This window comes from Scandinavium lactucae, from assembly GCF_033843265.1.
In the GTDB taxonomy this organism is placed as follows: Bacteria; Pseudomonadota; Gammaproteobacteria; order Enterobacterales; family Enterobacteriaceae; genus Scandinavium; species Scandinavium lactucae.
Genome location: NZ_JAWXRD010000003.1, coordinates 1 through 57,671, shown reverse-complemented (window position 1 = coordinate 57,671; position 57,671 = coordinate 1). Strand labels below are relative to the sequence as shown.

At 55.8% G+C, this 57,671-nt stretch carries 46 protein-coding genes and 3 pseudogenes (1 of these 49 running past the window's edge); 18 read left to right on the top strand and 31 right to left on the bottom strand.

Going from position 1 to position 57,671, the window contains the following annotated elements; genetic code table 11:
* Positions 1–732, top strand: the 3' portion of a protein-coding gene (locus tag SIK69_RS04545) for a magnesium transporter (protein WP_319627108.1). The gene continues 279 nt to the left of window position 1, outside the view; the window shows 732 of its 1,011 coding nt (coding positions 280–1,011); the start codon falls outside the window, past its left edge; the stop codon is at positions 730–732.
* 63 nt (positions 733–795) lie between these two features.
* Here SIK69_RS04545 and SIK69_RS04540 read toward each other — a convergent pair whose 3' ends face one another.
* Positions 796–978 (bottom strand): hypothetical protein, encoded by a 183-nt coding sequence (locus SIK69_RS04540; protein ID WP_319627109.1) that lies wholly within the window; start codon positions 976–978, stop codon positions 796–798.
* 120 nt (positions 979–1,098) lie between these two features.
* A complete protein-coding gene (locus tag SIK69_RS04535; RefSeq protein WP_319627110.1) occupies positions 1,099–2,295 on the bottom strand; it encodes a BaiN/RdsA family NAD(P)/FAD-dependent oxidoreductase in 1,197 nt (398 codons plus the stop codon).
* Positions 2,296–2,526: 231 nt separating this feature from the next.
* Here SIK69_RS04535 and pitA point away from each other — a divergent pair, with 231 nt between their 5' ends.
* Positions 2,527–4,026, top strand: coding sequence for an inorganic phosphate transporter PitA (gene pitA / locus SIK69_RS04530; protein ID WP_319627111.1), 1,500 nt, complete (start codon positions 2,527–2,529; stop codon positions 4,024–4,026).
* A 74-nt stretch (positions 4,027–4,100) separates the two neighbouring features.
* Here the strand turns inward: pitA and uspB are convergent, their stop codons facing one another.
* Positions 4,101–4,436, bottom strand: a complete 336-nt coding sequence (gene uspB / locus SIK69_RS04525; RefSeq protein ID WP_319627112.1) for a universal stress protein UspB — start codon at positions 4,434–4,436, stop codon at positions 4,101–4,103.
* Positions 4,437–4,738: 302 nt separating this feature from the next.
* Here uspB and uspA point away from each other — a divergent pair, with 302 nt between their 5' ends.
* Positions 4,739–5,176, top strand: coding sequence for a universal stress protein UspA (gene uspA, locus SIK69_RS04520; protein WP_003861223.1), 438 nt, complete (start codon positions 4,739–4,741; stop codon positions 5,174–5,176).
* A gap of 369 nt (positions 5,177–5,545) precedes the next feature.
* Here uspA and rsmJ read toward each other — a convergent pair whose 3' ends face one another.
* Together rsmJ and prlC are read right to left on the bottom strand one after the other, a co-directional pair.
* Positions 5,546–6,304, bottom strand: coding sequence for a 16S rRNA (guanine(1516)-N(2))-methyltransferase RsmJ (gene rsmJ, locus SIK69_RS04515; protein ID WP_319785521.1), 759 nt, complete (start codon positions 6,302–6,304; stop codon positions 5,546–5,548).
* Between the two features lie 7 nt (positions 6,305–6,311).
* Positions 6,312–8,354, bottom strand: coding sequence for an oligopeptidase A (gene prlC, locus SIK69_RS04510; protein ID WP_319785520.1), 2,043 nt, complete (start codon positions 8,352–8,354; stop codon positions 6,312–6,314).
* A gap of 213 nt (positions 8,355–8,567) precedes the next feature.
* On the opposite strand from prlC, the gene SIK69_RS04505 reads away from it, so the two are divergent.
* From SIK69_RS04505 to SIK69_RS04495, 3 genes are all read left to right on the top strand, one after another.
* Positions 8,568–9,410, top strand: coding sequence for a 23S rRNA (adenine(2030)-N(6))-methyltransferase RlmJ (locus tag SIK69_RS04505; RefSeq protein WP_319627115.1), 843 nt, complete (start codon positions 8,568–8,570; stop codon positions 9,408–9,410).
* Between the two features lie 70 nt (positions 9,411–9,480).
* Positions 9,481–10,833 carry a glutathione-disulfide reductase gene (gene gorA, locus SIK69_RS04500; RefSeq protein WP_319785519.1) on the top strand — a complete coding sequence of 451 codons (1,353 nt, stop codon included), beginning with the start codon at positions 9,481–9,483 and terminating at the stop codon, positions 10,831–10,833.
* Positions 10,834–11,028: 195 nt separating this feature from the next.
* Positions 11,029–11,280, top strand: a complete 252-nt coding sequence (locus SIK69_RS04495; protein WP_319627119.1) for a hypothetical protein — start codon at positions 11,029–11,031, stop codon at positions 11,278–11,280.
* 6 nt (positions 11,281–11,286) lie between these two features.
* On the opposite strand, the gene SIK69_RS04490 is transcribed toward SIK69_RS04495, so the two are convergent.
* Positions 11,287–12,378, bottom strand: coding sequence for a serine hydrolase domain-containing protein (locus SIK69_RS04490; protein WP_319785518.1), 1,092 nt, complete (start codon positions 12,376–12,378; stop codon positions 11,287–11,289).
* Between the two features lie 278 nt (positions 12,379–12,656).
* Here SIK69_RS04490 and SIK69_RS04485 point away from each other — a divergent pair, with 278 nt between their 5' ends.
* Positions 12,657–14,309, top strand: a complete 1,653-nt coding sequence (locus SIK69_RS04485) for an alpha,alpha-trehalase (protein ID WP_319785517.1) — start codon at positions 12,657–12,659, stop codon at positions 14,307–14,309.
* Between the two features lie 16 nt (positions 14,310–14,325).
* On the opposite strand, the gene SIK69_RS04480 is transcribed toward SIK69_RS04485, so the two are convergent.
* A complete protein-coding gene (locus SIK69_RS04480) occupies positions 14,326–15,912 on the bottom strand; it encodes an STY4199 family HEPN domain-containing protein (protein ID WP_319785516.1) in 1,587 nt (528 codons plus the stop codon).
* Between the two features lie 144 nt (positions 15,913–16,056).
* On the opposite strand from SIK69_RS04480, the gene SIK69_RS04475 reads away from it, so the two are divergent.
* Complete coding sequence (locus tag SIK69_RS04475; RefSeq protein ID WP_319785515.1) at positions 16,057–16,584, top strand: GNAT family N-acetyltransferase; 528 nt, start codon at positions 16,057–16,059, stop codon at positions 16,582–16,584.
* Positions 16,585–16,613: 29 nt separating this feature from the next.
* On the opposite strand, the gene SIK69_RS04470 is transcribed toward SIK69_RS04475, so the two are convergent.
* Positions 16,614–17,372 (bottom strand): SDR family NAD(P)-dependent oxidoreductase, encoded by a 759-nt coding sequence (locus SIK69_RS04470; RefSeq protein WP_319785514.1) that lies wholly within the window; start codon positions 17,370–17,372, stop codon positions 16,614–16,616.
* A 118-nt stretch (positions 17,373–17,490) separates the two neighbouring features.
* Here SIK69_RS04470 and SIK69_RS04465 point away from each other — a divergent pair, with 118 nt between their 5' ends.
* From SIK69_RS04465 to SIK69_RS04455, 3 genes are all read left to right on the top strand, one after another.
* Positions 17,491–18,390: a LysR family transcriptional regulator gene (locus SIK69_RS04465; RefSeq protein ID WP_319627125.1), complete on the top strand. Its 900-nt coding sequence runs from the start codon at positions 17,491–17,493 to the stop codon at positions 18,388–18,390.
* Positions 18,391–18,453: 63 nt separating this feature from the next.
* The gene (yhjD, locus tag SIK69_RS04460) at positions 18,454–19,482 is read left to right on the top strand and encodes an inner membrane protein YhjD (protein ID WP_319627126.1); all 1,029 of its coding nucleotides are present in this window, start codon (positions 18,454–18,456) and stop codon (positions 19,480–19,482) included.
* A 261-nt stretch (positions 19,483–19,743) separates the two neighbouring features.
* On the top strand, positions 19,744–21,060 hold the full coding sequence (locus SIK69_RS04455) for an MFS transporter (RefSeq protein ID WP_319627127.1): 1,317 nt from the start codon (positions 19,744–19,746) through the stop codon (positions 21,058–21,060).
* A 449-nt stretch (positions 21,061–21,509) separates the two neighbouring features.
* Here the strand turns inward: SIK69_RS04455 and SIK69_RS04450 are convergent, their stop codons facing one another.
* Together SIK69_RS04450 and pdeH are read right to left on the bottom strand one after the other, a co-directional pair.
* A complete protein-coding gene (locus SIK69_RS04450) occupies positions 21,510–23,552 on the bottom strand; it encodes an AsmA family protein (RefSeq protein WP_319785513.1) in 2,043 nt (680 codons plus the stop codon).
* A 78-nt stretch (positions 23,553–23,630) separates the two neighbouring features.
* On the bottom strand, positions 23,631–24,404 hold the full coding sequence (pdeH, locus tag SIK69_RS04445) for a cyclic-guanylate-specific phosphodiesterase (protein WP_319627129.1): 774 nt from the start codon (positions 24,402–24,404) through the stop codon (positions 23,631–23,633).
* Between the two features lie 235 nt (positions 24,405–24,639).
* Here pdeH and kdgK point away from each other — a divergent pair, with 235 nt between their 5' ends.
* The gene (kdgK, locus tag SIK69_RS04440; RefSeq protein WP_319627130.1) at positions 24,640–25,569 is read left to right on the top strand and encodes a 2-dehydro-3-deoxygluconokinase; all 930 of its coding nucleotides are present in this window, start codon (positions 24,640–24,642) and stop codon (positions 25,567–25,569) included.
* 468 nt (positions 25,570–26,037) lie between these two features.
* Here the strand turns inward: kdgK and SIK69_RS04435 are convergent, their stop codons facing one another.
* The 9 genes from SIK69_RS04435 to bcsR form a co-directional block, all read right to left on the bottom strand.
* Positions 26,038–27,525, bottom strand: coding sequence for a M16 family metallopeptidase (locus tag SIK69_RS04435; protein WP_319785512.1), 1,488 nt, complete (start codon positions 27,523–27,525; stop codon positions 26,038–26,040).
* A gap of 218 nt (positions 27,526–27,743) precedes the next feature.
* Positions 27,744–29,030 carry a dicarboxylate/amino acid:cation symporter gene (locus SIK69_RS04430; RefSeq protein WP_319627132.1) on the bottom strand — a complete coding sequence of 429 codons (1,287 nt, stop codon included), beginning with the start codon at positions 29,028–29,030 and terminating at the stop codon, positions 27,744–27,746.
* A gap of 145 nt (positions 29,031–29,175) precedes the next feature.
* Positions 29,176–31,182: a biofilm formation regulator HmsP gene (gene hmsP, locus SIK69_RS04425; RefSeq protein WP_319627133.1), complete on the bottom strand. Its 2,007-nt coding sequence runs from the start codon at positions 31,180–31,182 to the stop codon at positions 29,176–29,178.
* 152 nt (positions 31,183–31,334) lie between these two features.
* A complete protein-coding gene (gene bcsC / locus SIK69_RS04420; protein ID WP_319785510.1) occupies positions 31,335–34,649 on the bottom strand; it encodes a cellulose synthase complex outer membrane protein BcsC in 3,315 nt (1,104 codons plus the stop codon).
* Positions 34,631–35,737 (bottom strand): cellulose synthase complex periplasmic endoglucanase BcsZ, encoded by a 1,107-nt coding sequence (bcsZ, locus tag SIK69_RS04415; protein ID WP_319627338.1) that lies wholly within the window; start codon positions 35,735–35,737, stop codon positions 34,631–34,633. Before bcsZ ends, bcsC begins: the two co-directional genes overlap by 19 nt.
* Before the next feature lie 6 nt (positions 35,738–35,743).
* On the bottom strand, positions 35,744–38,122 hold the full coding sequence (gene bcsB / locus SIK69_RS04410) for a cellulose biosynthesis cyclic di-GMP-binding regulatory protein BcsB (RefSeq protein WP_319785509.1): 2,379 nt from the start codon (positions 38,120–38,122) through the stop codon (positions 35,744–35,746).
* Between the two features lie 10 nt (positions 38,123–38,132).
* Entirely contained in the window at positions 38,133–40,751 is a 2,619-nt protein-coding gene (gene bcsA / locus SIK69_RS04405) for a UDP-forming cellulose synthase catalytic subunit (protein ID WP_319627136.1), read from the bottom strand.
* A complete protein-coding gene (gene bcsQ, locus SIK69_RS04400; RefSeq protein WP_319627137.1) occupies positions 40,748–41,500 on the bottom strand; it encodes a cellulose biosynthesis protein BcsQ in 753 nt (250 codons plus the stop codon). The genes bcsA and bcsQ overlap by 4 nt, the downstream gene beginning before the upstream one ends.
* A gap of 10 nt (positions 41,501–41,510) precedes the next feature.
* Complete coding sequence (gene bcsR, locus SIK69_RS04395; protein ID WP_319627339.1) at positions 41,511–41,699, bottom strand: cellulose biosynthesis protein BcsR; 189 nt, start codon at positions 41,697–41,699, stop codon at positions 41,511–41,513.
* 217 nt (positions 41,700–41,916) lie between these two features.
* On the opposite strand from bcsR, the gene bcsE reads away from it, so the two are divergent.
* The 3 genes from bcsE to bcsG are packed head-to-tail and all read left to right on the top strand — an operon-like array spanning position 41,917 to position 45,342.
* A complete protein-coding gene (gene bcsE, locus SIK69_RS04390) occupies positions 41,917–43,476 on the top strand; it encodes a cellulose biosynthesis c-di-GMP-binding protein BcsE (RefSeq protein WP_319785508.1) in 1,560 nt (519 codons plus the stop codon).
* Positions 43,473–43,670 carry a cellulose biosynthesis protein BcsF gene (gene bcsF, locus SIK69_RS04385; RefSeq protein WP_319627139.1) on the top strand — a complete coding sequence of 66 codons (198 nt, stop codon included), beginning with the start codon at positions 43,473–43,475 and terminating at the stop codon, positions 43,668–43,670. Before bcsE ends, bcsF begins: the two co-directional genes overlap by 4 nt.
* Complete coding sequence (gene bcsG, locus SIK69_RS04380; protein ID WP_319627140.1) at positions 43,663–45,342, top strand: cellulose biosynthesis protein BcsG; 1,680 nt, start codon at positions 43,663–43,665, stop codon at positions 45,340–45,342. The genes bcsF and bcsG overlap by 8 nt, the downstream gene beginning before the upstream one ends.
* A gap of 115 nt (positions 45,343–45,457) precedes the next feature.
* On the opposite strand, the gene dppF is transcribed toward bcsG, so the two are convergent.
* From dppF to dppA, 5 genes are all read right to left on the bottom strand, one after another.
* Positions 45,458–46,471 (bottom strand): dipeptide ABC transporter ATP-binding subunit DppF, encoded by a 1,014-nt coding sequence (gene dppF, locus SIK69_RS04375; RefSeq protein WP_319627141.1) that lies wholly within the window; start codon positions 46,469–46,471, stop codon positions 45,458–45,460.
* Positions 46,468–47,451 (bottom strand): dipeptide ABC transporter ATP-binding protein, encoded by a 984-nt coding sequence (gene dppD / locus SIK69_RS04370; RefSeq protein WP_319785507.1) that lies wholly within the window; start codon positions 47,449–47,451, stop codon positions 46,468–46,470. The genes dppF and dppD overlap by 4 nt, the downstream gene beginning before the upstream one ends.
* 10 nt (positions 47,452–47,461) lie before the next feature.
* Positions 47,462–48,361: a dipeptide ABC transporter permease DppC gene (dppC, locus tag SIK69_RS04365; RefSeq protein WP_319627143.1), complete on the bottom strand. Its 900-nt coding sequence runs from the start codon at positions 48,359–48,361 to the stop codon at positions 47,462–47,464.
* A 9-nt stretch (positions 48,362–48,370) separates the two neighbouring features.
* On the bottom strand, positions 48,371–49,390 hold the full coding sequence (gene dppB, locus SIK69_RS04360; protein ID WP_319627144.1) for a dipeptide ABC transporter permease DppB: 1,020 nt from the start codon (positions 49,388–49,390) through the stop codon (positions 48,371–48,373).
* Positions 49,391–49,553: 163 nt separating this feature from the next.
* Complete coding sequence (dppA, locus tag SIK69_RS04355; protein WP_319627145.1) at positions 49,554–51,161, bottom strand: dipeptide ABC transporter periplasmic-binding protein DppA; 1,608 nt, start codon at positions 51,159–51,161, stop codon at positions 49,554–49,556.
* Positions 51,162–51,777: 616 nt separating this feature from the next.
* On the opposite strand from dppA, the gene SIK69_RS04350 reads away from it, so the two are divergent.
* Together SIK69_RS04350 and SIK69_RS04345 are read left to right on the top strand one after the other, a co-directional pair.
* On the top strand, positions 51,778–52,170 hold the full coding sequence (locus SIK69_RS04350; protein WP_319785506.1) for a YybH family protein: 393 nt from the start codon (positions 51,778–51,780) through the stop codon (positions 52,168–52,170).
* Positions 52,171–52,456: 286 nt separating this feature from the next.
* A complete protein-coding gene (locus tag SIK69_RS04345) occupies positions 52,457–52,963 on the top strand; it encodes a SymE family type I addiction module toxin (RefSeq protein ID WP_319785505.1) in 507 nt (168 codons plus the stop codon).
* Here SIK69_RS04345 and SIK69_RS04340 read toward each other — a convergent pair.
* The 3 genes and pseudogenes from SIK69_RS04340 to SIK69_RS04330 all read right to left on the bottom strand — a co-directional run bounded on the left by SIK69_RS04340 (position 52,960) and on the right by SIK69_RS04330 (position 54,927).
* Positions 52,960–53,274, bottom strand: coding sequence for a hypothetical protein (locus SIK69_RS04340; RefSeq protein ID WP_076707545.1), 315 nt, complete (start codon positions 53,272–53,274; stop codon positions 52,960–52,962). The two genes, SIK69_RS04345 and SIK69_RS04340, sit on opposite strands and share 4 nt — an antisense overlap.
* A 635-nt stretch (positions 53,275–53,909) precedes the next feature.
* Positions 53,910–54,545: pseudogene (locus SIK69_RS04335) on the bottom strand (VENN motif pre-toxin domain-containing protein); the annotation flags it as partial.
* 85 nt (positions 54,546–54,630) lie between these two features.
* Positions 54,631–54,927 carry an immunity protein CdiI family protein gene (locus tag SIK69_RS04330; RefSeq protein WP_319785504.1) on the bottom strand — a complete coding sequence of 99 codons (297 nt, stop codon included), beginning with the start codon at positions 54,925–54,927 and terminating at the stop codon, positions 54,631–54,633.
* A 199-nt stretch (positions 54,928–55,126) separates the two neighbouring features.
* Between SIK69_RS04330 and SIK69_RS04325 the strand changes: the two are divergent.
* A pseudogene (locus tag SIK69_RS04325) lies at positions 55,127–56,103 on the top strand (IS630 family transposase).
* A gap of 27 nt (positions 56,104–56,130) precedes the next feature.
* Here the strand turns inward: SIK69_RS04325 and SIK69_RS04320 are convergent.
* The 4 genes and pseudogenes from SIK69_RS04320 to SIK69_RS23000 all read right to left on the bottom strand — a co-directional run.
* On the bottom strand, positions 56,131–56,340 hold the full coding sequence (locus tag SIK69_RS04320; protein ID WP_319785503.1) for a hypothetical protein: 210 nt from the start codon (positions 56,338–56,340) through the stop codon (positions 56,131–56,133).
* A 241-nt stretch (positions 56,341–56,581) separates the two neighbouring features.
* Positions 56,582–56,806: a hypothetical protein gene (locus SIK69_RS04315; protein WP_319785502.1), complete on the bottom strand. Its 225-nt coding sequence runs from the start codon at positions 56,804–56,806 to the stop codon at positions 56,582–56,584.
* Positions 56,806–57,414, bottom strand: coding sequence for a tRNase toxin domain-containing protein (locus tag SIK69_RS22965; protein ID WP_511071498.1), 609 nt, complete (start codon positions 57,412–57,414; stop codon positions 56,806–56,808). The genes SIK69_RS04315 and SIK69_RS22965 overlap by 1 nt, the downstream gene beginning before the upstream one ends.
* A 120-nt stretch (positions 57,415–57,534) precedes the next feature.
* Positions 57,535–57,671: pseudogene (locus SIK69_RS23000) on the bottom strand (VENN motif pre-toxin domain-containing protein); the annotation flags it as partial.

Sequence of the window (57,671 nt, the reverse complement as noted above, 5' to 3'; positions counted from 1 at the left end):
CATGTAAAGCCGGACGATGAACGCCAGCAGGTTGCGGCCCAACTGGCTGACAGGCAGTTCAGCGTGGTGCCGGTGCTGGAAAACGGCGTGCTGGTCGGCGGCCTGATGGAAAAAGAGATTGACCATCTGCTGGCTGATGACGTCACCGAAGACGTTCAGCGTCAGGGGGCGACGCTGCCGCTGGAGCAGCCGTATCTGGACACCAGCCCGCTGGCGCTGTGGAAGAAACGTTCCGTCTGGCTGCTGCTGCTGTTCGTCGCAGAGGCCTACACCAGCAGCGTTATTCAGCATTTTGAAGAGGCGCTCGAATCGGCCATTGCCCTGGCCTTCTTTATCCCGCTGCTGATCGGCACCGGCGGTAACAGCGGCACACAGATAACCTCCACCCTGGTGCGCGCCATGGCGCTCGGTGAGGTACGGTTGCGCGATATGGGGCGGGTTATCCGCAAAGAGGTGACCACCTCGCTGCTGATTGCTATCACGCTCGGGGCGGCGGGTTGTTTCCGCGCCTGGATGATGGGTATCGGGCCAGAAATCACGATTATCGTCAGCCTGACGCTGGTGTGTATCACCCTGTGGAGTGCGGTGGTGTCATCGGTTATCCCGATGGTGCTTAAGCGCGTGGGTATCGATCCGGCGGTGGTTTCCGCGCCGTTTATCGCCACCCTGATTGACGGCACCGGGCTGATTATTTACTTCAAGATTGCGCAGACGTTTTTGGGGCTTAACTGAGCGGGAAGATAAAACAAAAGAGCCAGCGCTTGGGCTGGCTCTTGCTTAAAAGGGCGACGCGACTTAAACAACCAGCACGCCAATCAGCTGAGACAAGCCGTAGCTTATCATCCATCCAACGCTGACCACTGCGCCTTTTGCCTTTAAGCTCAATCGCTTAAAAGTATCCCGATTCTTTTTATACAAAGCGTAAGTGAGCAAAAGCTTCACCAGCAAAGCAGTAATAAGAATAATATAAAAGTTCATGCTCTCTCCGTGTGCATACGAACTGTGAAGGGGTTAGACATATTACATTCCCGTGATAAAAACAGGGAATTATTTTGTGCCTTCTTATAATCCCCTGCTGAAATCACCTGCCTGAAAACCTTATGCCTCCACCAGCGCCTGGGCACAGGCCCACGCCGAGGCCCACGCCCACTGGAAGTTGTAGCCGCCTAACCAACCGGTGACGTCCATCACCTCGCCGATGAAATAGAGGCCCGGCACGTTGCGCGCTTCCATGGTCCGGGAAGACAGCTCGTGGGTGTCCACGCCGCCCAGCGTCACTTCCGCCGTGCGATAACCTTCGGTGCCGTTCGGCTGGACACGCCAGCAGGTCAGCGTCTCGACCAGCTGTTGCTGATCTTTACTGTTCAACTGCTTGAGCTGCACGTCCGGGATCTGCCCCAGCTGCTGTAAACACTCCACCAACCGTTTCGGGAGTTGCATCGCCAGGGTGTTTTTCAGGCTTTGGTTAGGATGGGCGTTACGCTGCTCATCGAGGAAGGCATCGAGGTCGCACTCCGGCAGCAGATTGATGCTGACGAACTCGCCGGACTGCCAGTAACTGGAAATTTGCAGCACCGCCGGGCCGGAAAGGCCGCGATGGGTGAACAGCAGATTTTCGCGGAACACGGTGCCGTCATCGGCGGTAATGACCGACGGAACAGAGACCCCGGAGAGCACCTGGAGCTGTTCCAGGAGTGGTTTATGCAACGTGAACGGCACCAGCCCGGCACGCGTCGGCAACACCTTCAGACCAAACTGCTCGGCAATTTTATAACCGAACGGTGAGGCGCCGAGCCCCGGCATCGATAAGCCGCCGCTGGCAATCACCAGCTTCTTCGCCACCACCGTCGCGCCGTTAAGCTGTAATACGTAGTCTTCATCTTCGGTGCGTTCGACGCTGATAATCTCAGTGCGCAGGCGCGTGGTAACGTTGCCCTTTTCGCATTCGGCCACCAGCATCGCCACAATTTGCTCGGCGGAATCATCACAGAACAGTTGGCCGAGGGTCTTCTCGTGCCAGGCGATGCCGTACTTGCCGACCAAATCGATGAAGTCCCACTGGGTGTAACGCGCCAGCGCCGATTTGCAGAAATGCGGGTTCTGACTCAGGTACGCCGCGGGTTCGACGTACATATTGGTGAAGTTACAGCGTCCGCCGCCGGACATTAAAATCTTGCGGCCCGGCTTTTTGCCGTTATCCAGAAGCAGCACTCGCGCCCCGGCCTGTCCCGCCTGCGCTGCACAAAACATTCCCGCCGCGCCTGCGCCGACAACAATGGCATCAAACCTTTCCACACGCCTGTCCTCTCATTTTGAATGTCGGGAATTGTAAATTTTCCCTTGCGGTACGACCAGTCAGAATTTTTTCATGAATGGTCATGCCTTTGAAACTTATAGATTAATTCCTGACGCTATTTTTACATCAGTGAACATATATCAATAAAAGTCTATATTTCTCTTTGCCCACGCTGCGTTTGTCCTGGATAATGCGCCGCGTTCATGTCCTCATAAATGGCGTAACGTCCTATGCTACATTTGTTTACTGGCCTGGATTTACATACCGGGCTTTTATTATTGCTTGCTCTGGGATTTGTGTTGTTTTACGAAGCGATTAACGGCTTCCACGACACCGCAAACGCAGTAGCGACCGTTATCTACACCCGTGCAATGCGTTCGCAGCTCGCGGTGGCAATGGCGGCAATCTTCAACTTCTTTGGCGTGCTGTTAGGCGGTCTGAGCGTAGCCTATGCGATTGTGCATATGCTGCCAACGGATTTGCTGCTCAACATGGGCTCTGCTCATGGGCTCGCCATGGTCTTCTCCATGCTGTTAGCGGCGATTATCTGGAACCTCGGTACCTGGTATTTCGGCCTTCCGGCATCCAGCTCTCACACCCTGATCGGGGCGATTATCGGGATTGGTTTAACCAATGCCCTGATGACCGGCACCTCAGTGGTGGACGCGCTGAACATCCCTAAAGTGATGGGGATTTTCGGTTCTCTGATTATTTCGCCTATCGTCGGCCTGGTGGTTGCCGGTGGCTTAATCTTCATTCTGCGTCGTTACTGGAGCAACACCAAGAAAAAGGCGCGTATTCACCTGACGCCAGCCGAACGTGAAAAGAAAGACGGTAAGAAAAAACCGCCATTCTGGACCCGTATTGCGCTGATCATCTCTGCCATTGGCGTGGCGTTCTCCCATGGGGCGAACGACGGTCAGAAAGGCATTGGTCTGGTGATGTTGGTGCTGATTGGTGTGGCACCGGCGGGCTTTGTGGTCAACATGAATGCGTCTGGTTACGAAATCACACGTACCCGTGACGCCGTCAACAACGTCGAAATCTACTTCCAGCAGCATCCTGATTTGCTGAAAAAAGTGACCGGCGTTGATCAGCTGATCCCGTCGCCTGACCAGGGCGTGACCCAGCCTGGCGAGTTCCATTGTCATCCGGCCAATACCATCAACGCGCTCAACCGCGTGAAAGGCATGCTGGATAACAACATTGAGAGCTACGACAAGCTGAGCGTCGAGCAGCGCAGCCAGATGCGTCGCATCATGCTGTGCATCTCTGACACCACCGATAAAGTGGCGAAGCTGCCGGACGTGAGTGCCGACGATCAGCGTCTGCTGAAGAAGCTTAAAACCGATATGCTGAGCACCATCGAGTACGCACCTATCTGGATTATCATGGCCGTCGCACTGGCGCTGGGCATTGGTACCATGATTGGCTGGCGTCGCGTGGCGACCACCATCGGTGAGAAAATCGGTAAGAAAGGCATGACGTATGCGCAGGGTATGTCCGCGCAGATGACCGCCGCCGTATCGATTGGTCTGGCGAGCTACACCGGGATGCCGGTCTCCACCACCCACGTTCTGTCGTCCTCCGTGGCGGGTACGATGCTCGTTGACGGTGGCGGTCTGCAACGTAAAACGGTCACCAGCATTTTGATGGCGTGGGTGCTGACCCTGCCAGCGGCGATTATCCTTTCAGGCTCGCTGTACTGGCTGAGCCTGAAGTTAATCTAAGCATTCAGGCACAATAAAAAACGGGTCAGGAAACTGACCCGTTTTTTTTATCTCAGTACTTTTTAGATCAGCAGTCAGTGCCAAATCATCAATGCAATCATGCTGATAATCACCAGGCCACACAGCGCACTGGTTAACACAAACTGGCGACGAACGCGTTCACAGCGGCGAATAAACTCATCATCATGATGATCGCGATAGCGCTGCGCGTAGATATACCACACCAAACGCACCTGTTTGCCCGGCTGACCGTGGGAGGTAAAAAAGCCTCCGCCATCCACATACTGATAGAGTAAGGGATCGCAACCACGCAGCACCACCAGCAAGGCACGCAATGATGAGAAGTAGCGCGCCATATTCACCACACACACGATACACAAAGCCCAAAACAGCGCGACAGTGCTTACCATACCTCCTCCCCGGCGACCCGCCCACGGAGACTCCCTCCGGGACTACCGCAACCCGAAACTCAACAGACAGTCTGTGAAAGAGTGAGAATCCGGTCACATTAACTTATCCGACCGGCTCATTTAATAGTGTAGGAGATCCGCTGATTTTTTTGCCACATCCTCAATCGTTATCAATAGATAAAGATAAAGGATTTGTTTAACTAATTGGTGATCAAGGGTCATTGACGTAACTTAAGGCTCGTTTTAAGGTTGAGTTGACTATACTCAATACGTAACCAAAGACTTAAGGAAGGAGTAACACTATGGCTTACAAACACATTCTTATCGCGGTTGACCTCTCCCCGGAAAGCAAGGTTTTGGTCGACAAAGCAGTCTCTATGGCGCGCCCTTATAACGCGAAAGTTTCCCTGATTCATGTCGATGTGAATTACTCCGATCTCTACACCGGCCTGATCGACGTTAACCTGGGCGATATGCAGAAGCGTATCTCTGAAGAAACGCACCACGCATTAAGCGAGCTGTCGACTAACGCCGGGTATCCGATCACTGAAACCCTGAGCGGCAGCGGTGATCTCGGCCAGGTGCTGGTCGATGCTATTAAGAAATACGATATGGATTTGGTGGTGTGCGGTCATCATCAGGATTTCTGGAGCAAGCTGATGTCGTCGGCTCGCCAGCTGATTAATACCGTGCATGTGGATATGTTGATTGTTCCGCTGCGTGACGAAGAAGACGAGTAAGTGCCTTTTCCCCTCTCCCTTAGGGAGAGGGGACTGATCTTTAGCCGCACTCAACACCCTCAGTTCCCTCGGGCACTGGTTGTGTCCCCGCTTGAAATCGCCGGGCTGTAGGCCAGATGACAAGGTCAGACCGCCAGGGATGGCGGGATGAGGCGAAACGAGACAGGAAGTCGAGTCGAGCCGGCCGCAGGCAGATGGCTGGAAGACCGGGCAGTGCGCAGCACCGATTTCTGTTGCGGGGCCACGGGGATTGATAAGGGGAGCGTGGTGCTCCCCTTATCCCGTTCACGTTCTGCAAGGGTTGCGGAGAATAGCGAACGTATGGTGAACGGAACGATTCCACAGAGCTTAGCCGGGAGAGGCGCAGCCTCACGACTCCTCCGCTCTCCCCGCATAAATATCAAACCGATGCCCTTTAGTGAGCACCGCATTCGGCGTTTCCACATTGGCTAGCGGCGGCGCATAGTCCGGGCGCTTGACTACCACCCGCTTTGTCGCCAGCTGTTGCGCTGGCCCTAACAAACCATCGGCATCCAGGTCCGGTCCCACCAGCGACTGGAATACCCGCATCTCCTTTTTCACCAGCGCACTCTTCTGCTTGTGCGGAAACATCGGATCGAGGTACACCACCTGCGGACGCGGCGTGATATCGGTCAGCGCCGTCAGGCTTGAGGCGTGGATCAACTGCAAACGTTCCTGCAACCAGCCGCCAATTTCCGGGTCAGCGTATCCGCGCGCCAGACCATCGTCGAGCAGCGCGGCCACCACCGGGTTACGCTCCAGCATCCGCACCCGGCAGCCCACGGACGCCAGCACGAACGCATCGCGTCCGAGGCCCGCGGTGGCATCGACGACATCCGGCAGATAACTGCCTTTGATGCCAACCGCCTTCGCTACCGCCTCGCCGCGCCCCCCGCCGAACTTGCGTCGGTGCGCCATCGCCCCTCCGACAAAATCGACAAAGATGCCGCCGAGCTTGGGCTCATCGCGCTTACGTAATTCCAGATGCTCCGGGGTTAACACCAGCGCCATCAGGTTATCCGCATCGTGTTCCAGACCCCAGCGGGCCACAAGAACAGATAAGGCGTCATCGCTGACGCCTGATTCATCCACTAAACAGATTTTCACTAACGTGTCAGCCCTTGATGCCGTAATGCTCAAGCATCGCATCCAGCTGCGGCTCGCGGCCACGGAAGCGTTTGAACAGGGTCATTGGCTCTTCGGAACCGCCCCGGGTCAAGATGTTGTCGAGGAACGACTGGCCGGTTTCACGGTTGAAAATCCCCTCTTCTTCAAAGCGAGAGAAGGCATCTGCTGCCAGCACGTCGGCCCACAGATAGCTGTAGTAACCCGCCGCATAGCCACCGGCAAAAATGTGGCTGAAGGCGTGCGGGAAACGGCCCCACGATGGACCCGGCACCACGGAAACCTGTTCCTTAATTTCAGCCAACGTCTCGAGGATTTTCGCGCCCTGCTCAGGGTTAAACTCGGCGTGCAGACGGAAATCAAACAGACCGAATTCCAGCTGGCGCAGAACGAACATCGCCGCCTGATAGTTTTTCGCCGCCAGCATTTTATCCAGCAGTTCTTTCGGCAGCGGTTCACCGGTTTCGTAGTGGCCGGAGATAAACGCCAGCGCGTCCGGCTCCCAGCACCAGTTTTCCATAAACTGGCTCGGCAGTTCGACCGCATCCCACGGCACACCGCTGATGCCCGACACGCCCGCGGTTTCGATACGGGTCAGCATATGATGCAGACCGTGACCGAACTCGTGGAACAGGGTAATCACTTCATCATGCGTGAACAGCGCCGGTTTGCCGCTGACCGGGCGGTTAAAGTTACAGGTGAGGTAGGCCACCGGTTTTTGCAGCGAGCCGTCGGCTTTACGCATCTGGCCGACGCAGTCGTCCATCCACGCCCCGCCGCGCTTGTGTTCCCGCGCATAAAGGTCGAGGTAGAAGCTGCCGCGCAGTTCGTTTTTGTCGTCGTATAGCTCGAAGAAACGCACTTCCGGGTTCCAGACATCCACGTCTTTGCGCTCTTTAGCGGTGATGCCGTAAATGCGCTGCACCACTTCAAACAGGCCGTTGACGGCTTTGTTTTCCGGGAAGTACGGACGCAATTGCTCATCGCTGATGCTGTACAGATGCTGTTTCTGTTTTTCGCTGTACCAGGCAATATCCCACGGCTGTAGATCGTCGACACCAAACTCTGCTTTCGCATAGGCGCGCAGCTGAGCCAGCTCTTTCTCACCCTGCGGACGGGCACGTTTCGCCAGATCGGTCAGGAAATCGAGCACCTGCTGTGGATTTTCTGCCATTTTGGTGGCGAGAGATTTATAGGCATAGCTTTCGAAGCCCAGCAGTTGCGCCAGTTCGTGACGCAGGGCGAGGATCTCGGCCATCACCGGGCTGTTATCCCACTTCCCGGCGTTCGGGCCTTGATCGGATGCACGGGTGGTATAGGCGCGGTACATCTCTTCCCGCAACGCGGCGTTGTCGCAATAGGTCATCACCGGCAGATAGCTCGGGATATCCAGCGTCAGCAGATACCCTTCCTGCTCTTTGGCTTCGGCCTGGGCTTTTGCCGCCGCCAGGGCGCTTTCCGGCATTCCGGCAAGGTCGGCTTCATCGGTGACAAGCTTGGTCCAGCCCATGGTAGCGTCCAGTACATTGTTGCTGTACTGGTTGCCTAATTCGGACAGACGCGCGGCGATTTCGCCATAGCGTTTCTGTTTTTCTTTCGACAGGCCAATCCCCGACAGCTCAAAGTCGCGCAGCGCGTTATCGACCGCTTTTTTCTGCGCGGTATTGAGGCCCGCATAGTTATCGCCCTCGCGCAGGTCGCGATAGGCCTGATACAGCCCTTCATGCTGCCCGACCCAGGTGCTGTATTCTGACAGCAGCGGCAGGGTCTGTTCATAGGCTTCGCGCAATTCCGGGCTATTTTTGACAGAGTTCAGATGGCTCACCGGGGAGAAAACACGGCCCAGTACGTCGTCCACTTCGGCCAGCGGCTGGCAGAGAGTTTCCCAGCTATACGGCGCGCCTTGGGCAACGACGCTTTCTACCGCGGCGCGACAATCGTCCAGCGCTTTAGTGACCGCAGGCACAACGTGCTCAGGCTGGATTTTCGAAAATGGCGGCAGTTCGAAAGGCGTCAATAATGGATTGGTCATAAGCGCGGTCCTGTTGAAAAAGGTGAATGAGGCGCACGTCCGGCGCGGCACATATCTTTGTAGAATGGGGATAATTGTAGAGGATTTCAATGGCAGCGCTTGTGCTTTCGCGGCGACAGGGACTTTTCTGTATACTGTGCCGATACGCTCTATTTTTGCCCGATGGCACTCCGCTTATCGGGCCTACGTTTACAATCTGGAATACGTTTATCCATGCTCAGTTATCGCCACAGCTTTCACGCCGGCAACCACGCCGACGTCCTCAAACACACCGTTCAGAGCCTGATCATTGAATCGCTGAAAGAGAAAGAAAAACCGTTTCTCTATCTCGATACCCACGCAGGTGCCGGTCGTTACCAGCTGAGCGGCGAGCATGCAGAACGTACCGGGGAATATATGGAGGGCATCGCCCGTATCTGGCAGCAGGATGATTTGCCTGCGGAATTAGAGCCTTACATCAGTGTGGTACAGCATTTCAACCGCAGCGGGCAGCTGCGCTACTACCCGGGCTCCCCGTTAATTGCACGCCAGCTGCTGCGCGAGCAGGACAGCCTGAGCCTGACCGAATTGCACCCGAGCGATTTCCCGCTGCTGCGTTCCGAATTCCAGAAAGATGACCGCGCCCGCGTGGAGAAATCCGACGGCTATCAGCAGCTTAAATCCAAGTTGCCGCCTGCTTCTCGCCGTGGCCTGATCCTTATCGATCCCCCGTATGAAATTAAAACGGACTATCAGGCAGTGGTGTCCGGCATCAGCGACGGCTACAAGCGTTTCGCGACCGGCACCTACGCGCTGTGGTATCCGGTGGTACTGCGGGCGCAAATTAAACGCATGATCAAAGAGCTTGAAGCCACCGGCATTCGCCGCATCCTGCAAATCGAACTGGCGGTACGTCCGGACAGCGATCAGCGCGGCATGACCGCCTCGGGGATGATTGTTATCAACCCGCCGTGGAAGCTCGAACAACAGATGAAAAACGTTCTGCCCTGGCTGCACAAAAAGCTCGTCCCGGCGGGCACCGGTCACGCCACCGTGAGTTGGATCGTACCGGAGTAATCGCAATCATCGGTGGAACCTATGAATTCCAGGTATACAATCGCGGCAATCAACGATTAAGGAAGAAGCTATGACTAAGCATTATGACTACATCGCAATCGGCGGCGGCAGCGGCGGCATCGCCTCCATCAACCGCGCGGCCATGTACGGCCAGAAATGTGCGCTGATTGAAGCCAAAGAACTCGGCGGCACCTGCGTGAACGTGGGCTGCGTGCCGAAGAAAGTGATGTGGCATGCCGCGCAGATCCGCGAGGCCATTCATATGTATGGCCCGGACTACGGCTTCGATACCACCCTCAACCACTTCGACTGGAACAAACTGGTGTCCAGCCGCAGCGCCTACATCGACCGCATCCACAGCTCGTACGACACCGTGCTGGGAAAAAATAAAGTGGACGTTATCAAAGGCTTTGCGCGTTTCATCGATGAGAAAACCATCGAAGTGAACGGGGAAACCCTGACCGCCGACCACATTCTGATTGCCACCGGTGGCCGCCCAAGCCACCCGAGCATTCCGGGCGTGGAATACGGCATCGACTCCGACGGCTTCTTTGCCCTGCCTGCCCTGCCGAAACGCGTGGCGGTGGTGGGTGCGGGTTATATTGCGGTCGAACTGGCGGGTGTGATTAACGGTCTGGGCGCTGAAACGCACCTGTTCGTGCGTAAACACGCCCCGCTGCGCAGCTTCGACCCGATGATTGTCGAGACCCTGGTAGAAGTGATGGCCGCTGAAGGCCCAACGCTGCACACCCACGCGGTGCCGAAGGCCGTTGTTAAAAATGCCGACGGTAGCCTGACGCTGGAGCTGGAAGATGGTCGTAGCCAGACCGTCGACAGCCTGATTTGGGCGATTGGCCGTGAGCCAGAAACCGACAATTTCAACCTGGCGGCGACCGGGGTGAAAACCAACGATAAAGGCTACATCGTTGTCGATAAGTTCCAGAACACCAGCGTGCCGGGCATTTACGCGGTGGGTGATAACACCGGTGCCGTTGAACTGACTCCGGTGGCCGTTGCCGCAGGTCGTCGCCTTTCCGAGCGTCTGTTCAACAACAAGCCGGACGAGCATCTGGACTACAGCAACATCCCGACCGTGGTGTTCAGCCATCCGCCAATCGGCACCATCGGCCTGAGCGAGCCGCAGGCGCGTGAGCAGTATGGTGACGATGCCGTGAAAGTGTATAAATCTTCTTTCACTGCGATGTACACCGCCGTCACCTCTCACCGCCAACCGTGCCGTATGAAGCTGGTTTGCGTTGGCCCGGAAGAGAAGATTGTCGGTATCCACGGCATTGGTTTCGGGATGGACGAGATCCTGCAAGGCTTCGCCGTGGCACTGAAAATGGGTGCTACCAAGAAAGACTTCGACAATACCGTCGCCATCCACCCGACGGCTGCGGAAGAGTTTGTGACGATGCGTTAATTCGCACTCATTAACTCATTCTGAGCCCCGTGATTTCACGGGGCTTTTTATTTGCAACCGTTCTGCTGCTATAAATCCAATACTGGACATTGGCGGCCCTTCTTTCCGCACAAAGTGTACTAAGCTCCCCTTATAACTGCGTGAAAATATGCGCCCTGTTTCTCCACGAGATTAATAAGCTAAGGCTTTCATTTTATGAAAAAATTAATTCTTTCTCTGGCTACCGCGGCGATGTTGCTACCTGCCGTGATACCTTCAGCACATGCCACTTATCGCAGCGAAAAACGCCAGGAGGCACGTGATATCCGTCAGGACACGCGTTCGACGGGTCGTGAAGAAAAACGAGACTGCGTCAGAGAGGATAACAAGAGCAATGCGTCTTGCCGTCAGGACAAACGTGAAAATCGCCGCGACGGTCGCCGGGAAGCACGCGACGAGAAGTGGTAAAAGACCTTATTCGGGCGCGATACGTTTCAATAACGCGTGCCCGATATAATTACTCCAGTTAAAACTATTCTGTAATACCACCACCGCATTCTTATTCTGTTTGTCAAAGCCAATATAGCTCGAATAGCCACCGATATAACCCACCTGATAAGTGATTTTTTGCGGCCCGTAGGTGTCGGTGATCCAGGCAATATTGGCGGCTTCTTTTTCTCGCGGATAATAATTGACGCTGATGTCAGAAAACGTTTTATTCAGCGCCTGATTATCGGTGGCAGAGAAATGCGCCCGGGTATATTCAATCAGATCGCGCGCATCGCTATAAAGACTCGCGGCCCCCACCATATTATTGCTGAATTGCCAGTCTGGGGTTAATGCCCCCCGGGCGATAAGCTTCGGCTGATCGCCCGCGTGGCCTAAAGCGCGTTGCGGATAAGCGCGCAGCGTTTGCGGTTTAAAGCTGGTGTTTGCCATGCCCAGCGGCTGGAAGAGTCTCTGCGCGGATAACGTCTCGATCGACTGCCCGGTCTGATATTTGAGAATATAGCCGAGAATCGCGTAGCCTAAATTGGAATATATCGGTTCCCGGTTAAGCGGCGCGCGGAAGCTGCTGAGATAATTCAGTACGCCGTCGCTGTCCAAATCCTGATAGAAGTTCTCGCCGTCGCGCAGATAGCGCAGTAGATGTTCCAGCGACAGCAAATTCATCGGCTGACGCGGCAGGCCAGAGGTGTGGGTCACCAGCTGAATCAGGGTAATTTTTCGCGCGTCGTCACTCAGCGGGGTACCGGGCGGTAGCAGCGTGGAGAGGGTGTCGTCCCAGTGTAAACGGCCTTCATTGACCAACAGGGTGATGACTTCCGCCGTTATGCCTTTGCTGAGCGAACCGAGAGCAAACAGGGTATCCGGCGTGATGGGATAGCGATTTTTAGCATCCGTCACGCCATAGCAATAGAACGTCGCCGGGCCGTTATGCTTAATCACGGCCACCACCATGCCCGACACCTGTTTGCTGTGCATATATTCGGTGACCAGCTCATCGACGGATAGCGCCCGGCCATTTTGTGCCACCTGCTGCACTTCACTGGAAGGCATATTCATCTGCGAAAGCGTTCCGGCACACCCTGAAAGCAGTGCAGACGCCAGCAAACCAGGGAGTATAAACCCTTTCAACCCGGACCTTCCCGTTTCGTAAAATGCATAATGCGTGCTAATCAATGACGAGGGCAGACGATAACCATATTCATAATTCGTTGCAAAGTGAAAGCTCTGAAAGTGTGAAAGCCGCTTCCCGCAGATCGAAGCGAATGACTACGCTTAAAAGAGCGCCGGATTTTTTTCCGGCTCCTGTATTGACGAAATCCGGAGGTTTTTACTCTATGTTCAACCAGAAATTACGTAACCCGGAAACCGACGAAGCGCAGGCCCTTGAGGCCGAGCTTAGCTATCTTACGGATCCGTGCGAGTTGAAACTGGATGAAATGTTCGAGGTCGAGCCAGAACCGGAGATGATTGAGGGGATGCCCGCCTCTGACGCGCTGACCCCCGCAGACCGTTATCTTGAACTCTTTGAACGCGTGCAGGCTGCGCGGATTTTTGCCGACAGCAAAACCTTTCCTGACTGTGCGCCGAAGATGGATCCGCTCGATATCCTGATTCAGTTCCGCCAGCAAAAACGCCAGCCTGGCTTCAATCTGCGGGCGTTTGTTGAGGAGCATTTCTGGCTGCCTGACCCGCACGGCGATGAGTACGTTTCTGACCCTAACCGCACGTTGAAAGATCATATCGACACGCTATGGCCGGTGCTGACCCGCGAGCCACAGGATCACATTCCCTGGTCCTCACTGCTGGCACTGCCCCAGGCGTACATTGTACCCGGCGGGCGTTTCACCGAGACCTACTATTGGGACTCCTACTTCACCATGCTCGGTCTGGCCGAAAGCGGTCGTGAAGATTTGCTCAAGTGTATGGCCGATAATTTCGCCTGGATGATCGAGCGTTACGGCCACATTCCGAACGGGAACCGCACCTACTACCTCAGTCGCTCGCAGCCGCCGGTTTTTGCCCTGATGGTGGAACTGTTTGAAGAAGACGGCGTGCGTGGGGCGAAGCGCTATCTCGACCACCTGAAGATGGAATACAACTTCTGGATGGACGGCGCGGGAAACCTGCTGCCGAATCAGGCCTGGCGACACGTGGTGCGGATGCCGGACGGTTCGCTATTGAACCGTTTCTGGGATGACCGTGACACGCCGCGGGATGAATCCTGGTTAGAGGACGTCGAAACCGCGCGTCATTCCGGGCGTCCGCCGAACGAGGTGTATCGCGACTTGCGCGCCGGGGCGGAGTCCGGGTGGGATTACTCCTCGCGCTGGCTGCGGGATACTACCCGCCTGGCGAGTATTCGTACGACCCAGTTTATCCCGATCGATTTGAATGCGTTTCTGTACAAACTGGAAAGCACTATTGCCAATATCTCCGGTTCAAAAGGCGATCGGGAAACCGAAGCTGAATTTCGCCATAAAGCCAGCGAGCGTCGGGCTGCAGTCACCCGTTATCTGTGGGATAACGAGCAGGGCTGCTTCCGCGATTACGACTGGCGGCGCGAAGAGCTGGGGCTGTTTTCTGCGGCCAGCATGGTGCCGCTGTATGTTGGCATGGCGACGCATGAACAGGCGGACAAGCTTGATACTGCCGTGCGCACACGTCTGCTGACGCCGGGCGGGATCCTCGCTACCGAGTATGACAGCGGCGAGCAGTGGGATTTCCCCAACGGTTGGGCCCCGCTGCAATGGATGGCTATCCAGGGCTTCAAGCTGTACGGCAACGATACCCTGGGAGATGAAATCGCCCGCAGCTGGCTACAGACGGTGAACCACTTTTATCAGCATCATCACAAGCTGATTGAGAAGTATCACATCGCCAGCAGCACGCCCCGTGAAGGCGGCGGCGGTGAATACCCGTTACAGGACGGTTTCGGCTGGACCAACGGCGTGGTACGCCGCTTGATGGGCCTCTACGGCGAGCCATAACCCCATCCCTGCGCGACTATTTGATAGCGCTGTAAATGGCTGACTGAATCGTCAGCCATTTTTTATTCTGCGTATCCGCTGTGGCAGCGGCCCGTCGTTTGGCCTGCTCCACGTTATAGCGCTGGCGTTCCACCACCGCAGGTGTGGCGCAAAAAGCCTGGAGGTAGGCCTTGCGCACCGCTGTGAGCGATTCACCGTTACCCATCGCGTGACTGAGCGTATTGATAAACCGCCGACACGGTTTCAGCTCATCCATTTGCAGGCGATAGCGCAGCAGTAATTCCAGCACATCATCATAGCGGAATGACTGCGCCTGCTCGGTCCATGCCAGCTGCCAGGTCATTCCCCCCTGTAAGAATAGCGTCGTGACCCGCGTATCATTGCGATCGATTGCTGAACGCAGGCTGTTGATATCCCAGCTAATCCCCATGTTCGCCAGCTTCTCACGTGGCGACGGGATTTCACGTTCCGGGGCATCCACCTGCGCAACGCTTGCCTGCGCGGTCGATTCTGCGGGGGTGACATTGCTGAACATCCACAGAGAAGCGAACGCCATCCCCAGCATCACCACCCCGACGGCCCCCCACAGCACGGTGGAAATCATCTGGTCCCGGTCTTCCGGGCTGCGTATCTGCTGCTTTTTTGGCGGTTCGATATTTTCGCGCACCGGCTGACTATCCCCTCCGAGGGCATTGTCTTTATGGCGAGCATTCTCCCAGTAATGGCTGAGTTCATTGCTGTCGACCGCCAGAAAGGCTGTCGGATTGACCCGGGTGCGCCCCTGCTCAAACGCGCGCTGAACAGGGCCTGTAATCTGATGCAGATAGTTATTGAGCAGCACCATTTCGGTCGTCGTCAGCGGACGCTGGGCAAGGATTGCATTGCGCATCACCCGGCAATCCTCGAGGAACGCATGCAGCGTGACGCGCTGTTCCGCCAGAAACGTCAGCGCCGCCGCGGCGTTAAACAACGGCGAGTAATGGCGGGCAAAGGCTTTTTTATCCACGATTAGCAGCGCCAGATCGCTGAATAACATGCCGGACAAAATATCCCCGGCGTCGCTGTTCGCCAGCCAGCGGCGCACGCTGTCGGCCCCGAATTGCAATTTGAGCGAGTCGTTCAAACGCGTCGCATCGGAAAAGGCTTGGGTAATTAACGCCTTGAGGGTCAATGTGATGGCCCGCATTTGCCGCTGCGCCTGATCCTGATGAACGCTACCGTCCTCCCCGGGCAGCGACGTAAATTTAAGACGCGGCTGCTTCTGGCGCACAAACTCCAGCGCGGCGACAAAACGCAGCGCCGCAATCAGTTGGTTATCGTTCACCGCCTGCCCGCGCTCATATACCGGCACGACTTGCTGTAAGTGTCGCAATTGCAGGGTGAAATCGCTTATCTCGGCATCATTAAGATTGAGCCGCCGGGCCACGTTCGCCCATCCGCCCAGATTCAACCGGGCCTGTTCAAGCTGTTGCAGGAACCCGCGCGGATCCTGTGCTTCCACGCCGTGGACCTTCAGCAGCGACAGGATTTCGGTGGCGGCCTGGCGAATCACGCTGAGACAATGCTCAAACTGGTCGCCAGAATAGTGCGATGCTATGTGCATCTGTTTTCCTTCTCTGAGGCTTTGGGGTACCCCTGATATACACAGGGTTTTATTTTTATTATTAGCGCGTTAGAAAGTAGATTACTTCATAGCCTTATGGGCTAATCCGTCTATAAACCGATAAAAATCACCGGAGTAAATACGATGATAACGTTGGCGACGCCGAGGCTGAGCTGTGAACCCCTGTGCGAAGCAGACTGGCCCTTCTTTTTGGCTTTAGAACAGAACCCGGATGTGATGCGTTATGTCGATGATTTGCGGTCAGAAAGTGTCATTCGCGCGGCGTTTGATTCCCGGCTGGCGGAATGGACACCGGGCGCAGCGCACTGGCTGTGCCTGCTGGTGCGTGAGACGGCGACGGGCAACCCCTTAGGCGTGACGGGGTATATCCACCGGGAAGCGGATTGTGCCGAAGTGGGCTTTCTCTTTGCCCCCGGTGCGCAAGGGAAAGGGTTTGCCAGCGAATCGCTGCACGCGGTATGTGAGTTTGCGTTTACGACGGGCAACATTAGACGGCTGATCGCCACGGTCACCGCCGGGAACACGGCATCCCGTCGGGTGCTGGAACGAAGCGGCTTTGTACTGGAAGGTGAACTGCGGGAAAGCTATTGGCTGGGTGGGAAATGGCATAACGACTGGCTGCTGGGATTGTTACGGCATGAGTTTAGATGACCCTCTCCCGGTGAGGGAGAGGGATGAACTTACAGGAACATCCCGCCAGAGACTTCAATGCGTTGAGCGTTCATCCAGCCCAACTCATCGCTGAGCAGGGCGGCAATCGCACCACCAATATCATCCGGCAGCCCGGTGCGGCCAAGCGCCGTTTGCGAGGCAACGTACTGATTCATGTCGGCGTTATCCCGCACGCGACCGCCGCCAAAGTCCGTCTCAATCGCGCCTGGGGCAATAATGTTGACCGAAATCCCCCGCGCCCCCAGCTCTTTGGCCTGATAGCGCGTCAGCACTTCCATCGCCCCTTTCATTGAGGCATAGGCCGCGAAGCCCGGCAGAGCAAAACGCGCCAGCCCTGAGGAGACATTGAGGATCCGGCCACCGTCCTGGATTAGCGGCAACAGGCGCTGGGTCAGGAAGAACGGGCCTTTGAAATGGATAGCCATCAGCTCGTCAAAGACCGCTTCGCTGGTCTCGGCAAACGCCCCATACAAACCAACTCCGGCGTTGTTCACTAAATAATCAAAGGTGTCGCGCTGCCAGATCACGTTAAGCTGTTGCTGCACGTTATTGGCAAAATCGTCAAAGCTCGCCACATCGGCGACGTTTAGCTGTAATGCCGCCGCTTTCACGCCAAGTGTCTCAATTTCAGCCACAACTTTCAGCGCTTCCTGCTGATTACTGTTGTAGGTAAGCAGAATATGCGTTCCTTTCGCCGCCAGCTTAAGCGCCGCATTTTTTCCCAAGCCACGGCTGCCGCCGGTTATTAAAGCGATACGTTGTGTCATAACCCACCTCGTTTTGGATAGATGAACAGTGAGAGAGAGCTTATTAGGTGACGTATAATCAATAAAGACGGTAAATTACGTTTCATTGTTTCACTTTGAACAACAAAAGGCGTTTGCTATGGATAAAATTCACGCAATGCAACTGTTTATCCGGGTTGCTGAACTGGAGAGTTTTTCCCGCGCGGCAGACTCGCTTGGCCTGCCGAAAGGTAGCGTGTCGCGTCAAATTCAGGCGCTGGAAAATCTGCTCGGCGTGCGCCTTTTACACCGCACCACCCGCCGGGTGCAGCTTACGCAGGACGGCATGGTCTATTACGAACGCGCCAAAGATGTGCTCAGCAATCTCGATGAACTCGATAGCATGTTCCAGCACGACCCCACCAGCATCAGCGGTCGACTGCGAGTCGACATGCCGGTCGGCGTTGCTCGAAATTTAGTCATCCCAAAACTGCCCGCCTTTCTTCAGCAATATCCCGGTATCGAACTGGAACTGAGCAGTAGCGATCGGCTGGTCGATGTTATTCGCGAAGGATTCGACTGCGTGGTGCGCGTGGGCACGCTGAAAGACTCCGGATTAGTCGCCCGCCCGATTGGCAAATTAACCGTGATCAACTGCGCCAGTCCGGATTATCTGGAGCGATTTGGCTACCCGGAAACACTGGACGATCTCGCCAGCCATGCGGTGGTGCACTATGCCACCAGCCTTGGCGCACGGGCCCAGGGCTTTGAAGTGAACAGTGAGAACCAGACCCGCTGGCTGAAAACCGGCGGCGTGCTGACGGTCAACAGCACCGAAACCTATCACGCGGCCTGCCTGGCCGGGCTGGGGATTATTCAGGTGCCGCGCATTGGGGTGAAAGATGCCCTGCGTAGCGGAAAGCTGGTCGAGATTTTGCCGCACTATCGCGCCGCGCCGATGCCGGTGTCGCTGATATACCCGCACCGCCGCAACCTCTCTCGCCGTGTACACCTGTTTATGGAGTGGCTCACCGGGGTGTTGAAAAGCTATGTGGATTGAGGGACAACCGCCCTTCATCGGCTATAATTTTTTAAAGGTTTTAAAGAAAGGAATAACACACTAATGACGCCGGAAAACGACGCAAAACGCCCCACTCAGGATCTGGAATACGATCCGGTCAGGAAAATGGAGACGGATGATGGCTCCGCAGCGGGACTCAAACAGCGGGCCAGCAGTGCGCTGAACAAGGCCACCGGCACCGCGCAGAAAGTGCAGCGTAAGCCTTTTATCGCGCACCTGATCCGTGCCACCGAACGCTTTAACGATCGTCTCGGCAACCAGTTTGGTGCGGCCATCACCTACTTCTCATTTCTGTCGATGATCCCTATCCTGATGGTGTCGTTCGCCGCGGCGGGGTTTATCCTCGTCTCGCACCCCACCCTGTTGCAGGACATTTTCGATAAGATCCTGACCAACGTCAGCGACCCGACGCTGGCCGCCACGCTGAAAAACACCATTAACACCGCGGTGCAGCAGCGTACCACCGTCGGGATTGTCGGCCTGTTGGTAGCCCTGTACTCCGGCGTGAACTGGATGGGGAATCTGCGTGAAGCGATTCGTGCCCAGTCGCGCGACGTGTGGGAACGCACCCCGCAGGATCAGGAGAAAATCTGGGTTAAGTATTTCCGCGACTTCATTTCACTGATTGGTCTGCTGGTGGCGCTGGTTGTGACCCTGTCGATCACCTCCGTCGCCGGGGCTGCGCAGCAGATGATTATCTCGGCGCTGTATCTGGATTCGATTGAATGGCTGAAACCGGCGTGGCGGGTGATTGGCCTCGCGATTTCTATCCTCGCCAACTACCTGCTGTTTTTCTGGATTTTCTGGCGTCTGCCGCGCCATCGCCCGCGTCGAAAAGCGCTGATTCGCGGCACCTTTATCGCGGCGATAGGGTTTGAGGTGATTAAAATCATCATGACCTGGACGCTGCCTGCGCTGGTGAAATCCCCGTCTGGGGCGGCATTTGGTTCGGTGCTGGGGATCATGGCGTTCTTCTATTTCTTCGCCCGTCTGACCCTGTTTTGCGCGGCGTGGATTGCGACCGCCGAGTACAAAGACGACCCGCGGATGCCGGGCAAAACCCACCGCTGACACACTTCTTGGGCTGAAATTTCAGCCCAACTCACTTCCTTAGCAGATAAATCCAGTTAGTAACTTTTCTTTAACCAAAAACTGGTTTTATCTGCTAACTATTCATTTATGTGAAGCATTTCATAGAAGTGATTTCGCAGGTCTGAAAATTATCCGCTTTTTGTCTGTTTTTCAGCCAATCACTGACTTTGTTACACATTGAAATGTCGCTTTTGCTGTGCGTAATATGGCCTTTCGTTCGCCAAACAATAAGAAAAGACTATGTCCACCACAACACTCGACAATAATCCGGACATCGCCCCGGTTAACTCACGAAATAAAGTCGTCGTTGCGTCACTGATTGGCACTGCCATTGAGTTCTTCGACTTCTATATTTACGCCACCGCCGCGGTCATCGTGTTCCCGCACATCTTCTTCCCGCAGGGTGATCCGGCTGCCGCGACGCTGCAATCGCTGGCGACATTTGCTATCGCCTTCGTGGCACGTCCGATTGGTTCCGCATTGTTCGGCCACTTTGGTGACCGCGTAGGCCGTAAAGTCACGCTGGTCGCGTCGCTGCTGACAATGGGGATTTCAACGGTAGTGATCGGCCTGCTGCCGAGCTATGACACTATCGGCATCCTCGCGCCAATGCTGCTGGCGCTGGCCCGTTTTGGTCAGGGTCTGGGTCTGGGCGGTGAATGGGGCGGAGCTGCCCTGCTCGCCACCGAAAACGCGCCGCCGAAAAAACGTGCGCTGTATGGGTCCTTCCCGCAGCTTGGTGCCCCGATTGGCTTCTTCTTTGCCAACGGCACCTTCCTGCTGCTCTCTTGGCTGCTGACCGACCAACAGTTCATGAGCTGGGGCTGGCGCGTGCCGTTTATCTTCTCCGCCGTGCTGGTGATTATTGGTCTGTACGTGCGTGTCTCCCTGCATGAAACGCCGGTATTTGCCAAAGTCGCCGCCGCGAAGAAACAGGTAAAAGTGCCGATGGGCACGCTGCTCAGCAAGCATTTGCGGGTGACCATTCTCGGCACCTTCATCATGCTGGCGACCTATACGCTGTTCTATATCATGACCGTCTATTCAATGACCTACAGCACCGCCGCGGTGCCGCACGGTCTGGGCCTGCCGCGCAATGAAGTGCTGTGGATGCTGATGATGGCGGTGATTGGATTTGGCGTGATGGTGCCGATTGCCGGCCTGCTGGCGGACCGGTTTGGTCGTCGCAAAAGCATGATCACCATTACCACGTTGATTATCCTGTTCGGCCTGTTCGTGTTCCAGCCGCTGCTGGGCTCGGGGGATCCGATGCTGATTATGGCCTATCTGCTGCTCGGTTTAAGCCTGATGGGGCTGACCTTCGGCCCGATGGGTGCCCTGCTGCCAGAGCTATTCCCAACCGAAGTGCGTTACACCGGGGCATCGTTCTCCTATAACGTCTCGTCGATTCTGGGTGCGTCCGTGGCACCCTATATCGCCGCATGGCTGACCGGCACCTATGGTCTGGCGTATGTCGGGTACTATCTGGCATCGATGGCGGCCCTGACGCTGATTGCATTGGTGCTGACGCACGAGACGCGCCATCAGTCTCTTTAAGTTATGCCCGTAGTATTTGTTCCGTCCACCAGACGGTCGCATTCTATTGTCACTCTGTAAAACGTGAACGGGATAAGGGGAGCACCACGCTCCCCTTATCAATCCCCGTGGCCCCGCAACAGAAATCGGTGCTGCGCACTGCCCGGTCTTCCAGCCATCTGCCTGCGGCCGGCTCGACTCGACTTCCTGTCTCGTTTCGCCTCATCCCGCCATCCCTGGCGGTCTGACCTTGTCAACTGGCTTACAGCCCGGCGATTTCAAGCGGGGACACAACCGGTGCCCGAGGGAACTGAGGGTGTTGACCTTGTGTCCGGCTGAAAATCGCCGTGATGTTTGTGACTGGCCGGGGCCACCCGCAGGGATGGGGCGAATAAGTAGCATCGCGCCCGACCGGAAAGCCAGGCGCAATACGTCACGGGTACCGCAAAGCGGCGAGGGAGGTATGCCCCCTACTTCCGCATCTGAGACAAAATCACATGGCATTGATTCGCATCGCCCTCGGACGGCGAAATCAACGCCAGCAGCGCGGCCGCTGGCGTCACCAGCGTCGCCAGGGCTGCCGCTACCGCACCGCGCACAATCAATGGCCCAGGCTTCACGCCGTAATCCGGATTTTTGAAGGTGCCGCGCACGTACAGCGGCGATCGCAGGGTAATAATGCGAATGCCCTTACTCTCGGGATCGATGGTCAAATCCAGCTGCTCAGAGGCAAAACTGGCGCTACCGGTGACGTTAATCAGCGCGTTTTCAGTATCAAAAGCGAGGATTTGCGGGCGTGCCACGCCGTGGTTAATATTGAGGTTCGCCGCCGCGCAGTTGACCCGCACTTCATCGTCACCAAAAATCTGCCCGACAATAAAGTTCCCGACGTTCAGGCCGAGGATTTCCATCAGGTTGCGGCTGACCACACCATCATTCATCAGCAGTTTCAGGTTACCGTCGCTCGACCCGAGCAGTGCCGCCACCGAGTTGCCCGTACCACGCAACTTCGCATCCCCGTTCATTTCACCGAGCGTTTTCTGCATCAGCGCGACGTTAGGCATCAGCTCTTTGAGCCGCAGCCGCCGGGCCTGAATATCCGCCTCGCCCTGCATCGGCTTTTTATTACCCACGAGATGAATATTGGCGTTAATGGTCCCATTAGCCATGCCGAATTTCAGCGGCTTCAGGCGCAGATCACCTCTTTCAAGGATGATATGTGTGGTCAGGTTATCCAGCGGCAAGGTGCTGCCATGCTCGATATGCCCGCCCTTGAAGCGGACGTCGGCGTCCATTACGCCCCATTTCTCGGTCTCAAACCGATCGTAGGGCAGCACTTTCCCGGCCGGTTGTATGTCTTTTTTCACCTCTTTCGATTTGGTGCCTTTCCCGGAATCGACGCCAATCAGCGGGCCTAAGTCCGCCAGCCGCAGCTGTTTCGACTCCATGTCGCCTTCCAGTTTCGGGCGCGGCTTGCTGGTGCTGTATTTCAGCGTGCCGTGGATGTCGCTGTCGCCGATGCGCCCGTTGAAATTGCGATAGTCAAACACGGAGCCTTTGTCGGAGTCGATTTTCGCCACCAGATGGCCGTCCGTTTCAAATGGCGGGGTGTCAGGCAGTACAATGCCGGTCAGGTCGTAGAGCTGCCCCAGAGAATCGCCGGAGAACTTAAGACGCAGATCCACGCCGCCCATGTTCATCGGATCGTTAACCGTGCCGCTGAACGCCACCCGCGTGTTGCCGGAGCGGAAATCTGCCTGCACCGGGAACGGCGTACCTTCGCTGCGCAGCGCCAGCATTCCGCCAATTTTACCGGTCCCGGTTAACGGCTGGCCGTTGTAGCGGCCGCTGGCCTTTAGGCCAAACACGTAATCGCCGGCCTTCGGTCCGTTGCTTTTGCCCTTATCGCCGGTGACTTCGCTAAACGGCAGCGGTTTACCCAACGGATCGACGAAGATCTCGAGATTAGCGCGGCTGACTTTATCATCCACCTTGATCCGACCGCGATCGAACAGCACGTTATCCAGCCGGAATGACCACGAGGAAGGCTGGGCATTTTTCTGCTCGCCGTTGGCAGACGCCAGATTGAAAGTCCAGTTATTGGTTTTTTCCGAGAGGCGAATAATGCGGGCATCAGGCTGCACCAGCTTTATCCACGGCAGATAGACCGTTTTGGTCAGCAGTGCCAAGGGGGCCAGCGTGGCCTCGACTCGCGGCAGATGCACCATCGTTATTTCCGGGATGTCAGGCGGGTTGCCTAACAGAACATCATCGGCGTGGACGTGCGGCCAGGGCACCCAGCTCCGCCAGCCCGTTTCGCCCGGCTGGCGCTCCCAGACCACTCCCAGATCGCCCCGAATGGCGAATGGCCGATTCAGCTCGGCGGACACCTTCTGGTTGATGGTGGGTTTCAGGCGATTCCAGTCGAAAGTCGCGATGATGATGAACAGTACGACGATAAGCACCGCTAACGTCGCAAAAATGATGGTTGTGGCTTTACCTGTTTTTGTCATGCCGTAAACGCTCCTGTTTGGCCTCACCTTTGATGAATAATAGTTGAGGCTGACAGAAAAGACGGCAAAGTAGGCCGATCAGGCCAGATTGAGCATCACTTCTTCAAGGGTGGTCATCGGTACCGGACGGGAGAGGAAATAGCCCTGCGCCGCATGAGCCGGGGATTGCTGGACGTCTCGCCACTCCTCCAGCGTCTCGACACCTTCGACAATCACACCCTGGCAATAGCGGTTCATCAACTGGATAAGCAGCTCGAACAAATTGCGCCCTTCCGGGGTTTTACGCAGCATGATAAACAGGTCACGCGCGACTTTGATGTAGTCGTAACGCACTTCGCTCAGCGCCGAGAAGTTAGCCATCCCGGTGCCGAAGTCGTCGAGCCACAGCGGGCCGAAGTCGCACAGCGAGGCAAACGACGAATCCTGCGGCAGGCGGATGTGCTCCACCAGCTCAAAACGCAGCCAGGGGATCTCTTCGATCTGCGCCATCAGCGACGAGTCCTGGCGCATGGCCAGCAGCGTCGGGCCATCGACGTTCACCGATGCGAGGATCCCGTTGTCGGCGAAGAATGCGCGCTTCTCCGTCAGCACCGCCAGCTGTTCTTTAATCACATCAATACGCTGGCGCACCGCCACTTCGGCAAAATAGCGATCCGGCGCAATACGCTGCCCGGGGTGCTCCGGATGCGTCACCACGGTCAGCACTTCGACTGCCATCAGGCAACCATCGGTTTTATAGATTGGCTGGTAAGTATAAGCACGCTCACACTCCAGCCAATAGCGCCGCTCCTGAAGGCCTTCAATGCCTGCATCCGGAATGCTTAGCCGCTGGATAACCTGCTTTAACTTCATCTCAGCTGTCCTGTAAATAGGGGTATCTGTCGGAACTCGTCATTGAGTTATCGGCGCTGGAAGTGAGAACTTTATGTTCAGTACCGGGCATTTTGATTTTCTGTGCAGACGATTCCAGAGCGGAATACGCGTCAGGTCAAAAAAATAATGGAACGTTGTTTTAATCTTATTGACCCTAAAACACCCTCAGCGCACACTATTGCTAATTTTTCGATTCCGGGAAGGCTTGACGACTATGTCTAAAAAAATTGCCGTCATTGGCGAATGCATGATTGAACTGTCAGAGAAAGGCTCTGCGGTGAACCGTGGTTTTGGTGGCGATACGCTGAACACCTCGGTATATATTGCCCGTCAGGTGAAACAGGCTGATTTGCAGGTGAGCTACATCACCGCCCTGGGCACTGACAGCTTCAGCCAGCAAATGCTGGAGGCGTGGGAAAGTGAAAACGTCGACACCCGCCTGATTCAGCGCATGGAAAACCGGATGCCGGGCCTGTATTACATCGAAACCGATGAGACCGGGGAGCGCACCTTCTACTACTGGCGTAACGAAGCGGCGGCCAAATTCTGGCTCGAGAGCGAGCAGTCCGCGGCGATTTGTGAAGAGTTGGCGACCTTTGACTATCTGTATCTGAGCGGTATTAGCCTCGCCATTCTCAGCCCGGCGAGCCGCGAGAAGCTGTTCTCTCTGCTGCACGAATGCCGCGCCAACGGCGGGAAGGTGATTTTCGATAACAACTACCGTCCGCGCCTGTGGGCCAGCCGCGAAGAGACGCAGCAGGTTTATCAGCAGATGCTAGGCTGCACCGATATCGCCTTCCTGACGCTCGACGACGAAGACGCGCTGTGGGGTGAGAAGCCGGTGGAAGAGGTGATCGCCCGTACCCATGCGGCTGGCGTTCACGAAGTGGTGGTTAAACGCGGGGCGGATTCCTGCCTGGTAGCACGGGTAGGTGAAAGTGTCGTCGACGTGCCTGCGGTGAAATTGCCGAAGGAGAAAGTGGTGGATACCACCGCGGCGGGTGATTCGTTCAGTGCGGGTTATCTGGCGGTGCGTTTGACCGGGGGCGATGCGCAGGCAGCAGCCCAGCGCGGCCATTTGACCGCCAGCACCGTGATTCAGTATCGCGGGGCGATCATTCCGCGGGATGCGATGCCGGAGTGATGGGTTCAGTGGCCTTGTTCCGTTCACTTCCATTCCTCTGCTTCTCTGTCACCCCGATGACGGTGAACGTGCAAAGGGGGCTCGCCGCCGCCCCCTTTACAATCCCGGCTACCGGCGATTTTCAGCCGGACACAAGGTCAACACCCTCAGTTCCCTCGGGCACCGGTTGTGTCCCCGCTTGAAATCGCCGGGCTGTAAGCCATATGACAAGGTCAGACCGCCAGGGATGGCTGGCTGAGGCGAAACGAGACAGGACGTCGAGTCGAGCAGGCCGCAGGCAGATGGCTGGAAGACCGGGCAGTGCGCAGCACCGATTTCTGTTGCGGGGCCACGGGGATTGATAAGGGGAGCGTGGTGCTCCCCTTATCCCGTTCACGTTCTGCATAGTTTACGGAACCTGCTGAACATCTGGTGAACGGAACAATTCCACTAATTCCACGAATCCCGCCAGTACAGAAAAGCTAACCCCTACTGCCCTGGCGGAATATCCGTCACATCCTGATGCGCATCCTCAGTGACAGCAGGTGCCGCACTCGTCGGGATCATCAGTTTGCTCCAGGTTTCCTGCAAATCCTTCATGTTGTACTCCGGCTCACCTTTCGGCTGCTGGAGAATCAAAGCCATGTCCTGCGACAGCTGTTGGCGCAGATCCTGATTCAGGCTCTCAACGGTCAGCGAGCTTAAGAACTCCTGGCGCAGCTTCTGATACTGTTCTGGCGCAATATCCACTACCTGATTTTGCAGCGCACGCATCCGCTGGCTGATCAGCAGGTCGGTATTGGTGCGCGCATAGGTCGCAAACAGCTTCTGCAACTCAAGACTCTTCTGCGCAATCAGCGCATCAAACTCTTCCTTGGTCAGACCGTTTTCACGCACTTTCGCCAGTTCACGCGCCACCAGGCCGAGATTGGTATCCAGCTTATCGTTCGGTGAATCAACGTTGATCGCACACTGGGCGCGCAGATACAGCACCCGGCAGTCGAAGCCGATGCCGATATCTTTCACGTTGCTTTTGCTCAGATTCTGCTGCACGTGCCAGAACAGTGCTTCACGCGCCAGATCGGCACGCCAGTAGCGTTGCAGGGCCGCTGATTCACGGATGGGTGCCCACGGCGTATCCCACATGATAGAGAGACGATCCTGCGGCACGGCGTCGGTCATGATGCTGACGGCCTGCGGTGGCAACGGGGCCAGTGTTGGAACGGCCGCCGGGGTTTCACGTTTGCCTTTCAGTCCGCCAAAAATTTTATTGATTTGCTCACCCACGCTGCGGCTGTCCACATTGCCGACCACAATCAGGGTCATCGCATCCGGGGTGTACCACTTGTGGTAGAAACTTTGCAGCTGTTCCGCGTCAATGGGCTGTTTCAGCGGTTCGGCCGGATCGTGGCCGAGCATGGTCGAGCCTTTCAGGCGATAACGCCACCAGCCCTCTTTCGGGTCCTGGGGCCAGGTCATCACCATATCTTGCCCGCTCAGCGCGTGATTCACCGCTTCCGGGGTAATATTCAGTTTGCCGCTGGAATCAGACAGCCAGGTCAGCGCCTCTTTCAGCAGGTCGTTGCGGTTGTTCGGCAGGCTCAGGCTGAAAAGGGTGTAATCGTAGGAGACAATAGCCGGGGGCATAGGATGCTGCGGGTCGATGCCCTGCTGCCACAATGAACGGGCTTGCATCGTCGGTAAACTGCCGCTCTGCGAGAGCGCCAGGCGTGGAATGAAGTGGCTGTAGCCTACCTGCTGCGTACTTTCGCTCAGGGAACCAATGTTGACCTGTAGGCGGATTTCAACCCTGTCGCTCGGGCGTTGCGGGGTGGCTAAAACCTGCCACTGAAATCCATTCGCCAGTGTTCCCTGTTGCCATGCCGGGTCCGGCTGGAGCGCTTCTGCTTGCACATAGCCCGCGGATGCCATCATCAGCATCCCGCCCGCTATGAGTCGAATTTTTGTGCCCTGCATGTAAACCCCTGAATCAACTATCCTGGTTAGAGACTCACCCTACGTCGCCGGGATGAGTAACAAAAACAACTCATGGTCATTTTTATGAGTTCATGACGTCGTTTAGACCGTGCATTTTTTGAAAAGTCACACGTTCAACGAAAAATAAGGTCAATTATGCGCAGGAGCCCGTAGTCCATCAAGCGACTACGGGCAGATTCGGGGGATAAGTCGCGGGATTATGAGGAAATTTGCTGAGATTTCTCGCCAGGCGTACGGTTATTGAGCGTGTCATCCAGTTTCTGCGGGTCCAGCTCTTTCACCCATTTCGCCACCACGATGGTTGCCACGCCATTGCCAACCAGGTTGGTCAGCGCACGCGCTTCCGACATAAAGCGGTCAATACCGAGGATCAGCGCCAGACCCGCCACCGGCAAATGACCAACCGCAGAAAGGGTCGCTGCCAGCACGATAAAGCCACTGCCCGTCACCCCGGCGGCCCCTTTTGAGGAGAGCAACAGCACCACCAGCAGCGTGATTTGATGCCATATATCCATATGGCTGTTGGTCGCCTGGGCGATAAACACCGCCGCCATTGTCAGATAGATCGAGGTCCCGTCGAGGTTAAACGAATATCCGGTCGGAATGACCAATCCCACCACCGATTTACGGCAGCCCAACTTTTCCATTTTGTCGAGCATACGCGGCAGCGCGGACTCCGACGACGAGGTGCCGAGCACAATCAACAGCTCTTCGCGGATATAGCGGATAAATTTGAAAATGCTGAAGCCAGTGACGCGCGCAATAGACCCCAACACCACCACCACGAACAGAATACAGGTGATATAGAAGCAGATAATCAGCTGACCGAGCTGCACCAGGGTGCCGACGCCGTATTTGCCGATGGTAAACGCCATCGCCCCGAAGGCCCCAATCGGTGCCAGGCGCATAATCATGTTGATGATGCCGAAGATGACCTGCGAGAAGCTTTCAATCACGTTGAAAATCAGCTGGCCTTTATGGCCCAGACGATGCAGGGCAAAGCCGAACATCACAGCGAACAGCAGCACCTGTAAAATGTTGCCGCTGGCAAACGCGCCGATCACACTCGACGGAATGATATCCAGCAGGAAGGCGACAACCCCCTGATCTTTCGCCTGCTCGGCGTAGACCGCCACCGCATGCGCATCCAGCGTGGCCGGGTCAACGTTCATCCCCGCGCCGGGCTGCACCAGATTCACAATAACCAGGCCGATAATCAGCGCCAGAGTGCTGACCACTTCAAAATAGAGCAGCGCCACGGCCCCGGTGCGGCCTACGGCTTTCATGCTTTCCATCCCCGCAATACCGGTCACTACGGTACAGAAGATAACGGGAGCAATCACCATCTTGATGAGCTTAACGAAGGCATCGCCAAGCGGTTTCATGAGCGTGCCCAATTCCGGATAGAAGTGGCCGAGCAGAATACCGACCGCGATCGCCGTTAACACCTGGAAATAGAGGCTTTTAAACAGAGAGGTTTTCATAGGATGTCCTTAAGATAAAACCACAGGCTGAGTAGGCTTTTTATTCGCCTGCGGCTTTAAAATAACATCCGATATACAACACAGAAACATTTTGCGGGGCAAATGTTAAAAACTTTGAACTGACTCGCGCAAGCGCGCAAAAAGCTTACGCGCTTACATCGTCAGTTTGCATAGAGAGGTACTTCTGTTCGAACACGTCCGGCGGCACCGCCCGATCAAACAGGAAGCCCTGGGCGATATCCACCCCGGCAGACTTCAGCCATTCAAGCTGGGCATTATTTTCCACGCCTTCTGCCACAATGCTCAGGTTCAGGCTGCGTGCCAGCTGGATAATGGCCGACACCATGCTGGTATCATCCGGCAGGGAATCGACAAAAATCTTATCGATTTTGAGGATATCCACCGGCAGCGATTTCATGTGCTGAAGCTGGCGCAGGCCCGCATAGCCCATACCGAAATCGTCCAGCGCAATCTGCACCCCTGCGTTGCGCAGCGGACGCAGGATAGCCACCGCGGCTTTCGGGTCGTCAATTCGACGGCTTTCCGTCACTTCCAGCACCAGCGTGCCGGGTGCGATACGGTAACGGCTGAGCAGTTCCAGCATGTCCGCTACCATATCGTGATGCAGCAGCTGGAGCGCCGACAGGTTGACCGACAGCGGCAGCATAATGCCACGGCTCTGCCACGCCGCCAGCTGGCGACAGGCTTCTTCCAACACCCAATAGCCGACGGTGACCATCAGGCCGCAGGCTTCGATGCGCTCGATAAGATCGACCGGCAGCTCCCAGCTCCCGTCCGGCTGACGCTGACGCAGCAGGACTTCCGCGCTACACACTTTGCCGCTGGCGATGTCGTTCTGCGGCTGGAGCCACACGGCAAACTGCTGATTGTCGAGAGCAGAAAGGATATCGCTCTCTTCGGTCAGCCGCTGCTGGGCTTTTTCCATCTGCGCCGGGTCAAAAAACTCAATCTGGTTTTTGCCTTTCCGCCGTGCGGTAAAGGCCGCAGAGACCGCCCGGCGGTATAGCTGTTCGGCGTTCAGTTCGCCGTGGAACATGGCGATGCCGATGCTGGCGCTCGGACGCAGCTGAATGCCCTGCAACGGCAAACGCTCATTTATGATAGTGAGTACTTGCTGACCTAATGTGATGGCGTGCCACGGCTCTTTCACCCCGTGCGCCAGAATCGCGAAGTCATAGGCGCTGACCTGAGCCAGCACCATGCGCGGCGAAATCACCGATTTGAGTTTCTCGGCCAGCGTCAGCAGCAGCATCTCGCGCTGGCTCTCCTGAAGCACGCCAGCGGTGTCCTGTAGGGTCTCACACGCGACGATCATCAGCGCGGTGGTCTTCTTATGCGCCACCGTCTGCTCGAGCAGCGCGAGAAAGAACGCCTTATTCGGCAGGTCGGAGACCGGGAAACGGGTGGAGTGGCTGCACAGCTCGGTGTGCTGGCGCAGGATAATCTGTTGATTGCGGTTGTAACTCCGCACCAGCATGCCAATTTCATCGTCGTGGTGCAGGCGCGGGAGCGGCAACTGATGGCCAACCCGCTCATCCGGCGGCAAATCGTTCAGTTCTCGAGCCAGCGCACGCAGGGGGCGCACAATCAGACGGTTAATACACCAGGTGATCGCCACGGTGAGCATCAGCACCAAAAGTAAGTAAGCGGTCACTAACGTTGCGAATGCACTCATCACGAATTTATAGGTGCGGTATGAGTCTGATTGCAGCACCAGATAGGCCAGCGGCTGTGGGTTAGCCGGGCGTTCCAGCGAATAAATCGGCAGTGAAATCTGGACCGGCAGCTCAAACAGGCGGGTAATCATCACCGGCACCGGGCGCTCTTCGATAAAGCGCATTCTCAGGGCCTGGAACTGATTGGGCAGCACCACGTCGGCCCGGCTAACGATCCCTGCGGGCTGGATGCGTCCGAGAATGGTTTCCGCCTCGGGAATATCCCCTTTCAGGATCGCGGCGGACAGCGGTTCACGCACCGCCCGGGCCACGCTTTCCAGCTGAGTGGCGGTGGTAAAACGATTTTGTTGCACAAAATGGAATAGCAAAATGGCGCAAAAGACGAACGCAAACACCATGGTGACACCTGCCACCATAGCCATCTGTTTAATTGTGAGTGAGCGGCTAACGCGCAAAAGAACTCTCCCCAGAGTGAAACCACGCCGTTTGGCGCATCACGGTAATGCCGGGTTAGCACAATTGAACCCGGGATTACGTGATTTTCGGCACATTATACGCTAAGTGTTCCATCATCGGGATGAATGAAAACGTATTTAAGCCGAATCTGTTACCAGTCGGCGTAAGGCACCAATGGCTGCGGAGGCAGGTCCATGTCACCCTGCCAGCCCGCGGCAGAATAGCGAACGTACAACAGCGCGTGGCTTGGGGTGTAATCCTTAGCCTGCTGAATATCGACTGCCGCACCGATAAACCAGTTGGATGTTACGCGTCGCTCGATTAACGCATGCGCGGTGTAGCCGAAGCCGTTGCTGCTGCTGCCGTCATCAATTTGCCCCGCATTCGGATAATTGGCTGGCAACAGATTTTGCTTAGGATAACGCGCCTGCGAATTATTTTTCGAGTGCGACCACGAGGCCGAACCGCCCAGCTCCCAGCTCCAGTTTTCCGTACGCTGACGCCAGTTCACCGGCACCGCAAACGACACATACTGCTGCGGACTGTAGTAGCCACCCTGGCCGAGGCTATAGCCGCTGAGGTCTTTGTCGTAATGCCAGAGCATATTATTCAGGCCGACGGTCACCCGGCGGTCATTTTCGTTCACCAGTTTGTAGTAATACCCGGCCATCCAACGGGCGCGCCAGTTATCTTCCACGTTCTTACCGGTCAGCGAGTCGGCGCTCAGCGAGGCCCAGACGCCATTGGCTTCACCTTTGTCATAGCTCAGGCTGACCCCGCCCCCGTCGGCGCGAACGCCGCCCCATGTGGTGCCGGTATTGGTGTCTTTCTGTCCGCCAAACGCCAGTAGCGAGCTGGAAATCGGGCGACGATGGCCTTCCACCGTGTAGCCCAGCGAGCCAATGCTACTGCTGTAGCTCAGGCCACCGACCACATCCACTACGTTAAAGCCCATCGGCGTGGTGCCGATGTCAAAATTCCAGGTGTCGTTGTGCCAGCCGACCGCCACGCTCGCCCCGCTGTCGCTTTGGCTCTTATCCCCGCCGTAACAGGTGATTTCGCCACAGGTGCCCCAGTTCGGCGAGTAACCGCCATCGCTGTCGGTGGAGAAGCTCCCGGCGTTCATGGTGACGTAATCACTGCGGAAGAACATGCGTCCGTCCGCCAACGGGGCATCCACCTGTAGCATGGTGGTGTGCGCTTTCAGGTCGGAATAGCCGCCGGTGCCGCTGGAGCCCCAGTAGTTATGCTCGAGAGTGACGTTCAGATCCTGCTGACGATAGAGCTCCGCTGCATCGCTGCGCACCCCGCGCTTGAGCCAGTCATCTTTCTCATCGTTTCGCGTCAGACGGGTGAAGCTGTCGTTATCCTGTGGACGGGTCGGCGTAATACCCGCCGCCACCATCGCATCTTTATAACCGTCCAGCGCCTGCTGCGGATTGCCGGTCTGCGCCTGGAAGCGTGCGTTATCCCGCAGGACCAGCGCCGTGTCCATCGAGGCGGGCTGCGCTTTTGCCTGCGGCACAAGGGTATTGAAAATCTGCTGCGCCTGCGCGGTATCGCCCAGACCGTAATCCACCAGCGCAATCCGGCGCTGGGTATTAAGCGAGCGCGTTTCACCCGCCGCAGGTGAGTTCAGCGAGGCCAGCTGTTCACGCGCGGCGGCATCGTTGCCCGCCGCGGCATACACTTCCGCCAGACCGAGGCGCGCCTCCTCGTTACTGGCCTCTTTCGTCAGTACCGAGCGGTATTCGGTAATAGCCGTGTCGGTGTCGCCGCGCTGTTGCGCCCAGTCGGCGAGGGTTAAATCAATTCGCGTCGACGGGGACTGCTGTTTCAGCAGCGCAATCGCCTGATCTTCATGGCCATTATCACGCAGCAGATTGGCTTTCTGCATCATCTGATCGAACTGCAAACGATCGGCCAGTTCTTGAATATTGTCACTCCACTGGCTTTTCGGCAGGGCGTTGAGGTGCGACAGCGCCGCCACGTCCTGGCCGTTGCCGGAGAGATACAGGCTGTAGGCGTAGACCTGCTCTGGATCGCCCGATTTGTGACGCGCCAGGTTGTTCATCAAACTATCGGCTTCGCTGCGCTGCCCGGCGCTGGACAGATCCTGCGCCAGACGATAGGTGATCCATACGCTGTCGGGATCGAGCGCCAGCCTGCGCCGCTGAACCTCAGCGGCCTGCGCCCAGCGTCCCTGATTTTCCAGCGCTTGCGCCTGCTGTGACAGACGATCGTTAGTCAGACTACGTTCGATATCATCAATGCTTTTGCGCTGGCTGGCTGACAGGCTTTCAATGAAGGCCGTCGCCTTCTCAGGCGACTGCGCGCGATAGATATTCGCCAGGCCGCGCACCGCGTTGCTGTTGTCGCGATCCAGACGCAATGCCTGCTGGTAATAGCGTTCAGCCGAGGCGTTATCTTTGCGGGCGATCGCCACGTCGCCGAGGCCCAGCACCGCATAGCTGTTGGTGTTATCCGTGCGCTGCGCCTGCTGATAAAAGCGCTGCGCCTGGTCGAGATTTTGGCTTTTCAGCGCCGCATCGCCTTTACGGATCAGCGGCCAGACGATTTCCCAGGTCTGCGGTTGGTTGGCCTGGGCTTCAGCCACGGCGGCGGCTTTCGCCTCCTGTTGGGCCTTGGCTCGGAACGTCGGATCGGCGAGCTGCGTTTGCTGCTCCGCTAACTGGGTCCGCGCCTGATCGGCTAGATCGCCGGTGGTGAATACGGTCAGGAAACGCTGAAGCGCTTTGACGCTGCTGTCGTTGACCGGGCTATTCTTCACCTGGTCATACCAAATATCGGCTGCCGTATTGCGCCCGGCGCTCGATTTCGCCATTTGCTCCAGCACGGCATAGCCTTCCGCGCTGCGGTTATCGCTAAACAACGTTTTCGCCAGCGTGGTTTGCAACTGGACGTTGCCCGGGTACTTCGCATTCAGGGTTTGCAGTTTGCTGACCGCCTCTTTATGACGGGCAGGCAGCCTCGCCACCGCGGTCCAGTATTCCACCGCCATGTCACCGTCCGGCGGCGTGCCGTTAAACAGCTGATCGTACTGGGCGATCCCTTCCTGTACATGCCCGGTAGTGACCTGCAAACGCGCTTCCTGCAACGCCTGACGGCCTTTGCCACTGGAAAGTTTCAGTTCACTTTGGGAAGACTTATAGGCCTCGGAATCCGGGGCCAGGGTTTTTAGGCGATCGAGCTGCTTCTGCGCGCCTGCGGCATCGCCCTGACGCAGCAGATAACGCATTCGGGCGGCAATGACCTGTGGATCGTCAGGCGCGATCAATTCGAGACGATACAACGACTGACGCACCAGGTCCTCACGCTTCGCGGATTCCCCAAGGCGCACCTGGCTCATGAGCTGTTCTTGGGCAGAGGTCGGCGCGGCATGGGCTAAAGGCGATAGCGCGATGCCGAGCGAGAGGCTGAGTAAACTTAGTGAGAACTTACGCATTCCTGGCCCCAGTCAGGTAAAAGTTCACCGCGGGCGGTGAAACGAAAACGATGTTGATCCCATCCTTGTCCGAACAGGGTCAAAACATAGCTGAAATAGGCGTCATTGCCGGGGAAATTATCAGCGACGCGCTGGCGTTGTACCGCCTGAGCATCGCGATTTTGCAGGAACGGCAGCAGCGACGCGGAGAAGCCCACTGGCCCGTTACCTTCCACCTTCCCGGTGGCGATATCGATTTTTTCTGGCGGTAAGCCCGTCTTTGCTGTTTGGGTTGCCATCGGTTTGAACTTCGCCAGCAGTCGCTCTTTTTGCGGATCCGCGTCGTTCAGCATCCCGGTCCACAGATAGACGCGGATCGCGTCATAGCTGCCGAGCAGCGATTTATCCTGCTTGAGCTGCCAGCCCTTTTTCTTGTCAAAACGCACCCAGTTTGGCGAGTAGCCTTTCGGCGCGGTTTCCAGCAGCAGCCGCAGGTTGGTCGCCTGGATGGCGTTCCACGGCGCGCCGTAGCGCACAAAATAGTTCGCCAACTGCGGCGGAAGATAGCTTGGGTTGAAACGCCAGCCCGCATCATCGACAAAACCCACTTTACCCGGCAGCAGCATCGAGCCCAGGCCCGGGACTTTCACCACTTCTTCACTGGCAATTCGCGACAACAGCGCTTTACCGGCTTCGCTGTACGCTGGCATCTTCCACAAGCGCCCGGCTTCCAACAGCGACCACGCAATCCACACGTCGCCATCGGACGCGGAGTTGCTGTCGAGCACGCTCCAGCTATTGTCCTCTTTTTTACCCCACAGCCAGCCCGGCAGATGGGCTTTGATATCGCCTTGCGCCAGGTTGTTCTGCGTCCAGTCGAACAGTGAGGCAAACGCCGCGCGGTCATTGGCCGCTAAGGCGAAGAACATCGCATAGCTCTGCCCTTCAGAGGTGGTAATTTTGCGCGCGTCGCTCGGGTCAATGACGCGCCCGCCGTCGCTGATATAGTCTTGCTTAAACTGCTGCCACGCGGGCCAGTCGCAGGCGGCTGAGGCCTGCAACGTCACCAGCGTGAGTAGCGCCAGGCAGCCCTGGCGTACACCTTTCATCATCGTTTACTCATCATCCGGATCAAGACGGCGGCGGCTAATGATGCGCAGCAGACGCCACAGCACCCACGCCAGCAGAACCACGCTCAGCGCGGCCAGGATCGATAACAGAATCGGGTGGTTGGAGAGGGCGAACCACACGCGTTCGTACCACGGCAGGTGGCCGACGTAATACACGTCGCCCACGCGCATGCTGTTCACACCAGACTCACGGATAACCGACACCGAACCAAACATCGCCGCCCGTTTGCCGCTGTCGTTTAGCGCCTGATTGAGCAGCTCGGAACCGCGCGGGCTGTCGGCCATCAGCGCAATGACGCTGCGCTGATCGTGGTACGGAGACTGGAAGCCAATGATCGCTGCCATCGGGCCTTTGGAGCTCACGGTAGTCTGCGACATCGGTTGACGTTCATAGTTATCGAGCGTCACAGAGGACAAGGCATTGTGCCGCACCGGGGTTTTCACCCAGCTTTGGGTGGCGTTCACCAGCAGCTCGATATGCTGGTCGTCTTTCAGCTTGTCAGGAATGGAACCGATCAGCAGGATGTCTGCATCCTGCTTCTGCATCTCGCCCGGTTCGTCGGTCAGCTTCAGGTTCGCGCCGGTCAGGCCCACCTGACTCCCGATGGTCGCCACGCTGTCCAGCAGGGTGCTGACCTGGTCAGCCGTTGGATTTTTCGGCATCACAATCAGCGTGTCGGAGAGATCAGCCATACGGCTGAACGGGAAGCCCGCATTAGCAAACGCGCGCAGATCCGGCATCGCCAGGAAGTGATAGTAGTTGGAGAAGTCGATGGTTGAATCGTCCCCAATCACCACATTGTTCTTGATAGGCTGGAAGGTGATGCAGTTTTCAATCGTACCGCCCGGCATCGGGTTGGTGTACTGGAAGTCGAACCGCAGCTGGTTCACCGCCCCTAAACGCAGTGCCGGGATCGACACTTCGTTTTTTCCGTCAATCAGTCCCTGAACAATCGGCAGACGCATCAGCAGGCTGTGCGTGTCCTGGCTGCTGTTCAGGCTATAGGATTGCAGAAACTGGTTGTTAAGATTGATATCCATCCGCGAGCTGTCTTTGATAGCGGGCTGGGTATAGCGATACTTCAGATCCATATCGATGCCGTTGCTGCGCAGCAGATATAAATCCGGCGGCAGGTTCAGCGACAGGTTAATCGACGCCGGTTCCAGCCCGGTGGACTGCAACTGCTGGTCGTAGGATTTCAGCTCGCCGAAGGTGACTGCACGCTCGGTATTCACCCAGTTCGGGGCATCGTAAGGCTTGCGCTTGAGCAGCGATTTAATGTCATCGACGGTGACGCTGTCGCCCCGGAACAGGATGTTGCCTGCGGCGATGCCGTTTGCGGCCTGCAACAAGTCTTTGTCATCCCGACCGAACACCACCAGCAGCTTGTTGTACGGATCATTCGGGTTGTCGATCATGCTGATCGTCGGGGCCTTCACCAGCGGATAGTCACGCAGGAAGTCCGGGCGTTTATCGTTGGTGGCGAAGACGATGGCATTGCGGTCCGGCACCTGGTTATACAGCACCGGGAAGGTCTGCCCCCGCCAGCCCGCGCGTGAGCCAAACCATGAGGCAATAATCGCCGCCGCTTTCTGCTGGTTAATATCCGGCGTACCCGCAAAGACGATCGGCAGATTCAACGGACGATTATCACGGGAATCAAAGAACGGCACCGGGAAGTGCGACAGATCGTTTTTGACATTCAGCTGCTCGAGCGTCATGTCCAGCGAGGTATTACGCGCCACATCCAGCCACAGCGTGGTGCTGGCGGTATTTTCACACACGTCGCGGTAGTGGCCGACAAACTCCAGACGCACGTTGTTCAAATCGGTGATGAACAGCGGATCGACCGGGACCTGAGCCATCACTTTTTTGCCCAGCTGTTCTTTGGTGACCGGCAGCACACCCATCAGCTCATCGTTGAGATACACCTTCAGCTGCGACTGCACCGGCAGCAGCGCGGGCGATGGGGTATACACCAGATTCAGTACCGCTTTGGAGACCACTTCGTCACTGCGGGTGCCGAACTGCACTGACCCGGTTGGGTTAGCGCCTTTCAGCACCATGCTGCCCGGTGCGGGCGCGATTTGGGCAAAGCTGAGCTTCACGTCGCGAGTCGGCGAATTTTCAACTACCGCAGGGGTTGCCGCCGCATTAGCGTCGACCGCTGCCGGGTCAGTCACCGTTGGGCTGACCATCCCCGGCGTGGCGGTAGCCGGAACCGGCGTCGCAGTCGTGGCGTCTGCGTCTGCCGCGGTGGCAGGCGCAGCATCGGCTGCCGTCGTTTCGGAATAGGTAGTCAATGGGACAAAAGCACTCATGCCCACTGCCGCTGCGCACATCCAGGAAAGTTTTCTTTTCATCGTATAGTCATCATTGTTGAGCCATAGCCGGTTCAGGCAGTGTCGTTCCCGCGTTGCGCTCCGGGCGGCGCGGTATGAAAGAGACAACCCAGGCAACCAGAGCCAGAAGCGATCGGAAGATAAATTTCACCGAAGGCGGCGCGAATTCCGCCAGATGGCGATAGCCACGGAACCCCAGTTTTAAAATGTCCAGCATACTCTCCAGCGGTTTGTCTTCCGGATAGCTGTCCTGCCACAGCGCCCAGGTATCGGCGCGGGCAAAGGTACACTGAACAAAATCGATATGCTGACGGGTCGACATCGGCAATAGTTTCAGGCCGACTTCGCTGCCCATCACGCGGGTGACCTGCATCGGGAAGGCATACTCCTGCTGACCGCGTTTGAGCAACAAGCTAACGTTTTGCCCTTCCAGCACCTGCGCCTGACCGTTGATTTGCAGGCCCACGCCGCCGTCGGAGAAGTCCTGTAACGTACAGGAGAACAGGTGTCCATCTTCCCGGGCAATCGCCGCAGGCATTTTCATTTCAACACGGTGGGAGCGACGCACCTGCTTACTTTCCACCGACACCGCCACCGCGCCGCCGAGAATAATCAGGTTGTAGAACACCCACACGATACTGACCCATACGGTCAAAATTTCATTTTCCGGGCCGGTAAAGTGCCGCCAGATACCCACGGCAATGCCGACCAGGTTGAGAATAACCAGATACAGATAGGGCCGGGAAATGACCCAGTCGACGTACTCCTCTTTCACCAGACCGCCCTTCGCCGTCACGTTAAAGGTGCCGATTTTCGGGTTAATCAACGCCACGATGGTGGGCGGGGCGATATACCAGGCCAGCACCGTTTCGTAAATTTCACTCCAGAACGAGTGGCGATATTTGCCCTGAATTTTGGAGTTGGTCAAGCTGGCGTGGATCATGTGCGGCAGCACGAACAGGGCAATCATCAGCGCCGGAGCGTAGATGATATAGGCATGCAGCAGCAGGAACGCCAGCGGCGCGGTGAGGAAGATCAGACGCGGTACGCCGGACAGAAAGTGCAGCATGGCGTTGGCATAGCAGATGCGCTGGGACCATTTCAGCCCTTTGCCGAACAGCGGGTTATCCATACGGAAGATTTGCACCATTCCGCGCGCCCAACGAATACGCTGCCCAATGTGCGCCGACAGGCTTTCGGTTGCCAGACCAGCCGCCTGCGGGATACGCATGTAGGCCGAGGTGTAGCCGCGACGGTGTAAGCGCAGCGAAGTGTGCGCATCTTCGGTGACCGTTTCAACCGCAATGCCGCCGACCTCATCCAGCGGGCCACGGCGGATAACGGCGCAGGAACCGCAGAAGAACGTCGCATCCCACATGTCGTTCCCGTCCTGCACCAGACCGTAGAACAGCGTGCCTTCGTTCGGCGTTTTACGGAAACGCCCGAGGTTACGCTCGAACGGATCGGGTGAGAAAAAGTGGTGCGGGGTCTGCATCACGCCAAGTTTCTTATCTTTCAGGAACCAGCCGACGGTCATTTGCAGGAAGGAACGCGTCGGCACGTGGTCGCAGTCGAAAATAGAAACCAGCTCGCCTTTCGCCAGCTTCAGGGCATTATTGATATTGCCCGCTTTGGCATGTTCATGCGTGGTACGCGCCACATACTCCACGTTCACGTCTTTGGCGAACTGACGAAACTCCTCGCGACCGCCATCATCAAGGATCCAAATTTTAAGTTTGTCCTTCGGCCAGTCAATCCCCAACGAGGCATAGACGGTGTTTTTTACCACGTTGAGGTCTTCATTGTAGGTCGGGATAAAGATATCGACCGACGGCCACAGCGCCATGTCTTTCGGCAGCGGCACCGGCTGACGGTTGAGCGGCCAGATGACCTGGAAATACCCCAGCACCAGCACTATCCAGGCGTAGGTTTCGGCAAACAGCAGCGTCAGGCCGCACACCAGGCTGACCGGGTCGTCCCAGTTCAACGTCGAGGTATAGCGCCACCAGATATAGCGGCAGGAAACCGTCAGCGACAGCACCACCAGCATGAGTGCCGAGAAACGCCCCGGCATCCGGCGCACCAGTAAGGCCACGCCCCACAACAGCAGCAGGAAAATAAACTGTGACAGCGGGTTAAACGGCTGTGTCACACACACCAGCGCCAGCAGCAACGAGCAACCAACCACCACCCCGAGGATCAGTTTGCGCAGTTTCGGGCTGACGTGGGCCAGCTCCTTTTTATGGTTTATGTGCTCGGTTTTCTTACTCATCCGCTCGGGCAAATCTTCCATCCATTGATGGTAACGCCCGCGCGCACCGGTTAGCGCCTTCAGCCCTTTCCAGTCGACATTCTTGCGCTCGCCCATCGGGCGGGTCGCCACCAGCCACAGGCTTTGCAGCAGATAGCGCACCGGGTCGAGTGGGCGCGGGCGATGGGCGTCGATATGAGGGTAATAGCCGTGGTGGTTGGCGCGGATCTGCTGCCAACGCGGGTGTTCTAAGGGGATCAATAACCACGCCAGCGCCACCCATAAACAACCCAGGGTCGCCCCGAGCCAGGATGCGTTGTGATGACGATAATCAAGATAACGCGCGCGCAGACGGGCCCCTGCTTCTGGTGCCAGCAAAAGGGCGGTAAGGCGTATCATGGCGACTGCTCCACGGGCGCGTGCATCCCGGCGTAATGCATCACACACCAGTTGGCGAGGGTAATCACTTCTTCTGCCGCCAGAGAATCACCGCGATATTCCCCCAGCGGCTGCTTAGCGGCCAGGCACTCGGCGATAGATTCATCGCGATGGATGACCACCGGCAACATGCGCGGCTGGCTTTGCAGCCAGATGCGGTAAATGTCATCCTGGACATGGCTGCCGATACGTAAATCGTTAATCAGAATATGGCTATGTTTGGGCAGAATTTGTTGATGCAGACGGATATGCGCATTGGCATCCGGATTGACGATGGTCAGCATGTGATGACAGGCTTCGATTAACGGCTGCATCCACGGTGCAACATCGTGCGGTAAATCAATCAGGATCCAGCGACGTGGCCTCTGCTGGTGCAGCGTTTTGGCAATCTCAACGGCCTGATTCAGAACCGGCGTCAAAACGTTAACATTTAACCGTTCCGTAACAGAAAGCTGGCCAAACGGCAGAAAATCGAGCTGAGTGGTGTAGCGCATCCCGGCATCTCGCCAGTCCTGCCCGTCAAGCAGCGCACGCGCCCAGCCGTCACGATGAGCAATGTCGTCATTGAAAAAGTAGCGCAGCATATTATCCGGGCAGGCATCAATAATCAGAACGGTCTCGCCCAGCATCTGCAACGCCCAACCCAATGCGGCGGTCAGCGACGTGGTTCCGGTGCCGCCTCGCAGGCCCTGTAATCCCAAAATGGCCATTCAGGCTTCCTTATTTTTGTTCCGCAAACTCAGCCAGCAATGGCCAGCGCTTCAAGGCGGCGGCAAGATGCTCGCGTTGGGAAATATCGGTATAATCTATTTCAGGCAATGAAAATGCCCGACTTAAAGCCAAAAAATCATTTTGGAAGGTGTAACCAGGCATTGAATCTGACATTGTCCGGAGTTCATTTTCAGACATTTCTTTTGACCCTTCATCGGACATTTGGTGGATAAACGTATCGGACATTTCTTTCATTCAAGAAAGTAAAGCAAGGGTTCATCAGCGAGAGAGACTCTGTCCGAACGGGAAATTCGTCACATGCTATGACTGTTACTCTTTAATTTCAATGTTAGGTTTAATCTGAGACTTTTGCTAGTAAACTAATACGTAGTCAAACTTGAACACGAGGGACACCGTGGACCCTGTATTTTCACTTGGAATCCAGTCCTTATGGGACGAAGTTAGCCATATGCCTCTGGGTGGTGTCTGGTGGATGAACGTTGAACGTCGTGAAGACGCCGTGAGTCTAATGAATCAGACGATAGCCGCACAGAATTCTGACGCTAAAGTCGCCGCGATTACGATGGGGGAAAAACCCCACAAATTAGTAAAACTAAATGCCTCTCACGGCCCTGAGAAAATACGCCTGTTCAACATGCCAAAAAATGAAAATGGTCTATACTCGCTGCGCCAGGATCTGCTTTGCTCATTAGATCCGGCCGGGTATTTATTTATCCTGTTGTGTGCGGATAACGCCTGGCAGAATATCCCACCAGAGCGCATCAAGAAATGGCTGAATAACGTTCAGAGCTGGGCCAAATACTACCGCTGCTCCTTACTTATCCTAAATCCGGGAAACAATACGGATTCTCAGCTCTCACTCCTGCTGGCTGAATATCGTGCCCTGTCCGGTTTGGCGAGCCTGCGTTTCCTGGGGGATAGCCACCTGCTGGATATTGCGTTTTGGGCCAATGAAAAAGGCGTCAGCGCCCGTCAGCAGCTGCAGGTCAACGACAGCGGTAAAACCTGGCAGCTGGCGGTGCAGGAAGAAACGGTCGTGCAGCCGCGCAGTGACGAAAAAGATGTCCTCAGCAGCAAAAGTGCCCTTGAAGGCGCTCCGCCGTTATCCGAACACTGGACGGTATTTGATACCAACGATGCGGTGTTTAATGCAGCCCGCTCCGCGCAGGCCGCCACCGTCATTTTTACCGTGGAACAAACCAGCCAGATTGAACAACTCGCCCATGACATTCATGCCCTGCGCCGTCAGCGCGGCAGTGCGATGAAAATTGTGGTGCGTGAAATCACCGCCAGCCTGCGTGCCACCGACGAACGTTTACTCCTGGGCTGCGGTGCAAATCTGGTGGTGCCATGGAATACCCCGCTTTCCCGCTGCCTGACCCTGATTGAAAGCGTGCAGAAACAGCAGTTCCAGCGTTACGTACCGGAGGAAATTGGTACCCTGCTGTCGATGACCCAGCCGCTGAAACTACGCGGGTATCAGAAATGGGATATCTTCTGCAAAGCGGTACACAACATCATGAACAACCCGCTGTTGCCTGCCGATAATAAAGGCGTGATGGTAGCGCTGCGCCCGGTGCCGGGCCTGCGCGTGGAACAGGCCTTAACCCTGTGCCGCCCCAACCGCCTGGGCGATATCATGACCATTGGCGACAATCGTCTGGTGATGTTTTTGACCTTCTGTCGCATCAATGACCTCGACACCGCCTTAAACCACATTTTCCCGTTACCGACCGGCGATATCTTCTCTAACCGTATGATTTGGTTTGAAGATAAGCAGATTACGGCCGAAATCGTGGAAATGAGCGCAGTGACCGCCGACCGTTGGACCGCGCCGCTGCCGGTGACCACTGAAAAGAACGAGGTGATGAACGCCGTCCACGATGGGCGCAGCTGGCGACGCTACCCGGAACCGCACCGCCTGACTGACGCCCAGGGAGGACAACCGCAATGATGTCTATTGCCGATATTATTCAACTGGTTGTGCTGTGCGCCCTGATTTTTTTCCCTTTGGGATACATCGCGCGTCACTTTATCCGTCGCATCGAAACAACCTTTCGGTTGATGTTCTTCAGACCCCGTTACGTTAAACCGGCTGGTGTCCTGCGCCGGTCAGATCTCGTCAAGGCAAAACAAAACGATGACTAACCCTACTCAAACCGCCGTCTCCTCATCGCCATTTTGGCAATACTGGCGCGGCCTTTCTGGATGGAACTTCTACTTTCTGGTGAAGTTTGGCCTGCTGTGGGCGGGATACCTTAATTTTCATGCGCTACAAAACCTGGTGTTTATGGCGTTTCTGCTGCTGCCGATCCCCAACCGCAAGCTGCATAAACTGCGGCACTGGATTGCTATTCCGGTAGGGATCGCGCTGTTCTGGCACGATACCTGGCTGCCCGGCCCGGAAAGCATTATGAGCCAGGGCTCGCAGTTGGCGGGCTTCAGCGTGGATTATATTGTCGACCTGGTGACGCGCTTCATTAACTGGCAGATGGTGGGCCTGTTCTTTGTTCTGCTGGTCACATGGCTGTTTTTATCCCAGTGGCTGCGCGTGACGGTCTTTACGGTGGTCATTATGGTCTGGCTGAACCTCATCACCGTGGTGGGCCCGAACTTTTCGCTGTTCCCTGGCGGACAGAATACCGGCACGGTGACCACCACCGGCGGTACTGCGGCGGCAACGGTGGCTACCGCCAACGCCAAACCGGTGGTCGGCGATATGCCTGCGCAAACCGCCCCGCCGACCTCAGCCAACCTGAACGCGTGGCTGTCGAGCTTCTACGCGGCGGAAGAAAAGCGCCAGACCACCTTCCCGACAGCGTTACCGGAAGATGCACAACCGTTCGAGCTGCTGGTGATCAACATCTGTTCCCTCTCCTGGGATGATATTGAAGCCGCCGGTCTGGCTCAGCATCCGCTGTGGGCGCACTTTGATATCGTGTTCAAACACTTTAACTCCGCGACCTCCTACAGCGGCCCGGCGGCGATTCGTCTGCTGCGCGCCAGCTGCGGTCAGCCGTCGCATACCAATCTTTATTCACCCGCCGCCAAGCAGTGCTATCTGTTCGATAACCTGGCCTCGCTGGGCTTTAAAACCCAGCTGATGCTCGGCCACAACGGCGTGTTCGGTGACTTCCTGAAAGAGCTGCGCAACTACGGCGATATGCAGGCTCCTCTGATGGACCAGAAAGGGCTGCCGGTCAATCTGCAAGCCTTCGACGGTTCGCCGGTCTATGACGACCTGGCGGTGTTGAAACGCTGGCAGGAAGGAGAAGGGAAAGAGGATGGCGCGCGTACGGCGACCTTCTTCAATATCCTGCCGCTGCACGACGGGAACCACTTCGCTGGCCAGAGCAAAACCGCCGACTATAAAGTGCGTGCCCAGAAGCTGTTCGATGAACTGGATACCTTCTTTACCGAGCTGGAAAAATCAGGCCGGAAGGTGATGGTGGTGATTGCGCCAGAGCACGGCGGTGCGCTGAAAGGCGATAAAATGCAAGTCTCCGGCCTGCGTGATATCCCCAGCCCGAACATCACCAACGTACCGGCAGCGATTAAATTCTTCGGCATGAAAGCCCCGCATCAGGGTGCTGCCATTGAAATCGATCAGCCGAGCAGCTATCTGGCAATTTCGGAACTGGTTGCCCGCGCACTCGACGGCAAAATGTTCACCGAAGACAGCGTTAACTGGGAGCAGTACACCAGCGACCTGCCACAAACCGCCCCAGTTTCCGAGAACTCTAACGCGGTGGTTATCCAGTACCAGGGCAAACCGTATGTCCGTCTCAACGGCGGCGACTGGGTGCCTTATCCGCAGTAATCGTTTCGCGTAAAAAAACCGGAGCCTCAGGCTCCGGTCATAGTGCTGACAAGTTCTAACGCGCCCGGCGGCGCTACTCTTATCGGGCCTACGGTCTCTGTAGGCCCGATAAGCGTCAGACCAGCGGCTTCTCGCCGTTTTCGTCCTGATCCACCGCGAAGCAGGCCACCAGTTGACCGCCATAGTCTTTCAACTGCGGCTGGAGCTGGGTGCAGGGGCCGAAGCGACGACGACAGCGAGCGTTGAACGCGCAGCCTGGCGGCGGATTCAGCGGGCTCGGCAGCTCGCCGGTCAGCTTGATACGCTCGCGGCGATCGTCCGGATTCAGACGTGGTGTCGCGGACAACAGCGCCTGCGTGTACGGATGGCGCGGATTGCTGAATATCTGCTCCTTGGTGCCTTTTTCCACGCAGCGCCCGAGGTACATCACCATCACTTCATCGGCGATGTGTTCCACCACCGACAGGTCGTGGGAGATAAACACGTACGACAGGCCCATGTCCTGCTGCAAATCCATCATCAGGTTCAGCACCTGCGCACGGACGGAAACGTCGAGCGCCGACACCGGTTCATCGGCAATCACCACGTCCGGGTCAAGCATCAGCCCACGCGCGATGGCGATACGCTGCCGCTGACCGCCGGAGAACATGTGCGGATAGCGGTCATAATGCTCGGTTTTCAGGCCCACTTTGGCCATCATTTCCAGCACTTTTTCCTTACGCTCCGCCTTGCTCAGGCGGGTGTTAATTTGCAGCGGTTCTTCAAGGATCTGGCTGACTTTCTTGCGTGGGTTCAGCGAGCCATACGGGTTCTGGAACACAATCTGGATCTTCTGACGGCGCAGCTTTTCGGCGGTGGCGTCAGGTTGAAGCAGGTCCTGGCCCTGATAGTAAAGTTCACCCCCGGTCGGGATTTCGATCATCGTCAGCAGGCGGCCCAGGGTAGATTTACCACAGCCGGATTCGCCCACGACCGCCAGCGTTTTACCGCGCTCGAGGGTGAACGACACCCCGTCGAGGGCTTTCACCAGGCGCTCCGGGGCAAAAATGCCCTTCTTCACCGGGTAGTGTTTTTTCAGGTCGATAGCCTGCAACAGCGGCTGTTGCGAGGTGGCCTCATGCGTACTCATCGTGTTGGCCTCCCGGCATCATCGAGGGGGTAATGGCATTTGGACTGACGACCGCCGTCGACGGCGTTCAGTTCCGGTTCTTCGCTACGGCAGCGGTCGGTGGCATACGGGCAGCGCGGGTTGAGCAGGCAGCCTAGCGGACGGTCGTATTTGCCCGGCACCACGCCCGGCAGCGAGGCCAGACGCGCTTTATCCTGAGCAAACTCCGGCAGCGCACGCAGCAGCGCTTGGGTATACGGATGATGCGGCGCGCGGAAGATATCCTGCGCGGCCCCGGTTTCCACCACCTGGCCGGCATACATCACGATAATTTTGTGTGCCGCTTCCGCCACCAGCGCCAGGTCGTGGGTGATCAGCACCAGCGCCATGTTCTCTTTCTGCTGCAGTTCCAGCAGCAGCTCGATGATCTGCGCCTGAATGGTCACATCCAGCGCGGTGGTCGGTTCATCGGCAATCAACAGCTTCGGACGACAGGCAATCGCCATCGCAATCATCACTCGCTGACTCATCCCGCCAGAGAGCTGGTGCGGATACACGTCCAGACGCGAAGCCGCATCGGGAATGCCCACCAGGTTCAGCAGGTCAATGGCGCGCTGACGACGCGTTTTCTTGTTGCCGCCCTGATGCACCTTAATCGCTTCCATAATCTGGAAACCCACGGTGTAGCACGGGTTAAGGCTGGTCATTGGATCCTGGAAAATCATCGCCACTTCCGCGCCCACCAGCTGGCGGCGTTCTTTCTCGGAAATGCGCTTCAGGTCGCGACCATTAAACTCCAGTTTGTCCGCCATCACGCGGCCCGGGTAATCAATCAGCCCCATAATCGCCAGCGAGCTGACGGATTTACCGGAACCGGATTCCCCGACGATGCCGACCACTTCGCCCTGCTTTACGCTATAGCTGATGCGGTCCACGGCGCGAAACGGGGTGCCTTCGTCGCCGAAGTGCACCGATAATTTATCTACATTTAATAACGCCATCTCGTGCCTCTTACTGCTTCAGTTTGGGATCCAGCGCGTCACGCAGACCGTCGCCCATCAGGTTAAATGCCAGCACCGTAAGCAGGATCGCCAGACCCGGGAAGGTCACGACCCACCAGGCGCTTTGCGCGAACTGCAACACGTCGGAGAGCATGGTGCCCCACTCCGGTGTTGGCGGTTGCGCACCCATGCCAAGGAAGCCAAGAGCGGCCATATCGAGAATGGCGTTCGAGAAACCGAGCGACGCCTGAACAATCAGCGGCGCAAGGCAGTTTGGGAAAATATTGACGAACATCTGGCGCATCGCCCCCGCCCCCGCCACGCGAGAAGCGGTCACGTAGTCGCGGTTAACCTCGACCAGCACCGCCGCACGGGTTAAACGCACGTAGTGCGGCAGGGCCACGAAGGTCAGCGCCAGCGCGGCGTTGCCTATCGACGGTCCGAATATCGCCACCAGCACCAGCGCCAACAGCAGGCTCGGCAGGGCCAGCATGATGTCGACCACACGCATAATGATGTTATCGACGATGCCGCCGAAGTAGCCCGCCACCAAGCCAAGGATAATCCCCAGCACCAACGACAGCACCACCACCAGACAGCCGACCAGCAGCGACAGGCGCGCGCCGTACATCAGACGCGACAGCACATCGCGGCCCACATCGTCGGTGCCGAGCAGATGCGACAGCGTGCCGCCTTCCTGCCAGAACGGCGGGGCCAGCAGCGAATCACGGAACTGCTCCGCCGGGTTATACGGGGCGAGGACGTTAGCGAAAATGGCGACAATCATCACCACCACCACATACGCCAGACCGACCACCGCGCCTTTATTACGTTTAAAGTAGTGCCAGAACTCCTGCAACGGGGTCATGGGCACCGGTGCAGCAACTTTAGTTTCAGTGACTTGTGACATGATGGCCCCTTACTTCCTATGACGAATACGCGGGTTCACCACGCCGTACAGCAGGTCGACCAGCAGGTTAACGAGGATAATCATCGTCGCCACCAGCAGGACCCCGCCCTGCACCACCGGATAATCACGGCGTTGCAGAGCATCAATCAGCCAGCGCCCAAGGCCCGGCCAGGAGAAGATGGTTTCGGTCAGGATCGCCCCGGCCAGCAACGTGCCGACCTGCAAACCGATAACCGTCACCACCGGCAGCATGGCGTTACGCAGCGCATGGACGATAATGACGCGCATCCGGGTCAGGCCCTTCGCACGCGCGGTACGGATATAGTCTTCGCCGAGCACTTCCAGCATCGCCGAACGGGTCATACGCACAATCACTGCCAGCGGGATAGTGCCGAGCACCACCGCAGGCAGCACCATATGCGCGATGGCGTCGATGAAGTCGCCCGGTTCGCCCCAGATGGCGGTATCAATCAGCATGAAGCCGGTTAATGGCAGGGTATCGTCGAGGAACACCGAATCGCTGATACGCCCGGAGACCGGGGCCAGGTTCCACTGCACCGACACCAGCATGATAAGCATCATGCCCCACCAGAAAATCGGCATGGAATAACCGGTCAGGGCGAGGCCCACGGCGGTGTGGTCGAAGATGGAGCCGCGTTTTACCGCAGCAAGGACGCCGACCGGGATCCCGATGGCAACCGCGAAAATCATGGCGCAAACGCCAAGTTCCAGCGTGGCTTTAAAGCGCGGAACGAACTCGTCCCACACCGGCAGACGGCTTTTCAGTGAAATGCCTAAATCGCCGTGAAGCACACCCCAGATGTAATGGAGATACTGTTGCCACATTGGCTTATCAAGGCCCAATGCAGCCAGAAGCTGTGCGTGACGCTCAGGGGAAATACCGCGCTCACCGGCCATAATCATCACCGGGTCACCCGGGATCATATGGACAAAGGCAAAGGTCAGCAGGGTAATACCGATAAAGGTCGGGATGACTAATCCCAGACGTCGGAGGATGAACTGCAACATAACCCGGACTCTCTCTCATGACACACTGCCTGGCGACAGCGCATCTGTATTGCTCACAACTGCCGGGTGGCGCTGCACTTACCCGGCCTACAATTTCGTAGGCCCACGCAAGCGCAGCGTCGCCGGGCATAGAGGGGCACTCGCGTACCCCTTACATTTTTAATTATTCGATGGAGACGTTTTCGAAGTGGTGCTTACCTAATGGATCGACCACATAGCCTTTGACTTCTTTACGCACCGGCTCGTATACGGTGGAGTGAGCGATGATCAGCGCCGGAGCCTGGTCATGCATCACTACCTGAGCCTGTTTGTACAGTTCAATACGCTTGTTGTGATCTTCCGCCGCACGCGCCGGTTGGATCAGGTCTTCAAACGGCTTGTAGCACCAGCGAGAGTAGTTAGAACCGTCTTTCGCCGCAGCACAGCTGAACAGGGTCGCGAAGAAGTTATCCGGATCCCCATTGTCGCCGGTCCAGCCCATCATTACCGACTGATGCTCACCCGCTTTGGCGCGCTTGAGGTACTCGCCCCACTCGTAGGTCACGATGTTGGCTTTCACGCCCACTTTCGCCCAGTCAGCCTGAATCATCTCAGCCATACGGCGAGCGTTCGGGTTGTAGGGACGCTGAACCGGCATCGCCCACAGGTCGATGGTGAAGCCATCGGCATGGCCTGCTTCTTTCAGCAGTGCTTTGGCTTTTTCCGGATCGTAGGTGTAGTCCTTAACGTCGTCGTTATAGCCCCACATGGTCGGTGGGATCAGGTTCTTGGCAGCAACGCCTGCACCCTGATAAACGGCTTTGATGATCGCTTCTTTGTTCACCGCGTAGGTCAGCGCCTGACGAACTTTGACTTCATCCAGCGGTTTCTTCTCGGTGTTGAATGACAGGTAACCAACGTTCAGACCCGCCTGCGACAGCAGGTTGATGTTTTTGTCCTGCTTCATGCGAGCGATGTCAGCCGGGTTCGGGTATGGCATCACCTGGCATTCATTTTTCTGCAGTTTGGCGTAACGGACGGACGCATCAGGGGTGATAGAGAACACCAGACGGTCGATCTGTGGCTTGGTGCCCCAGTAGCCCGGGAAGGCTTTGTACAGAATACGGGAGTCTTTCTGGTACTGCTGTAGCTGGAACGGACCGGTACCGATTGGGTTCAGGTCAACTTTCTCCGGCGAACCGGCTTTCAGCATGTTGTCAGCATATTCTTTTGACAGGATAGACGCGAAGTCCATCGCCAGGTCTGCGAGGAACGGCGCTTCCGGGCGAGTCAGCACGAATTGAACGGTTTTATCGTCCACTTTCTTCACTTCGCTTATCAGGTCCGGCAGGCCCATGCCTTCAAAGTATTCGTAGCTGCCGCCAGAGACTTTGTGGTACGGGTTTTTGTCGTTTTTCTGACGGTCAAAGGAGAACACGACGTCGTCGGCATTTAAGTCACGCGTCGGTTTGAAATCTTTGTTGTCCTGCCACTTCACGCCCTGGCGCAGGTGGAAGGTGTAAGTTTTGCCATCTTCACTGACTTCCCACTTCTCAGCCAGACCCGGAATAATTTCCGTGGTGCCGGTTTTGAATTCAACCAGACGGTTATAAATAGGAACGGAGCTGGCGTCGTAGGTGGTACCAGAGGTGAACAGCTGTGGGTTAAAGCCTTCCGGCGAGCCTTCAGAACAGTAAACCAGGGTTTTGGCCTGTACGCTTGCTGCTACAGTCAACGCCACCAGGCTAAGACCAAGCTTCAGCATCCCTGACTTTTTCAAGGAAATACTCATTATTCTGCTCCAAATGTGATGTTTGTTTGTTGTGTTTTTCCGCCAGGCCTTTATTTGTTTTTTACCCGGTCTGGTCGGTGGTGCCCGAAGGCGTTAAAAGGGTTGGAGATTCCTTTCAGAAGAGCGATTGAGTAGCAGCGCAGATCCTCCCTGAAATGCCCCTCATGCCCTACAATCTGTCAACAGAATGGGTAAACGTCAATACAGGTAACCGGGATTTACATCAACGGTGAGAATAGCCTGACAAAGATTAAAAAAAGTTCAGGCAGGTATTTTCAGCAGGGAAATTTATGCTACGCGCTTAACAGCAGCACAATCATCTTCACACTTTGCAATAACCAGTGATTAACAATTGTGCGAATTGCTAAAAATTTCTGGCGAAATGGCGATAATCTGAGCGATTAATAGCGTGAACGTTAAAACGCACAGGCGAAAATGCTGAGGTTATCCATAAGTAACGCAATAAAAAGGCTAACCAAATATAAAAAAATACAATGGAATATGTCACAAAACGGTTATCTGGCGATGCGAAGAGAGGATGGTGAGGATTTTTGGCGGTTATGGTATGCGTATATAGCAGGCAGGTTCATTCAAAAACAGCAGAGGAAGAGAGAGCATGAGTTCACATCCCCTCCGGCAGGTTATCGAGGCATGCGATAAGGCGATATCGGAGAAAGATTACGACGCGCTAATGGCGTATTACGCTGAAGATGCCGCCCTGGTGGTGAAACCCGGCATGACGGTGCAGGGCAAAGAGGCCATCCGCAACGCCTTTATCGCCATCGCTGATTATTTTCAGGGCCAGCTGGTTGTTGAGCAGGGTGACATGCAGGTCATCGAGGGGGCGGGTAATGCGCTGGTCATTATGGAAACCCGGCTGCGTTTTCCAGGCGGCGACGGAACCCCTGTCGAGATCACCCGCCGCGCGACTTATGTTTTCCGCCAGGAAGATAACGGGCGTTGGTTATGCACGATTGATAATTCGTATGGGACAGAACTGTTGGGGTAATTCATTGCCGGGCGGTGCTGCCGTAGATCCGTTCAGCGCAGCGCCACCGGGCGATTGAGACAGTTTAGACTGCAACGTTTCATATCACCTTTTCATTTCCTGAAGCGCCCTCGCATTTATTAATTTCTCCCTTTTCCTCCTGCACTGTTTTTTTATTCAGTGGAGTAGGATGTGTGGGCACTGAGAAATATGAGGGGTCTGTAGAGACTGATTATATGAGCGCGGCATGAAAGTGCTGGAAACACTTCCATACCGCTGACCACAAGCAACTTAGAAGGAGTTGATTATGGCTGCCAAAAATTTTAAGCCAGAAGTCGCTATTGCCAAAACAGTTTCAAACGCTTTGCCTGTTATTTCAGAAAACCGCGACGCAGCACGCAAAAATGACGGTATTTCTAAGCCCTTACGCCGCATGTCAGTCAGTTATGTCAATGTTCGGCATTATGACCGCCGGACCCATATAACCAGGCGCTACACCCGCAGCGCGAGTCTGCGTCTGAATGGCCGCTGGATGGAAGAAGCCGGGTTTACGACCGGCACCAACCTGGATATCCGCGTGATGCCCGGTTGCCTGGTGCAGACCGCACAAGATCCCGAACCCACTCCGCCGCCTGAGCCGGAGATTATGCAGACGCTGAAGAAGGTCTGTAAGCTTTCAGGCCGCAAGCAACAGCAGATCCTCGAGTTTATTGAGGTGATCACCGCCAAGCGACCACCTGCGGGGAAGGGGGCTGACGGTCTGAGTTGCAGACAAAAATATCCCGGCTCAGTGGCCGGGATATTTAACAGTTAATAAAAATCTGGTTCTATTCGACCTTCAGCTTTCAGGATCTCAAGGAAGCGTTTATAGGCAACATCATCCCGTTCTAATATATCATCCAGTAACTTTTCTTTTATCAAAGCCCAATGATATATCCCATTTATATGCGTGGAAAAATACTTAAATGTGCCATGCAAAGTTGAATCAATAACTTGAACATTTTTTGCATTATAAGCAAGTAAACCGCCATAGTTTTTAGGCAACCCTAAAAATAGAGTTTCATTTCCAAGCCAATATATGGCGAACACATCTAATATGGTTCCATCTTTCTCTTTTATTTTCATTTGACCTGCCCTTTAATATTCTCGATCACATCTGCTGGATTAGAACTAACCCTTTGAGGAGTATCAATTTTAATATCATAGGCTTTACCCGTAGTAGAGTTATACTGATAATGAACAGTGATTGATTCCCCTTTAGCATTTTTCTGAACTACCTGCATTTTTTGGAACCCTGCACTTGCAGGAAAACGAGGATCATTATTCATTCCTGGCAGTATTTCCCCTTTTGCAGGGTTTTCCTGCACCTGCTTCCAAACTATTTGTTCATTCAGATCCCTTGGTATTGCTGATTGTTTACCCGGCTTCGCCGTCGATATTTTCTCAGCAGCCTTAATAATTATCTTGTTATCAATAATATTAACGGCTTTTCCGACCAGTGCCAAAGCCCGTTCAGCAGGAATAGAGGACAGTAGCGCCAGTGCATAGTCTTTCGCATCTTCCGCTGATAACAGTGCCATCACGGTATCGGAACCTGGATTGTTGCTCAGGATGGCTTTAACGATGTCTGCACCTTCCGGCAGATCGCCTTTGACCATCCGTTCCATGTCCGCTTTGACTTGTTCTGGCGGCAGATTGTTGTCTTGCGCATATTGAGCATAAGAGGCAACGGACTGACCATAGTCGGTTATCCCTTTTGGCAGACTCAGCGCATTATTCTCAACCGCATTCTTCCCGGCACTTGCCCCTGCCGCTACGCCTGCCGTGTCGCCGCCTGCCAGACCACCCGCCATTCCCGCAGAGATACTCGCCAGCGTGCTGACCGTTTGTTTCTGGTCTTCTGTCAGCGTATCCAGGTCCTTCACACCCGGGTACAGCATTCCGGCAATCGCTTTGGCGGCCAGTTCCCCCGAGGCACCTCCGACCGCTCCTGCGGCGGCACTGTTACCCTGCATCGCCGCCGTCACGCCGCCGAGGATCGCATGCGCAATCGTTTTGGCTGCCGTATTGTCATCAATACCGGCCTCGTGACCAATGATGTTCGCCAGCTCCGGGGCCGATGCCCCTGCCAGCGCGCCAGCAATATTCCCCCCTGCCAGGCCCTGAAGTGCAGCGGTCGCCGCCTGGATACCACGCTGCATATCGCTGCCGGTGCCGTACTTCTGCATTTCATCTTTATAGGCCTGCGTGTTACGCAGTTCGGCCAGATAGTTCTGCCGCTGTTCTTCTGTCGGGTTATCCGGAAGTCTCGCTTTCGATTCGCTTTTCGCTTTCTCCAGCGCGTTTATCTCACCCTGCGTCCGCGCGATATCCGCCGCCTGGCCGCCAATATCGCTGTGAACAGGGACAACTGGTGATCCGGCCGTTCTTCGCTGAGTGACAGGTAAAAAATCCTGGCTAGGCGGCCGGAATATCGTTCATTTAATAATCAGAGTAATAGGTAATTTGATAATTTTCGCCTAATTCAAGCTGAAGAGACTTAGCTAACTCACTACCTTCTCTAATAAAATTCAATTCATCTTCTTTTGTCTCAAAGCCTGATGCTGCTGGCTCTTCATCATTTAATATTGAGTCATATTTTTCTGACCAATTATCAAGTCTTTCCTTTAGTTCCTCAGAAAGAGGCAAGCTTTCCGGATCAATATTATCGACTTCTCCAGGAGAATTTTCCCATAGTGAAAATGAGTAATAATCCGCCATTAATTTTATCATTTTCATTTCACTCTCCCAGCTGGATTAGCTCCTACCATAAAACCATTACTAAATAGCTGCGCGGAATATTAGATCACTTAAAGGGAACTCAGCCCGGATTGTGCGATCTGATCAATTGCCAAATATCCCACATCACTAACCGGACTGAGCGATGCCGATCATAGCCCCCATACCCCGTATCGAACGACGCCTGATGTAGAAAACTATCCATAAAACGCGTGACAAGAACCATGCCCGCAGACTTACCGCCATGCTGATGTTACACCGGGGAGACCGTGTCAGCGATGTCGCCAGAACACTCTGCTGTGCCCGTTCATCTGTCGGTCGCTGGATTAACTGGTTTACGCTGTCGGGTGTTGAAGGTCTGAAGTCCTTGCCCGCAGGGCGCTCCCGCCGCTGGCCTTATGAGCATATCTGCGCACTGTTACGTGAACTGGTAAAACGCACTCCCGGTGATTTTGGCTATCAGCGTTCACGCTGGAGTACCGAACTGTTGGCAATAAAAATCAATGAGATAACCGGATATCAGTTGCATGCCGGAACCGTTCGTCGCTGGCTGCCCTCTGCCGGGCTTGTGTGGCGCAGAGCGGCCCCGACCCTGCACATCCGTGACCCACATAAAGAGGAGAAGATGGCGGCAATCCATAAGGCACTGGAAAAATGCAGCGCAGAGCATCCGGTCTTTTATGTAGATGAAGTGGATATCCACCTCAATCCCAAAATCGGGGCAGACTGGCAGCTTCGTGGGCAACAAAAGCGCGTGGTAACACCGGGACAGAATGAAAAATACTACCTGGCCGGGCGCTGCACAGCGGTACCGGAAAAGTCAGCTACGTTGGCGGCAACAGCAAGAGTTAGGTGCTGTTCATCGCCCTGCTGAAACACCTGAAAGCCACATACCGACGGGCAAAAACCGTCACGCTTATCGTGGATAACTACATCATTCACAAAAGCCAGGAAACGCAGCGCTGGCTGAAAGAGAACCCGAAGTTCAGCGTGATTTACCAGCAGGTTTACTCGCCGTGGGTGAACCACGTAGAGCGACTGTGGCAGGCGCTTCACGACACAATAACGCGCAATCATCAGTGTCGTTCAAGGTGGCAACTACTGAGAAAAGTTCGTCATTTTATGGAAACCGCCACCCCGTTCCCCGGAAGAAAGCATGGTCTGGAAAAAGTGTAGCGGTATTAGGCGCAGCTATTTAGGCCTTCAGGTAATTGAATTAGAGGTCAATATAGACGCTTCTTGCGCAATGCTTTCTACATCCAGCCTCTGCAATTTAGAAAAACATTGGTCATGGTCGCTGGCAATGTCTTTTTCACGCAGTTGATTGACCGTTTGCTGCGCTTTCTCGCGTTCAACCGGGTCTTTGCTGTTCAGTTTCAGCTTCGCTATCTCAAGCTCTGTCTTCTCTGACACACTCAGATAGTTATTCTCAACAACAACTTTATCCGTTGTGCAGTTAGCCAGCGAAAACCATTTTTTCCAGTACAGTCAGCTGGTTACAACCTATTTCTGCCAGTGCATTCTGATGCACGGGTGCATAAGCCCTGACGTGCGTTTTCGCATCCCGTTACCCATTTTTCCCGACACTGTTAAAGAACATTATTCCACTGGTACAACAGAATATCTGTGGCGTCATTCGCCAGAAGGATTGAACTCACTTATTAAGTAAGGTTTTTCTAGCTTCTGACAAAGCATATTGAAACCAATCAAAGTCTATGGCTCTAGCATTCGAAGAGAACTCAACCTTAATATTACCCTCGCCATCCTCTTGTTGCAAAAGTGCAATGAATTCACCATCACAATAGATTTCGGCTATTAAATTTTCATAATCAACATCACTTGCAACAACAATTTTCAATTGATATTTATCAGTCATCATTATGGCTCCAAAAATCCACGGAAATTACCTTGAGGATCAAAGCGAGCTCCTCTTCCATCAGGAGCTATAACATCAAAACCACCAAAACGATTACCTTCTTTAACAGTAGCGCCTGGTGCTTTAACTATCCCGTCCAGTATTTTTTGTCCCTGATCATTCATTTGAGCTGGATTACCTTTAGCAACGGGAAATGCACTCCCTTCACGACTACCATGTTTTTGTAATGCTCTACCCGCAACTGTCAAATTTCCTGCTTTAACTGCTGAGTCAGTTTTAGCGCCAGTTTCTAATAATGTATCCAGTTCAAGCTGACCAAATTTTCCTGCATTAATAGAGTTTGAACTAGAAGAGATATTCTTAGCCGCAGTTGCTGCCACAGCTTCAGCCTTCGCAGCACTGGCTTCTGCCGCTGACTTACCTATCCCTACAGCACCGCCGGCACCTACGCCACCAGGAACTATAGCTTCGGACAGCTGGATCCCGGCATTATTCAGGCACAGCACGACATTACCCGCACAGGCCTGAATTGCCGCCTGTGCTGCTGCGGCTATCTCAGGTGTTGCTGCTGCCAGAACACCACCACCCAGACCAGCAGGCAACGCTACCATCAGGGCATTCTGCATCGCCAGTCCTTTCTGACAGGATGCCGAGCCGGGATCAGTAGAGCAAGAGGCAATATTTCTAGCTTGCTCCCGAATGGCCTTTTCCTGGCCAACTTCCGTCCCACCGATTAGATTGTTTTCCGCCGCATTCTTCCCGGCACTTGCCCCTGCCGCTGCGCCTGCCGTGTCGCCGCCTGCCAGACCACCTGCCATTCCCGCAGAGATACTCGCCAGCGTGCTGACCGTTTGTTTCTGGTCTTCTG

Coding starts and splice junctions, on each gene's coding strand:
- pitA (WP_319627111.1), top strand. CDS start 2,527: ATGCTACATTTGTTTACTGGCCTGGATTTACATACCGGGCTTTTATTA.
- bcsZ (WP_319627338.1), bottom strand. CDS start 35,737: ATGAAAGGTGTACGCCAGGGCTGCCTGGCGCTACTCACGCTGGTGACG.
- dppF (WP_319627141.1), bottom strand. CDS start 46,471: ATGAGTACGCATGAGGCCACCTCGCAACAGCCGCTGTTGCAGGCTATC.
- bcsQ (WP_319627137.1), bottom strand. CDS start 41,500: ATGGCCATTTTGGGATTACAGGGCCTGCGAGGCGGCACCGGAACCACG.
- SIK69_RS04490 (WP_319785518.1), bottom strand. CDS start 12,378: ATGAATATGCCTTCCAGTGAAGTGCAGCAGGTGGCACAAAATGGCCGG.
- dppC (WP_319627143.1), bottom strand. CDS start 48,361: ATGTCACAAGTCACTGAAACTAAAGTTGCTGCACCGGTGCCCATGACC.
- SIK69_RS04350 (WP_319785506.1), top strand. CDS start 51,778: ATGAGTTCACATCCCCTCCGGCAGGTTATCGAGGCATGCGATAAGGCG.
- SIK69_RS04345 (WP_319785505.1), top strand. CDS start 52,457: ATGGCTGCCAAAAATTTTAAGCCAGAAGTCGCTATTGCCAAAACAGTT.
- SIK69_RS04330 (WP_319785504.1), bottom strand. CDS start 54,927: ATGAAAATGATAAAATTAATGGCGGATTATTACTCATTTTCACTATGG.
- SIK69_RS04475 (WP_319785515.1), top strand. CDS start 16,057: ATGATAACGTTGGCGACGCCGAGGCTGAGCTGTGAACCCCTGTGCGAA.
- bcsF (WP_319627139.1), top strand. CDS start 43,473: ATGATGTCTATTGCCGATATTATTCAACTGGTTGTGCTGTGCGCCCTG.
- dppB (WP_319627144.1), bottom strand. CDS start 49,390: ATGTTGCAGTTCATCCTCCGACGTCTGGGATTAGTCATCCCGACCTTT.
- SIK69_RS04465 (WP_319627125.1), top strand. CDS start 17,491: ATGGATAAAATTCACGCAATGCAACTGTTTATCCGGGTTGCTGAACTG.
- uspA (WP_003861223.1), top strand. CDS start 4,739: ATGGCTTACAAACACATTCTTATCGCGGTTGACCTCTCCCCGGAAAGC.
- SIK69_RS04455 (WP_319627127.1), top strand. CDS start 19,744: ATGTCCACCACAACACTCGACAATAATCCGGACATCGCCCCGGTTAAC.
- gorA (WP_319785519.1), top strand. CDS start 9,481: ATGACTAAGCATTATGACTACATCGCAATCGGCGGCGGCAGCGGCGGC.
- SIK69_RS04315 (WP_319785502.1), bottom strand. CDS start 56,806: ATGATGACTGATAAATATCAATTGAAAATTGTTGTTGCAAGTGATGTT.
- SIK69_RS04435 (WP_319785512.1), bottom strand. CDS start 27,525: ATGCAGGGCACAAAAATTCGACTCATAGCGGGCGGGATGCTGATGATG.
- SIK69_RS04480 (WP_319785516.1), bottom strand. CDS start 15,912: ATGCACATAGCATCGCACTATTCTGGCGACCAGTTTGAGCATTGTCTC.
- SIK69_RS04470 (WP_319785514.1), bottom strand. CDS start 17,372: ATGACACAACGTATCGCTTTAATAACCGGCGGCAGCCGTGGCTTGGGA.
- prlC (WP_319785520.1), bottom strand. CDS start 8,354: ATGACCAATCCATTATTGACGCCTTTCGAACTGCCGCCATTTTCGAAA.
- bcsC (WP_319785510.1), bottom strand. CDS start 34,649: ATGCGTAAGTTCTCACTAAGTTTACTCAGCCTCTCGCTCGGCATCGCG.
- bcsB (WP_319785509.1), bottom strand. CDS start 38,122: ATGAAAAGAAAACTTTCCTGGATGTGCGCAGCGGCAGTGGGCATGAGT.
- dppA (WP_319627145.1), bottom strand. CDS start 51,161: ATGAGTATTTCCTTGAAAAAGTCAGGGATGCTGAAGCTTGGTCTTAGC.
- uspB (WP_319627112.1), bottom strand. CDS start 4,436: ATGGTAAGCACTGTCGCGCTGTTTTGGGCTTTGTGTATCGTGTGTGTG.
- SIK69_RS04540 (WP_319627109.1), bottom strand. CDS start 978: ATGAACTTTTATATTATTCTTATTACTGCTTTGCTGGTGAAGCTTTTG.
- SIK69_RS04430 (WP_319627132.1), bottom strand. CDS start 29,030: ATGAAAACCTCTCTGTTTAAAAGCCTCTATTTCCAGGTGTTAACGGCG.
- SIK69_RS04450 (WP_319785513.1), bottom strand. CDS start 23,552: ATGACAAAAACAGGTAAAGCCACAACCATCATTTTTGCGACGTTAGCG.
- SIK69_RS04505 (WP_319627115.1), top strand. CDS start 8,568: ATGCTCAGTTATCGCCACAGCTTTCACGCCGGCAACCACGCCGACGTC.
- kdgK (WP_319627130.1), top strand. CDS start 24,640: ATGTCTAAAAAAATTGCCGTCATTGGCGAATGCATGATTGAACTGTCA.
- bcsA (WP_319627136.1), bottom strand. CDS start 40,751: ATGATACGCCTTACCGCCCTTTTGCTGGCACCAGAAGCAGGGGCCCGT.
- SIK69_RS04485 (WP_319785517.1), top strand. CDS start 12,657: ATGTTCAACCAGAAATTACGTAACCCGGAAACCGACGAAGCGCAGGCC.
- yhjD (WP_319627126.1), top strand. CDS start 18,454: ATGACGCCGGAAAACGACGCAAAACGCCCCACTCAGGATCTGGAATAC.
- SIK69_RS22965 (WP_511071498.1), bottom strand. CDS start 57,414: ATGGTAGCGTTGCCTGCTGGTCTGGGTGGTGGTGTTCTGGCAGCAGCA.
- bcsG (WP_319627140.1), top strand. CDS start 43,663: ATGACTAACCCTACTCAAACCGCCGTCTCCTCATCGCCATTTTGGCAA.
- pdeH (WP_319627129.1), bottom strand. CDS start 24,404: ATGAAGTTAAAGCAGGTTATCCAGCGGCTAAGCATTCCGGATGCAGGC.
- bcsR (WP_319627339.1), bottom strand. CDS start 41,699: ATGTCTGAAAATGAACTCCGGACAATGTCAGATTCAATGCCTGGTTAC.
- dppD (WP_319785507.1), bottom strand. CDS start 47,451: ATGGCGTTATTAAATGTAGATAAATTATCGGTGCACTTCGGCGACGAA.
- SIK69_RS04495 (WP_319627119.1), top strand. CDS start 11,029: ATGAAAAAATTAATTCTTTCTCTGGCTACCGCGGCGATGTTGCTACCT.
- SIK69_RS04340 (WP_076707545.1), bottom strand. CDS start 53,274: ATGAAAATAAAAGAGAAAGATGGAACCATATTAGATGTGTTCGCCATA.